Here is a 55,697-nt window from a genome sequence, read left to right as displayed (position 1 = left end):
TCGGCGGTGCCCAGGCGGTCGGCGCGCTGGCTTACGGGACGGAAACGATCCGGCCGGTGGACAAGATCGTCGGTCCCGGCAACGCCTATGTCGCTGCGGCCAAGCGCCATGTCTTCGGCACGGTCGGCATCGACATGATCGCCGGCCCGTCCGAAATCCTGGTGGTAGCCGACGGCGCCAACGATCCGGCCTGGATCGCCGCCGACCTGCTGTCGCAGGCGGAACACGACACCAGCGCCCAGTCGATCCTGATCACCGACGACGCCGCTTTCGCCGAAGCGGTCAAGACGGCGGTCGACGGTCACCTGAAGACCCTGCCGCGCGCAGAGATCGCCGGTGCGAGCTGGCGCGACCATGGCGCCGTCATCGTCGTGTCCGATCTGGACGAGGCGGTGCCGCTGGTCGACCGGCTGGCCCCCGAGCACCTGGAACTGGCGGTCGCCGATCCCGACGCGCTCGCCGCCCGCATCCGCAACGCCGGCGCCATCTTCCTCGGCCGGCACACGCCGGAAGCCATCGGCGACTATATCGCCGGGCCGAACCACGTGCTGCCCACGGCACGCAGCGCGCGCTTCTCGTCCGGTCTCAACCTGCTCGACTTCATGAAGCGCACGACCCTGGTCGGCTGCGATCCCGGCAGCTTGGCCGCCATCGGCCCGGCCGCCGTGGCCCTGGCGGAAGCCGAGGGATTGGGTGCCCATGCGCTGTCCGTGTCGATCCGCCTCAATGGAGCTCCCAGGTGACCAGCCAGCCGCCGTCGAATGAGAATCACCGCATCATCCATGTGGCTCTGGACGAACGCAGCGTCGTAAGGCGGTCGGCGGAAGTCGAGCACGAGCGGGCGGTGGCGATCTTCGACCTGCTGGAGGACAACCTGTTCCGTCCGGAGGAGCACCCGGACGCCGGACCCTTTCGTCTCCATCTCAGCATGGAAGACAACAGGATGCTGTTCGACATCAGGAATGCCGAGAACGGCGACCTGACGAAGGTATTGCTGCCGCTGACGCCGTTCCGTTCGATCGTTCGCGATTACTTCATGATCTGCGACAGCTATTACAAAGCCATCAAGAAGGCGACGCCATCCCAGATCGAGGCGATCGACATGGGGCGGCGCGGCCTGCACAACGAAGGGTCGGAACTGCTTCGCGAGCGTCTGGCTGGCAAGGTGGAGGTGGACCACAATACCGCCCGGCGCCTTTTCACCCTGATCTGCATACTGCATATTCGCGGGTGATCGGCGGACGGGGCGGGCGGAGATGGACGACACGATCCGCGCGCCGGGAGGCGCCATTGTCACCAGCGTGCTGTTCGCCTGCACGTACAACGCGATCCGGTCGCCCATGGCCGAAGCACTCATGAAGTATTTCCACGGTCACCGGATCTATGTGGATTCGGTGGGCGTGCGGGAAGGCGAGCCCGATCCGTTCATGGTCGCCGTCATGGACGAGATCGGCATCGACATGACCCGGCACCGCTGCAAGACCTTCGACTTCCTGGAAGACACGTCGTTCGATCTGGTGATCTCGCTGTCGCCGGAAGCTCAGCACCGTGCGGTCGAAATGACGCGGACCATGGCCTGCGATGTCGAGTTCTGGAACACGCTCGACCCATCGATGATCGACGGCAACCGGGATGCCCGGATGATGGTCTACCGGCAGGTCAGGGACATCCTGAGCGCCAGCATCAAGAAGCGCTTTCCCATCATCGGCGGACCTACGGTGTAGCGGGAGTTCGCAACCGCATCAGCTCCCGCTGTTGGTCTCCCGTCCCCGCTCGATCAACTCGGCATCCACCTCCGGTCCCGGCCCCGGTCCCAAGCGCCCCAGTCCCGGCAGCTTGATGGCGAAGTCGAGCGGGTCGATGCCGACGGTCAGCCCCAGCACGTTGACCTCGACCCCTTCCTCGACGGCAACCAGCACGCCGAACAGGCCGAACAGCGAGAACTGCCAGCCGGTGCCGCTTGGGGCGGCCGCAAACAGGCTGCGGGGCGCCAGATAGTCCTTCCCCAACGCGGTCGGCGGCAGGTCCAGCTTCAATTCCGGGACCGCACGCGCGACGAAGGCGGCGAAAGTGTTGCTGTTGGGACCGGGCCAAATCCGGTAGGTGTGGTCGTAGGGATAAGCCTTCGCGGCGGCGTCCAGCTTGGCGATGGCCTTCTCTGCGGCTTCTCCGCGCAGCTGCGCCAGGATCGTCGGCTTCTGACCGAACCAGTAGCTGTCGGGCGTCCGCTGCGCGATGGAGACTGCGGACAGGCCGCGCATCGCCCGCCAGCCTATCTTTTCGTAGACGACGTAGCTGGTGGCTCCAGCCGGCTTCACGGCGAACCAGGGATGGATTCCGAATGCACCGCGCCACGAGAAGGCGCGGGCGGCGTAGACCTGGACGACCGCTTCGGGAGTCGTGGCGGGGTCGGGGGCTTGGTTGGAGGATTGCCGGCTGGCGGTGGACCAATGTCCCCCCAGCGTTACGGTCCCCATGGCCACCACCAGCATCGGGCCGGTCAGCAGGAACAGGAGAACCGCCATCGATACGAGCATGGCTTTCATGAGAGATAAGATAATCCGCTACTCTATGATATTCCAAGACGGCTCCCTCCCAAAATTGCTGCGGCGCACCGCTATTGCCCAGGAAATCGAACGATGCTGCCCGATCCGTCGACCCTCGCCCTCTTCATGGCCGCCGTCCTGGCGCTCAATCTGACGCCCGGACCCGACATGCTGTTCTGTTTCGCGGCCGGAGTGAACCGGGGCAGGGTGGCGGGTGCGGTCGCCGCCCTCGGTATCGGAGCTGGAACGCTGGTCCATACGGCCGCGGCTGCACTCGGGCTGGCGGGGCTGCTGCTCGCGTCGCCATTGGCCTTCGACATCGTGCGCTATGCCGGTGCGGCCTATCTGGTCTGGCTCGCCTGGAAAACCCTGCGGGCGCCGCCTCTCGGCGTTGCGGGAGCGGTGCCTGAGCGGCGCAGCCTTTGGCGCGTGTTCGTCCACGGCGCCGTCACCAATGTTCTCAATCCGAAGGTGGCGCTGTTCTTCCTGGCCTTCCTGCCGCAGTTCGTCGATCCAGCCGCCGGACCCGTAGCACTCCAGGTTTTTGTGCTGGGAATGCTCATCAACCTGTCCGGGACGCTGGTCAACCTTGCGGTCGGGGCGGGGGCTGGCGGACTCGGCTCCGTTCTGGCGCGGAACCCGGCGATTTCAGGTATTCAGCGCTATGTCACCGCGACGATCTTCGTCGGGCTGGCGGCCCGGCTGGCCATTGGCTCCGAGCGGCCTTCTTGAGCGGGAGATCCGTTATCCTTCCCAGTGGTGGTATTACCACTTGAGAGAATGCCTCTTTTGGTAATGACCGGCTATTCTTGAAAACTAGATCAAATACGCTTGTGGACTCACAAGAAGTTCCAAGTGAAACAATGGGGAGGAAACGATCATGCCTGGATTAAGGATTCTGGCCGGCTGCCTTCTGCTTGGGACATGTCTTTCGTCCGGCGCCGCTTTGGCGCAGGAAAACCTCAACCGCCTGCAGGATTTCCGCACGACCGGAACGGACCTGACGCTCAAGACCGTTCCCCAAGACCCGGCGAAACTGGCTCAGCTCACAAAGAACCTCGAAAAGATCAAGCTGCCGCCCGGCTTCAAGATCGAGGTCTACGCGATCGTTCCCGATGCGCGGCACATGGCCGTCGGCCGCAACGTCGGCGCCGTCTTCGTCGGCACCCGCAAGACCGACGTCTGGGCCGTCACCGACCGCGACAAGGACCGTCGCGCCGAGGAAGTCAAGCGCTTCGCGCCCAGCGTGAACTTCAAGATCCCCAACGGCATGTGCATGAGCCCCGACGGCATCCTGTACGTCGCGGAGCATAACCGCCTGCTGGCTTTCCCGGCCGTCGAGTTCTTCTACGAAGGCCCCGATGTCGCCGTCGCCGTCGTCAAGGAGCAGTTCATCCCCAAGGAGGAAGAACACTTCAACCATGGCGCCCGCGTCTGCACCATCGGTCCCGACAACAAGCTCTATCTGTCGATGGGGCAGCCCTACAATGTCTGGCCGCACGACAAGGGCCCCAAGATGGATCCCTATGGCAGCATCCAGCGCATGAACCGGGACGGCACGGCGCAGGAAACCTATGCCCGGGGCATCCGCAATTCGGTCGGCATCGCCTTCAACCCCGGTGACAAGACGCTATGGTTCACCGACAACCAGGTGGACGGCATGGGCGACGACATTCCGCCCGGCGAACTCAACCGCGTCAGCCAGCCTGGCCAGAATTACGGCCATCCCTGGTACGGCGGCGGCAAGGTCCGGACGGAGGACTGGTCGAAGGACGAGCCGCCTGCGGACGTGGTGATGCCGGAAGTCGAGATGGACGCCCACGCGGCCGATCTCGGCCTGACCTTCTACAACGGCAACATGTTCCCGGCCCAGTACAAGGGCGGCATCTTCAGCGCCCAGCACGGTTCCTGGAACCGGACGACGCCGATAGGGGCACGCATCATGTTCACCCGCGTCGGTCCGGACGGGAAGGCGGCGGGAACGGAAGTCTTCGCGTCCGGCTGGCTGGACGATAAGACCGGCGAGTATCTCGGGCGTCCGGTCGACGTCCAGCAGTATCTCGACGGTTCGCTCCTGGTATCGGACGATACGGCGGGCGCCATCTACCGCATCTCGTATCAGGGCCAATAAGCACTTGCGATGCCTGAGCTCCGGTGCCTGTGCAAGCAGGCACCGGAGTTTCCGGCTACTTCATTCCGGAGTCGTTATGAGTTTTCGTTTCACCGCCATGGCCACCATCGTCATGGCCTTTTTGCCGGTGTCCGCATTCGCCCAGTCCGCGGACGTTCCCAAGCTCGGTACCTGTATCACCTGTCACGGACGCGACGGCGTCGGCACCTCCCCGGTCTTCCCCAATCTCGCCGGCCAGAAGTCGCTCTACATGGTCCAGCAGCTGGAACAGTTCCGCAGCGGCGCCCGCAAGAGCGAGGTCATGAACGTGGTTGCCAAACCCCTGACCGATGCCGAGATCGAGGCGCTCGCCAACTACTACGAAGGCCTGAAGCCCAGCGGCCCGTGAAGCCGGGTATCGGGTCCACAAGCGCATCTGACCGCATGGCGGCAGGCTGACCGCCGTCGTTGACTTCGGTCAGGGCATCCTCGTATATCCGCGTAGCAAGGCTGCACTCCAATACAGCCTCCAGCTTTCCGCATCCAGGGATGCGCTGGTGCGATTTGCCCGAATACCCGCACGGCGCATGTGATTTGACTTAATGGCATCAGTTTCTCCGCCGCCAGAGCGGCCCTCCCGGCTCTACAAGGTGCTCGGGCGGCATTTCGGGTCGTTCGGATCGCGGGGGCGGGGCGTCCAGTGGGCGGCGATGCTCCTCCTGTCCGGCATCTTCGTGGCGGTTCTGGAAGCCGTCGGGCTGCCCGCGGCGCTCCTGCTCGGTCCCATGATCGCGGCGATCGTCGTTGCAGCCGGACAGGGAACGCTGCGCGTGCCGCACCTGCCTTTCTTCATGGCGCAGGCGGTCATCGGCTGCATGATCGCACGTTCCATCACGCCGGAAATCATCGGTACGATGGCCCAGGACTGGCCTTTGTTCGCGGGCGTGATCGTCTCCGTCATCGCGTCGAGCGCCCTGATCGGGCTGCTGCTGACGCGCTGGCGCGTTCTGCCCGGAACGACGGCGGTCTGGGGTTCCTGTCCGGGAGCGGCATCCGCCATGACGCTCATGGCCGAAGCTTTCGGGGCCGATGTCCGCCTCGTCGCCTTCATGCAGTATCTGCGCGTCGTGCTCGTGACGGTGGTGGCAAGCATCGTAGCAAGGATCTGGGTGACGCCGGCGCCCGGTCACGCCGCCGCTACCGACTGGCTCGGCGCTGTCCAATGGCTGCCCTTCGCCGAAACGATGGCGCTTGCCGCAGCCGGCGCGTTCATCGCTCCGCTTCTGCGGGTTCCGGCGGGACCGATGCTGGTGCCGATGGTCGCCGGTGCCTTGCTTCACGGTTCCGGGACCATGACGATCGAGCTGCCGCCCCTGCTGCTGGCGGCGAGCTACGCGGTGGTCGGCTGGAGCATCGGCGTTCGCTTCACCCGTCCCATCCTCGTCCACGCCTTGCGGGCGCTGCCCCGAGTGACCGCCTCGATCCTCGCCCTGATCGCGATCTGCGGCGGTTTCGCCTGGGTGCTGACCTGGACGGCAGGCATCGATCCGCTGACGGCCTATCTCGCCACTAGCCCCGGAGGAGCCGACTCCGTCGCGATCATCGCGGCATCCTCCAACGTCGATGTTCCGTTCGTGATGGCGCTCCAGACCATGCGCTTTCTCGTCGTCCTGTTTGTCGGCCCCAGCCTGTCCCGCTTCATCGCTCGAAGGACCGGGGCCACGGACTTCGGCCCGTTGGATGACCGGCACTCGAACCGCCAACCCTGAGGCTTCCGAAAAAGCATATCACTTCGAACCATTTCGTCGCGCTCGCCGGATGGTGCTGGACCGATCCGGCTGCTAGGCTGCGGCAAAATGACAGCCCGAGGAAATCGCCATGACCGCCGAAGCCGTTCTCGCCCGTGCGCCCGCCGACGCCGCCCTGATCGCCGAACTGCGCTCTCTGCTTGGCGAGCGACTGAGTACCGCGGCGGCGGTGCGCGAGCATCATGGCAAGGATGAATCCTATCATCCGGTCGATCCGCCCGACGCCGTGGCGTTCGTCCAAAGCACCGAGGAAGTCGCGGCGGTGGTTGCCGCCTGTGCCCGCCACGATACGCCGGTAATTCCTTTCGGTACCGGAACGTCATTGGAAGGTGGTGTCGCGGCATTGCGCGGCGGTGTCTGCATCGACATGTCCGGCATGAACGCGATCCTGCGGGTAAGCCCGGAAGACCTCGACGTCACCGTCCAGGCGGGTGTCACCCGCAAGCGTCTGAACGAGCACCTGCGCGATACCGGCCTGTTCTTCCCGATCGATCCCGGCGCCGACGCCTCTATCGGCGGCATGACCTCGACCCGCGCCAGCGGCACCAACGCCGTACGCTACGGCACCATGCGGGAAAACGTGCTGGGGCTGACGGTGGTGCTGGCCGACGGCCGTATCATAAAGACGGGCGGCCGGGCGCGGAAGTCCGCCGCGGGTTACGACCTGACCCGGCTGTTCGTCGGGGCCGAGGGTACGCTGGGCGTCATCACCGAGATCACCCTGCGGCTCTATGGCATTCCCGAAGCCATATCGTCCGCCGTCTGTCCGTTCCCGACCATCAAGGATGCGGTCGATACCGTCATCACGGTGATCCAGTCCGGCATCCCGGTCGCCCGGATCGAATTGCTGGACGAGGTCCAGATGAGCGCCGTTGTAGCGTACAGCAAGCTCGACTATGCCGTGATGCCGACGCTGTTCTTCGAGTTCCACGGCACGCCCGCCGGCGTCAAGGAGCAGGCCGAAATGGCCTCGGCCATCGCCGCCGAGTACGGCGGCGTGAGTTTCCAATGGGCCGAGAAGCCGGAGGACCGCTCCCGCCTGTGGCAGGCCCGGCACGATGCATACTATGCGGCGCTTGCGCTGCGTCCCGGATCGCGTGGCTGGGCGACGGACGTCTGCGTTCCCATCTCCAGGCTTGCGGAATGCATCGTGGAGACCAAGGCCGATCTGGCGCAGTCAAGCCTGATGGCGCCGCTGGTAGGCCACGTCGGCGATGGCAACTTCCATCTCGTCTACCTGATCGATCCGGCCAAGCCGGACGAAATGGCCGAGGCTACCCGCTTGAACGAGCGGATGGTGATGCGGGCGCTGGCGATGGGCGGCACCTGCACGGGCGAACACGGCGTTGGCTACGGAAAGATGCATTTCCTGCCGACCGAGCATGGAGAGGGTGTCAGCGTCATGCGCACGATCAAGCAGTCGCTCGATCCCCGCAACATCATGAATCCGGGCAAGGTGATCGCCGTCTGACCGCCGTTCACCACCCTTCCGGTCAAGCAACGGATTTCATCCGCTTGACTTTAGGTCAAAAGCCATATTGAACAATTCAACGTCCGACACCAACGCGGAAAAAGCTCGCTTGTCCTCTGCCCAGACGCCCCGACGGACGCCCGTGCTCGCGTTGTTCATCACTGCAATCGGCGTGGTGTTCGGCGATATCGGAACAAGCCCGCTCTATACGATCAAGGAGACGTTCGGCGGCCATCATCCGCTGCCGATCGACCGGCTGCACGTCATGGGCGTGCTGTCCCTGATCTTCTGGGCGCTGACCCTGATCGTCGCGATCAAATACGTGATCGTCATCATGCGCGCCGACAACAACGGCGAAGGCGGCAGCCTGGCCCTGCTGGCTCTGCTCAGCCGGGCGGAAGAACCGAACTCGCGGCGGGCGCTGATCGTCGGCTCGCTGGGCCTTGCCGCGGCGGCGCTGTTCTATGGCGACAGCGTGATCACGCCGGCCATTTCGGTCCTGTCGGCGGTCGAGGGGCTTCAGGTGGCGGCGCCGGAGTTCGGATACGTGGTGATCCCGCTGACCATCGCGATCCTGGTGCTGCTGTTCACTCTTCAGCGGTCCGGTACGGCCCTGGTCGGCGCGCTGTTCGGACCGGTGATGATCCTGTGGTTCGTCGTGCTCGCGGTCCTCGGCGTCCAGCACATCGTCAAGGACCCGACGATCCTCTGGGCGCTCAGTCCTCATTACGCCGTGATGTTCTTCATGAAGGAGGGCGGCAACGGCATGCTGGCGCTGGGCGCCGTCGTCCTGGCCGTCACGGGGGCCGAGGCGCTCTATGCCGACATGGGTCATTTCGGTCGCGTACCGATCCGGGTCGCGTGGTACCTGCTGGTCTGGCCGGCCCTGCTGCTGAACTATTTCGGGCAGGGCGCCATGCTTCTGGCGGCACCCGACACGCTCGACAATCCGCTGATCCGCATGGCGCCGCAATGGCTGGCGCTGCCGCTGGTCTTCCTGGCCATGGCCGCCGCGATCATCGCGTCGCAAGCGGTCATTTCCGGCGCCTTCTCGATCACGCAACAGGCGATTCAGCTCGGCTACCTGCCGCGCATGCACATCCAGCACACGTCCGACCGGGAAATGGGGCAGATATACATCCCCTTCGTCAACTGGACGCTCATGGTGTCGGTGGTCGTGCTGGTCCTGCTGTTCGGCTCGAGCAGCAATCTGGCGGCGGCCTATGGGATCGCGGTCACCGGGACCATGCTGATCACCGCCATTCTCGCCGGCATGGTGATGGGCCGGCTGTGGGGCTGGCGGCGGGGCTGGGTCCGGCTGCTGACCGGGACTTTCCTGCTGGTGGACGGCGCCTTCTTCCTGGCGAACGCGGTCAAGATCCCTTACGGCGGCTGGCTGCCACTGGTGATGGGGGCAGCGATCTTCATCGTCCTGACGACCTGGAAACGCGGACGCACCCGCCTGCGCGACGCGATGGAGCACGATTCCATTCCGATCGAACTCGTGCTGGACAGCGCCGAGAACCTGCCGCGCGCCAGGGGCACGGCGGTCTACCTCTCGGGAAACTCGCTGGGCACGCCGGTAGCCTTGCTGCACAACTTGAAGCACAACCAGATCCTTCACGAGCGCGTCGTGCTGCTGACCGTCATCGTCGAGAACGTGCCCTTCGTCCGGAAGGACGCGCGGATCGAGTCGAAAATGATCCGCGACAACGTCCATCGCGTCGTCCTGCACTACGGCTTCATGCAGACGCCGGACATACCGACGGCTCTCGCCAATGCGAAGGAGTCCGACTTGGGCTTCTTCTACGAACCCATGCGGCTGTCCTATTTCGTGACCCGGATGATAGCGCGGCCCAGCGGCCGGTCGGGCATGCCGCACTGGCGGGAGACCATCTTCGCCTGGATGGTCACCAATGCCGCCACCTCCACCGATTTCTTCAACCTGCCCATGAACCGGGTGGTCGAACTCGGCGCGAATGTCGAAATCTGAATAAAGCCCGAAATAGCCGCCAAAGGTGCGGCATTTGGCGACGCGCGCGGGCGCAATCCGCCAGACCGCTTGTTCCGGCGCGGGGCTGTGGTAAAACCCCCGGCAATCGAAGACATCAGTCCGGGGGAACTTGTCCATGGCCGATACGCCAGCCTTTCGCACAGAGACCGACAGCTTCGGTCCGATCGAGGTACCTGCCGACCGGTACTGGGGCGCTCAGACCCAGCGTTCGCTCCAGAACTTCAAGATCGGCGGAGAGCGCATGCCGGCCCCGCTGGTCCGCGCCCTCGGTATCCAGAAGAAGGCCTCCGCCAAGGCCAATGTCGAGTTGGGCGCCATCGACGCCAAGATCGGTCAGGCGATCGTGGACGCCGCCGAGGAAGTGATCGACGGCACCCTGATCGACCATTTCCCGCTGGTGGTCTGGCAGACCGGTTCCGGCACCCAGACCAACATGAACGCGAACGAGGTCATCTCGAACCGCGCGATCGAGCTGCTGGGCGGGGAGAAGGGCTCCAAGAAGCCGGTCCACCCCAACGACCACGTCAACAACGGCCAGTCCTCCAACGACAGCTTCCCGACCGCGATGCACATCGCGGCGGTCGAGCAGGTCCACCACGAGCTGGTCCCGGCGCTGGAGCACCTGCACGCCGCCTTGGACGCCAAGGCCAAGGAATTCGCCGACGTCGTCAAGATCGGCCGCACCCATCTCCAGGATGCGACGCCGCTGACCATCGGCCAGGAGTTCTCCGGCTACGTCACCCAGGTCGCCTATGGCATCGAGCGCGTCAAGGCGACGCTGCCGCGCCTGCTCCAGCTCGCCCAGGGCGGCACGGCTGTCGGCACCGGCCTCAACGCCAAGGCCGGCTTCGCCGAGCTGTTCGCCAAGAACGTCGAGGAGATCACCGGTCTTCCCTTCGTCACCGCCCCGAACAAGTTCGAGGCGCTGGCCGCCCATGACGCGCTGGTCGAAGGCTCGGGCGCCCTGAACACCGTTGCCACCTCGCTGTTCAAGATCGCCAACGACATCCGTCTGCTGGGCTCCGGCCCGCGCTGCGGCATCGGCGAGCTGAGCCTGCCGGAGAACGAGCCCGGCTCCTCGATCATGCCGGGCAAGGTCAACCCGACCCAGTCGGAAGCCATGACGATGGTCTGCGCCCAGGTGTTCGGCAACCATACCGCCGTCACCTTCGCCGGCGCCAACGGCCATTTCGAGCTGAACGTTTTCAAGCCGGTCATCATCTACAACTTCCTGCAATCGGTCCGGCTGCTCGCCGACGCCGCCCGCAGCTTCACCGACAACTGCGTCGTCGGGATCGAGGTCAACACCGACCGCGTCAACAAGCTGCTGAACGAGTCGCTGATGCTGGTGACGGCGCTGAATCCGCATATCGGGTACGACAACGCCGCCAAGATCGCCAAGAAGGCCCACAAGGAAGGCACCACGCTCCTCGAAGCGGGCGTCGCCCTCGGCCTGCTGACGCCGGAGCAGTTCAGCCAGTGGGTCCGCCCGCTGGACATGATCGGCCCGCGCTGACGCTGAACCGCCCATTCCGGTCCCCATGCGCAGGGGGGCCGGAATGACGGAAGGCTTCATGGACAGCTCCATCCGGAAACGCTCCGTCACGATCGCCGGCCACTCGACCAGCGTCTCGCTCGAGGCGGCCTTCTGGGATGCCCTGAAACACATCGCCACCGCGCGGGACGTCTCGATCAACGCCCTGATCGAATCGATCGACGAGGGGCGCTCCGGCAACCTGTCGAGCGCGATCCGCGTCTTCGTTCTAGCCGAAGTCGCGAAACCCGGAGTCCCCGACGGTGCAGGGAGTTCCGAAGGGGAATGATGCCGCCCGACTTCTCGCCGGCCGATCTGGCCGCCATCACTCTGTTCCTGACGGCATGGTGCGGCTACACGCTGATCATGGACCACCTCGCCTGGGGATTATGGGGCGTCAACCAGCATCTCAAGCTGCTCCGCGACGAATGGATGAAGCGGATGCTGGACCGGGAAAACCGGATCATGGATACCGCCCTGGTCGGGCATACGATCCATTCCGTGACCTTCTTCGCGTCCACCTCCATGCTGGTGCTGGCGGGTCTTGTCGGTCTGCTCGGCTCGGTCGATGCCGCCCATGGCATGCTAAGCCAGTTCAGCTTCGCCAGCCCTGTTTCCCGCGAGTTCTTCGAGCTGAAGATCCTGCTGCTGTTCGGAATCTTCATCTTCGGCTTCATGAAGTTTACCTGGGCGATCCGCCAGTACAACTACTGCTGCGCCATGATGGGCAGCGCACCGATGCCGCCGCTCGACCCGGCCGACCGCGATGCCTACGCGGAGGAAGTCGGCGACATCCTCAGCCTGGCCGGAGCCAGCTTCAACGGCGGCTTGCGCGCCTACTACTTCGCGCTGGCGGCCCTGGCGTGGTTCATCGGTCCCTATGTGTTCAGTTTCGCGACGCTGTGGGTGGTCATGATCCTGATCCGCCGCCAGTTCGTCTCCCGCACCTTCCGCGCGATGCACCGTCACGCGGAGAAGCTGCAAGAGCGGCAGAAAAGCTAAGCCAACCGGATCGCTTTCATAAACACGTCGACATCCCGCCGCACCCTTCTTGTACGGCGAGCCGATTAAGTGGAGGAGCCGGTCCGAGGAATCCTCGCAGCTACTTCTTGAAAAAAGCCTCGGCCCCGCTGCGATGGGCCTGCTTGGCGGCGATCGCCGCTTCGGTGCGCTCGATCTCGGTGCGGAGCGTCGCGATGTAATCGCGCAGTTCGTCGATCGACAGCACAGTGAGGTCCTTCTTGGGCGCCGGCTTCTTGGTCGGCTCCAGTTCTTCGAGGTTCATGGTCGGTCCTCTCCCCCTTCGAAACCAATCTGCTTAAAACCGATTCACGGCCTCCGCGATGTGAAAACAAGCGCTTCGATCATGCTGACTGCTTGTAACCACTCTCGCCTGAGGGTACATGTGCCATCTATCCCGCAATTGTTTGAAGCGTACAAGAGGAAGCCCATGGCCTCCGGCCTGCCGCACAGCATGACCGCCATCGAGATCACCGCACCCGGCGGCCCCGATGTCCTTAAACCGACGACGCGACCGGTTCCCCAGCCCGGCCCTGGCGAGGTGCTGATCCGCGTCAAAGCCGCCGGCATCAACCGTCCCGATGTCCTTCAGCGTGCCGGAGCCTATCCGCCGCCTCCCGGAGCCTCCGACCTGCCGGGCCTGGAAGTGGCGGGCGAGATCGCGGCGCTCGGTCCCGACGTCACCGGGTTGAGCGTCGGCGATCAGGTCTGCGCCCTGACTCCCGGCGGCGGCTATGCCGAGTACGTCGTGACCCCCGCTCCCCAGGTTCTGCCCGTGCCCAAGGGCTTCAGCCTCGTGGAAGCGGCGGCCGTGCCGGAAACCTACTTCACCGTCTGGTCCAACGTGTTCGACCGCGGCCGTCTGGCGGAGGGCGAAACCCTGCTGGTCCACGGCGGCTCCAGCGGTATCGGCACCACGGCCATCCAGCTCGCCAAGGCGTTCGGCTCCCGCGTCTTCACGACGGCGGGCAGTGCCGACAAGTGCGAGGCCTGCGAGCGGCTGGGGGCAGATCGCGCCATCAACTACAAGACCGAGGACTACGGCGCCGTCATCAAGGAACTGACCGGCAAAAAGGGCGTCGACGTGGTTCTCGACATGGTCGGCGGCGACTATGTCCAGCGCGACATCGACATCATGGCGCCCGACGGCCGCCGCGTCAGCATCGCCTTCCTGGGCGGGCCGAAGGTCACGCTCAACCTCACCAAGGTCATGGTCAACCGGTTGACGCTGACCGGCTCCACGCTGCGTCCCCGTCCGGTCGCCTACAAGGGCCAGATCGCCCAGGCGCTCCGCGAGCGGGTCTGGCCATTGCTGGAAACCGGCAAGGTCAAGCCGCTGATCTTCAAGACATTCCCCCTCGCCGAAGCCGCTGCCGCCCATGCCCTGATGGAGACCAGCAGCCACATCGGCAAGATCGTTCTCACCCTGGATTCCTGAACGGCGGCCAATCGGCTATCCGCTCACTATCCGGATCGCTAGCAAACACACCTCCTCGCCGGCGCGGGCAAGTCCCATATATCTTTTTACAAAGGCCGAACCCGCGCCAAGGCGAGGCCGCCAGATTTTCCGGAGGACCGATGCCCCTGCCATTGATGCCGAAAGCGACCGCCGTCTGGCTGGTCGAAAACACCGCCCTCACCTTCGAACAGATCGCGGCCTTCTGCGGCCTGCACTCGCTGGAGATCAAGGCGATAGCCGACGGCGAAGTGGCGGTCGGCATGGTCGGCCTCGACCCGATCGCCAATGGCCAGCTTTCCAAGGAAGAGATCGAGCGCGCCGAGAAGGACGAGAACGTCCGGCTGCGCCTGCTGGTCCAGGACCTTCCCCAGCCGGTCGCCCGCTCCAAGGGGCCGCGCTACACGCCGGTCACCAAGCGCGGCGACAAGCCCGACGCCATCGCCTGGGTGGTCAAGCAGTTCCCCGACCTGTCGGATGCCCAGATCAGCAAGCTGATCGGCACCACCAAGCCGACCATCGCGGCGATCCGCGACCGGACCCATTGGAATACGCCGAACATCAAGCCGCGCAGCCCGGTCCTGCTCGGTCTCTGCACCCAGCGCGAGCTTGAAGAGGCTCTGGCCACCATCCGCCGTCCTCCCGGTGCGCCGCCCATCACCGCAGCGGATGCGCAGGAACACGATGACGAGGAAGATTCCGAAGTCCGGCCCGTGTTCGGCGACGACAACGACCATGGCAAGTATGGCCGCGGCCACGACACCGAACTGGACGAGACGGTAGACTGATCCATCATGGATGAAGCCCCCGCCGGGCGGCCGCCCCGCCTCATCGTCGGCATCAGCGGCGCGTCCGGCGTGGTCTACGGTATCCGTATGCTGGAGGCTTTGAAGCGGCTGGGTGTCGAATCCCATCTGGTGATGAGCCGGTCGGCCGAAGTGACCCTTGCCTGCGAAACCGACCTCAAGGTCGCTCAGGTCCGCGAACTGGCGACCGTCGCCTATCCGATCCAGGACATCGGCGCCGCCATTTCAAGCGGCAGTTTCCGCACGCTGGGCATGGTGGTGGCGCCGTGTTCCATCCGCACCATGAGCGAGATCGCCACGGGCGTCACATCGACCCTGCTGACCCGCGCCGCCGACGTCGTTCTGAAGGAGCGCCGCCGCCTCGTGCTGATGGTGCGGGAAACGCCGCTGCATTTGGGGCATCTGCGGACCATGACGGCGCTGGCCGAAATGGGCGCCGTCATCGCTCCGCCGGTACCGGCTCTCTATGCACGCCCGGAGTCGGTCGATGACCTGATCGACCATACCGTCGGCCGTGTCCTCGACATGTTCGATCTGGACGCCGGCCTCGTGCGCCGCTGGGGAGAACCCGTGGAAGAGGGTGGAACGGCACGCCGTCGCCCGGCTCCGCTTTAACAACGGCGGCTTCTTCCATCCTCGGTGTCATACCAGGGGACGAAGAAGTTGACCTGTGTGGACAGTGTTTGTTGGGCCGTGGCCCAACACTTGCCGACCGCCGGTCAAACTCTTCGGCTCCTGATGTCAGACCGCCCGGCCAGCGTGGTACAGGGCAGCCCTCGCCATCTCCTTCGGTGCCGGGCAGAACTCTCCATCGATTTGAAAGCTGTGTATCCACTCCGCCAGATGTTCGATGGCATCCCTCGGCGGTATGCGCATCAGGTGGCTGGCGGTCTCGACGGGATCGACGTGGCAATGCAGGAACAGGGTGCTGACTGTCACCGTGGCACCCGTCTCCTCGAAACCCAGTTCGAACTTCAGCAACCGGCGGGCGCGTTCCTCCACGGTAGGCGAGCATCCTTTCAGGGTGAACAGCAACTCCTTCATCGCGCCCAAGCCTCCAACCGGATTCCGTATTTCCATAATCAAGGATAGGTCCCGGTTGCCCGATACCCATACGGAAACTGCTGGCTTGTTCGAAAGTTCGATGATTAAGGCGAAAGGGCCGCGTTCGCGATCATCCGCAACGAGTCGGAGCTTTCGGTATCCCCGGCCAGCGGCGCCGCCAGTTCCAGATTTGCCAGTGCCGGATTTGCCGCTGCTGCGATGAACCCGGCGTCGCTTTGCCGGTCGGGCAGGAGACCGGCCAAGGTTTCAAGTTCGATTCGCTCCGCGTCGATTTCTATCGCCTGGAGCCGGGCGCGGAGCTTTCCGGTCGCCGTATCGGGTGCTGGGCGTGGACCATGCTTGAGCCGGCGCCGGATCGTCCGCAACGGCTCCACGATCTCGCCATGCCACGCGCCGACGGTTTCGGCAGCGACGGTCATCTCCTCCACTTCTAATGCGACGCCCCGTTCCGCGCCGGCCCAAGCGGCGAACAGCAGCAGGGTGACGTTGCAGCCGTACCGGTCCTGAAGCAGAAGACAGGCGTCGGAGACGCCCGGCTTCTGGTAGACCTCCAGGGCGAACCGCCAGAGAGCGTCGCCCTTATCCATACCCGACATGGAACGCTCCCTCGGCGGCTCGGTTCGATCGGATCGCGCGCTCAATCGCCCAGGCAGATGCCAAGGCCGCGCGCCGTCTTGACCAGGGCGCTGTCCAGCTCGACCGCCTGATAGCGGGCGATCGCGTCCTCGATCGAGACGTCGATCACCTGCCGGTTCGACCAGGCGACCATGCGGTCGAACTTTCCCTCCGCGATCAGGTCTACGGCATGGACGCCGAAGGCGGAGGCGATCAGCCGGTCGCGCGGGCTCGGCATGCTGCCGCGCTGGACGTGTCCCAGCACGGTGACCCGAGTCTCGGCGCCCGTAGCGGCGGCGATCTGCTCGCCGATATAGTTGCCGATGCCGCCGAACCGCTTCTGTCCGTCCAGATATTCTTTCTGGACTTCCTTGCCCTCCGACGTCTTGACCGCTTCGGACACGACCACCAGGGCGAAGTTGCGGCCCTGCCGGCGAACCTGATGGATCTTCTCGGCGATGCTGTCGATGCTGAAGGGGATCTCCGGGATCAGGATCACGTCGGCGCCTCCCGCAATCCCTGCCGCCAGCGCTATGTGCCCGGCATCCCGGCCCATGACTTCGAGCACCATGACGCGGGCATGACTGGCCGCCGTCGGTTGCAGACGGTCCAGCGCCTCGGTCGCGACGCCGACGGCGGTATCGAACCCGATCGACGCTTCCGTCAAGCCAAGGTCGTTGTCGATCGTCTTGGGCACGCCCACAAGGTTCATGCCGCATTGCTGCGCCAGTTTGCGCAGGATCGCGAAGCTGCCGTCGCCGCCGATGCCGATCAGGGCGTCCAGGCCCAGTTCCCGATAGCCGCCGGCTATTTCCGCGCTGCGGTCCTTGACCGTGCCGTCGGACATCGGGAAGGAGAAGGGATCGCCTTTGTTGGTGGTGCCCAGGATCGTACCGCCCTGGCGCATCATGGTGCTGCCGACCATGTCGAGGCTGAGCACCTCGTACTGGACCGGCCGCGACAGAAGGCCCATCGTACCTTCCTTGATGCCGATCACCTGCCAGCCGTATGTTAGCGTGGCGCGATGCACCACCGCCCGGATTACGGCATTGAGCCCGGCGCAATCGCCGCCGCTGGTCAGGATGCCGATGCGCTTTTCACCGCTCATGTCCGCTCGTCTTTCGCTATGTCCGCTGTCCGGTGCCTGATGGCAGTGTTACCAAACCACGTCTTTGCCGCAACCATGCATGCAAAGCTCAACCGCGAGACAGAATTCTGTTATAACCCGGCGCACGATGCCGGCCCCGGCTGAACCGAATTTGCGTAAAGTGCGTCCTACCGATGAATGAACAGGAAATTTTGCAGCAGAAGCTGGCGTCGTTGCGTATCGAGCACCGCGACCTCGACGATGTCATCGCCCGTATCGGCGAACAGGCTCCCTACGATCAGCTTCAGCTTCAGCGGCTGAAGAAACGGAAGCTTGCGTTGAAGGACCAGATCACCCGGCTGGAAAGCCGGCTGCTGCCTGACATCATCGCATGACGGGGATCGCATGACGGCGACCGCCTGATCGCGTGCTTGCCCACCGGTGCTCCGATCCTATAATCGTCGTTTTTCCCCATCCAGCATATCGGGCCGCGACACGTGACCAGCGCCAATACTTCCCCAAACGCCGACTCCGGACGGAAGCCGCTGGTCGGCATCATCATGGGCAGTCAATCCGACTGGCCGACCATGAAGCACGGTGCCGATGTGCTGGAAGCCCTTGGCGTCCCGTTCGAGGTCCGCATCGTCTCGGCCCACCGGACGCCACAGCGCCTGTATGACTTCGCGTCGGGCGCCAGGGAGCGCGGGCTGAAGGTCGTCATCGCGGGAGCCGGCGGTGCCGCCCACCTGCCGGGCATGGCGGCGGCGATGACGCCGCTGCCGGTGTTCGGAGTCCCGATCGAAAGCCACTCCCTCAAGGGGATGGACAGCTTGCTGTCGATCGTCCAGATGCCCGGAGGCATCCCGGTCGGTACGCTCGCCATCGGCAAGCCCGGCGCCATCAACGCGGCGCTCCTCGCCGCGGCCGTGCTCGCGCTCAACGATCCGGCGATCGCCCGGGCGCTCGACGATTGGCGGTCGCGCCAATCCGCGGCCGTCGCTGACGCTCCGGTGGAGATCGCGCCATGACCGGCGAGACCATCCGCACCGTAGCGCCCGGCGGCACCATCGGCATGCTCGGCGGCGGCCAACTCGGCCGTATGACGGCGCTTGCCGCCGCCCAGCTCGGCTACAAGACCCATGTCTTCTCGCCGGATGCCGACAGTCCCTGCGCCCAGGTATCGGCCGCCGAAACCGTTGCGCTCTACAGCGACCACGAAGCGCTGGCGAAGTTCGCCCGTTCGGTCGATGTCGTGACGCTGGAGTGGGAGAACATCCCGGTCCAGACGCTGGCCTTCCTCGCCAAGTTCGTGCCCGTGCACCCCGGTCCCGGCGTACTCGCCATCGCCCAGGACAGATTGCTGGAAAAGGATTTCGTCAACCGCCTCGGCATCGCCACGGCGCCCTGGGAACCCGCCCGCTGCCCTGGTCAGGCGGCGACGGCCTATCAGACCATCGGCACGCCCTGCGTCATGAAATCGGCCCGCATGGGCTATGACGGCAAGGGCCAGATCAAGCTGACCGGCGACACGGCGCCGGTGGACGCCTGGAAGTCGATCGGCGGCGTCGATGCCATCGTTGAAGGCTTCGTCGATTTCGCGCTGGAAGTCTCGGTCATCGTGGCGCGCGGTCAGGACGGCGAGATGGTGGCCTATCCCGCCGTCGAGAACCGCCATGCCAACCACATTCTGGACGAAACGATAGCTCCCGCCGCGATAGCGCCCGAAACGGCGGCGGAGGCGGAACGGGTGGCCCTGCGGATCGCGGATGCGCTGCGGTTCGTCGGCGTTCTGGCGGTGGAAATGTTCGTCACCCGGAACGGCGGCGTGCTGGTCAACGAACTGGCGCCCCGGCCGCATAATTCCGGCCACTGGACCATGGACGCCTGCGCCTCCAGCCAGTTCGAACAACTCGTCCGGGCCGTCTGCGGCCTGCCGCTCGGCTCGGTCGAACGAGTCGCCGACGCCGTGATGAAGAACCTGATCGGCGACGACGTGGAAAGCTGGCCGGACCTGCTGGCGGAACCCGGCGCCCGCCTGCACCTGTATGGAAAAGCGGAGGCGCGTCCCGGCCGCAAGATGGGCCATGTGACGCGCCTCAAACCCCTGGCGCGGGCGCCCTGACGGCGCCCGCTTCCGTCCAGCCTGGACTTCGCCTCACTCGTTGGAGACGATCTCCTTATAGGCGTACCAGCTGGCATACCCGATAAGCGGCAGGGCCAAGGCCAAGCCGATGAAGGCGGTCGCCAGACCGGCTGCCGTGAACAGGACGATCAGTCCGGCCCAGCCCAGCATGGTCTGCCAGTTTTCCATCACGCCCCGGACGCTGGTGGCGACGGCGGTGAAGAGATCGGTGTCGCGGTCGAGCAGCATCGGGATCGACAGCGCCGTGACGGCGAAGACCACGGTGGCGATCACGGCGCCGATGGCCGAGCCGACCACCAGGAAGATCAGTCCCTGTTCGGTGAAGAACACGGTGTTGACGAAGCCTTCCAGGGTCGGCGGCTGATAGCTGAAGAACAGGGCGAACACCAGCAGCGCCACCCGCACCCAGAACAGCAGCATCAGCATCAGCACCAGGCCGATGGCGGAGATCTGGCCGGCATTGCGGCTGAAGGCGCCGAAGGCGTCGCTCAAACGAGCTTCCCGGCCCAGGCTGTGGAGCCGGCTGACTTCGTAGAGGCCGACCGCGACGATCGGCCCCATCAGCATGAAACCGGCCACCAGCGGCAGCACGAGGTAGAAAAGGCCGATCGAGGAAAGGCCGAGCACCAGCATGTAGCTGACGGCGACCAGGGCTAGGCCGTAGCTGAGGCTGACGACCGGAGCGCGGCTGAAATCGTTCCAGCCTTCGGACAGCCATACCCATGGGCGGTCCAATCCGACGCGGCGGATGTGCGGGATGGCGAAGACTTTGGTTACCGAGGTATGGTCTGGATCGGTGTCTCGATGGTTCGCGTAAGTCATCGGTGTCTCCCCCGGATGCCGGCATGCGGCGATTATATGCGACAATGTAGCGCATTCGAGCAAATGGGGAACACGAATCTTTGTGGTCACTTGAGATTTATCGTTCAAGCCTGTCGTTAACTAGACAGGATCGTCTATTTTCTTGCCATCGATTTCCTTGGCGATCCTGGCCGCCTCGTCCTTCTCGCGGGCTCGCTGGTCCTTGGTGCGGCCGTATCGTGTCCTGTTCGCGGCGGCCTGCGCCTCGCGCGCCGCTTTTTCCTTCGCCTTGCGGAAGCGGTTCAGGTTAACGACGTCTCCCATGGCATGGTCCCGCTCTGTTGGTTGCGTTCGCCTTAAAATCGCCTTGGCTTAAGCCGAAATTGCGATACGCGGCAATGGTGGTTTGCTTAAAGACGCTTGCTTCTTTAGCTTAGCGCAGGCAGCCGGTCCCGCATACTCGCCCGATTGGGCGGATAGGGGGTAAAGCTGGTACGACAGGCGCATGGGTGCGGATCTTGCGGCCTTCGGTGCTGACGGTACCCAGTACTGCCGGCGCCAAGTATTGACGGTGCGGAAACTATTATATCGAACGGTATCGGCGGAACTCGCGTGAAGAAGCTTCTCATCGGAATCCTGGCCGTTCTGCTGCTGGTCGTCGGCGCAATCTTCGTCATTCCCAGCCTGATCGACTGGAACACGTACAAGGCTGAGATCGCGGACCGGATCGGGGCCGCGACCGGCCGCGCCGTGACGCTCGACGGCAACATAGACTTGGCGCTGCTGCCCCGTCCGACCCTGTCGGTAGCGGGCGCGCGGCTTGCCAACCTGCCAGGAGCGTCCGAACCGGACATGGTGCGCCTCCGCAAGCTCGACGTACGGGTGGCCTTGATGCCGCTGCTGCGGGGACGTATCCAGGTCCAGAGCGTGGCGCTGATCGAGCCGGTGATAGCGCTCGAGGTCCTGAGCGACGGTCGCCGCAACTGGGACTTCGCACCCACGGCCAATGCGGCCTTGCCGGCTAACCGGCTGGCCGAAGCCGTTCAGCTCGACCAGTTGACGATCCAGAACGGCACCGTCATCTACGGGGACTCCACCACCGGCATCCGGGAGCGTGTCGAGTCGGTCGATGCGCAGGTCGTCGCCGGCAGTCTTGTGGGTCCGTTCCAGATCCAGGGAGCCGTGCTCGCGCGCGGCGTCCCGCTGGCGGTCGAACTCACCGCCGGACGAATGGGCGAGGGCGGGGCGCTGCCGGTCCGGGTATCGCTGCGCCAGCCCGAGGCCGCCAATTCCGGGACGCTTCGATTCGCCGGCATCGTGATCACGGGTACCGAGTTCAAGCTTCAGGGCGACCTGCGCGCCGAAGGCCCCGACCTGCGTCCCGCCGTGACCGCCATTCTCAAGGCCGCCAACGATCCGTCCTCATCGGAGCTGCCTGCCGTCCTTCGGCAATCCTACAATTTCCGCACCGCGGTCAACGCGTCGATGCGGGCGGTCGAACTCAACGGGATCGAAATCCAGGTCGGCGACACGCGCGGTACCGGCAACTTCAAGTACAATCCGACATCGGCCGGCAAGACGGGCGCGGAGCACGCCCGGCCGCAAGGCGACTCCCAGGGCGAGCTGACGCTGTCGTTCAACCGCTTCGACCTGGATGGCTGGCTGGCGCTGGCCGGTGGACAGGCGCCGGCCTTCCGGCTTCCCTCGGTGCTCCAGGCCAAGCTGACGCTCGGGATCGACGCCCTCAGCTATCGCGGCAACATCGTCCGGCAGGCCCGGCTGGAAGCGGCGCTGGACAAGGGCGTCATGACGCTCCGGCGGCTGTCGGCGCTGCTGCCGGGCGGAGGCGACGTGGCGCTGACCGGCACCGTGGCATCTGAACGCGGTCTGCCGGTGCTCGACGTCGGAATGGACGCCAATGCCGACAACCTGCGCGCCTTGCTGGAGTGGCTGGGCTACGCCGTGGACCGGGTGCCGGCCGATCGGCTGCGCAAGTTCTCCATGACGGCCCAAGTGACCGGGCGGCCGGACAACATCCAGTTCGGCGGTATCGACCTGAGAGTCGATACGTCCCGGGTGACTGGCGGCGTCGCCTATGTCGATCGGGGACGCCCCGGATTCGGCGCAAGGCTGGAGATCGACCGTCTCAACCTGGATGCCTATGCGCCGGATCTGACCGGCTTTTCCGACAACGGGGAACCGCATGTCCGGCCGGACGGCGTGCCCAAGCCGGATCTGGCCGGCTGGCTTGGCGGCTTCGACGCCAACCTCAACGCCGATATCGCGACCCTGACGGTCGCCGGCGTGCCGGTGCAGCAGGCCAAGCTGGACGGTACGCTGACCAACGGCAGGCTGGCGCTCCGTCAATTCCGCACCACGGATCTCGCCGGCATCGCGGGAAGTATCCAGGGCAGCCTGGGCAAGCTCCAGCCGCTCGACGACGTGGAATTGACCGTCGATCTTAAGGCCGCGTCGCTGGTCCAGTTCCAGCGGACCTTTCCATCGCTGGCCGGCCACAGGTTCGGCATTCCCGCCGATCGGCTGGGGGAAGCGACGCTCCAGGGGCGCATCGCCGGCGATCCCGAACGTCTGGCGGTGGACCTCACCGCCGGTGTCGCCGGAGGCACCGTGCAGGCCGGCGGAACGCTGAGCGATCTCGGCGCGATCCCCGGATACGACTTGAAGGTCAGGACTATTCATCCCGACGCCGCCAAATTCGCCCAGGTCTTCGCACCCGACTGGCGTCCCGCCGGCAAGCTCGGCGGTGTCGATCTCTATGGCGAGATATCCGGCTCGCCATCGGCCCTGTCGATAGCGGCACTTCAAGGAATGGCGGGACCGGTCAGCATCCAGGGCGACGCGACGGTCGACCTGGAAAAGGAGCGTCCCGTCTTCGACTCCCGCATCCAAACGGGGGAGATCGTCATCGATCACTTCCTTCAGACGTCTTCACGGGCAACGATGGTGCCGTCGCTGATCCAACCAGCCCTCGCGGCGGAAGGATTGCTGTGGTCGGACTCGCCGTTCCGGCTGGATTGGATGCGCGGCATCGACGGGCGTCTGGCCCTGACCTCCCGCGCCATCGCCTATGGCGATCACAGGCTGACCGATACCGCCGCCCGTGCCCGGCTGGAAAACGGCGAACTCACGGTCGAACAGCTCGATGGCGGCATGGTCGGCGGTCAGGTTGGATTTTCCGGCAAGCTGTCGGTTCCAGCCGACAGGGTGCCTGCGCTTGCGGCCAAGCTGTCGATGATCGGCTCCGATCTGGAACTTCTCCGGGCGAAGCCCGCATCTGTCGATCTTCCCGAAGGTATCCTTGATCTCGACCTCGATCTCACGGCCCAAGGCGCATCGCAGGCCGAAATGATCGGCAGCCTGGGCGGCGCCGGAACCGTCAAGGTGCGCGACGGCGCGGTCGCCGGGTTCGATCTGGACCGTATCGCTTCGCGGCTGGACAGTGCCGATACCCAGAAGGAACTCAACGACCTGCTGACCAAGTCGATTGCGGGTGGACAGACCCGCATCGACCGGCTGACCGGATCTCTCCGGATCGAGAAGGGGATCTTCCGCACCGACGACCTGACGGCATCGGCGCCCAGTGCCGATATCACCGCCGCCGGCTCCGCCGATCTGGTCAATTGGGTCCTCGATCTGGCGCTCGGCATCCGGTTGAGCGCGGTTGCCGACCTGCCAGCCTTCGACCTGAACCTCACCGGCCCGCTCGACCGGCCGCAACGGGCGTTGGATGCCGCCGCCTTCACCGGCAAGCTGGAACAGCGGTCGTCGTTCGATCCGGGCCGACGCCGAGCGGCGGAGGCCGCCCCGCTGCCGCCGGACAGCGTCATCGTGCCCGTCCAGCCAGCTCCGGCGCGTTGATCCCGGCCTGCAATCCAGTGCTGCGGAGACTGGCCGACCCGGTATGCGGTTTCGGCTTGGCCCGCTCTGGCGCAGGGTTTATCACTCCTGTCCAATAACTTAGCGATCGACGTCCATACGTCCCCGAAGGGAGAGACACATGCTTAAGGGCAAAACAGCACTGGTGACCGGCTCGACCAGCGGCATTGGCCTCGGCATCGCCGAAGCGCTGGCGGCCAAGGGAGCCGACGTGATGCTGAATGGCTTCGGCGAGGCCGACGCCATCGCCGGCCTTCAGAAGCGGATCGCCGACCAATTCGGTGTCAAGGTCGGTTACGACGGCGCCGATCTCAGCAAGCCGGACCAGATCAAGACGCTGGTCGAGCACGCGACCGCCGAACTCGGCAAGATCGACATCCTGGTCAACAATGCCGGCATCCAGTTTACCGCCCCGATCGAGGAGTTCCCGCCGGAGCGCTGGGAAGCCGTCATCGCGATCAACCTGTCGGCCGTCTACTACGGCATGCACTACGCCCTGCCGCAGATGAAGCAACGCGGCTGGGGCCGCATCATCAACATCGCGTCGGCCCACGGTCTGGTCGCCAGCGTCAACAAGTCGGCCTACGTCGCGGCCAAGCACGGCGTGATCGGCCTCAGCAAGGTCGCGGCGCTGGAGAACGCGGAGACGGGCATCACCTCCAACTGCATCTGCCCCGGCTGGGTGCTGACCCCGCTGGTCCAGAAGCAGATCGACGCCCTGGCCGAACGCAAGGGCTTGAGCGGGGAAGACGCCGCCCGCGAGCTGCTGGGCGAGAAGCAGCCGTCCAAGCGGTTCGTGACGCCGGAGCAGCTGGGCGAATTGGCCGTGTTCCTGAGTTCCGATGCCGCCAGCAACATGACCGGCTCCGCGCTCACGATGGATGGCGGATGGACGGCACAGTAAGCGTGTTTTTCTCAAGGCCGTTCCCGTGAAGGCGCTCGTGGCGCCTTCTCCGGGAGCGTAGCGGCACCATCGTTGGCACCGACGGACATCGACAACTGTCCTCTATGCGGACGGCCTCTGGTGCCGGGTCCCAGCGTGAACCTGCACCACCTCGTTCCGCGCACCTACAAGGGGACCGAGACGGTCGCCCTGCACCGGATCTGTCATTCCAAGATCCACGCGGTGCTGAGCGAGAAGGAACTGCGCGATCACTTCCACACGATAGACCGGCTGCGGTCGCATCCGGAAATCGCGCGCTTCATAAAATGGGTGGCCCGAAAGCCACCCACCTTCACCGACAGGCATCGCGGCGGTCGGCGATCGCGATGACCGGCCGATCAGTCGTCCGGGTTGGTCCGGGGACGCAGGCATTCCGGCTGCTGGGCGCCCGGCGGGCAAATCACCTGATCGCTTCCAAGCCCTTGGCTGCCCGCGGTCCCGGCCGTTCCGGCCGAACCGCCGGGCGAGGACCGCTCCATCGCCCTGTTATCGGTGCATCCCGCTACGGCAAGCAGGAGGATCGCTCCGGTTGCAAGGCGTGTGCTGATCGACATGATGATGGTCTCCCTGTTCCGTGGACGGCCCGATACGGGCCTTGATTGCCCCAGGACCAACACCACGATCTCCGGTGAGTTCCGGCAATGCCTACCACCCGGCACAAAGTGCCCGGCAGCTTGCGGGAGTTTCCGTCCCGGAACTCCTCAAAACAGGGTGGATCGCTCGGGGATTGCTGAGACAATCTTGTGGCACGTCGCTTGCTAATCCCAGGGGTAGCTCAGGAACCATCCTGCCGCCGCTGCAATCGACGAGGCAAAAAATGTCTGTTGCCCAAAGCTTCACGGCCGACTTGACGAAATTCTACAGCGAACCCGGAGGCATCTCCCCGGCGATCATCTCGGGCCTCGGCGATGCCTGCTCCTTCACCTTCGGCGGTTTCTATCCGGGGGATCAACGCCTGTGGTCGCTGTATGAAATCTGGCTTCGGCATCAGAACTCGTCCCACCATGCGCCGCGCTGGACGATCGACATGGTGCCGGACCTGGCGTTCTGGCTTCCCAACATGTTCGAGGTCAGGTTCACCGATATGGGGGCTCACTTCTCCCGCTTCGGCTCCGGCCTCATCCGCGCCATCGGCGTGGACATGACGGGACGGCGCGCCGCATCGGCGCTCCTGGGACCGGGAAGCGAGCGGATCGATTCCGATTGTCTCCAGGTTCAGGAGACCGGCAAGGTCATCTGGTCGGACGACGAGCTCCGCCGCCGCGGCGCTTCGCCTGTCGTGTGCGAGCGTCTGACGCTGCCCTTCAGCGATGCCGACGGCCAGATCGACCGGCTGGTCGGCTGCATCTACCTTCAGGGAAGCGGCATGACGCCCGGCTGGCTCGGGACCGTCATCCGGTTCGTCAATATCCGCAACACGGTCCTGGATTGACGGGGTCGTCACCGAGCGCGCGCAGGCCCGACCGACCGGATGGCGCTCACTTCGCGCCTTCCGCCTTGCGGAGCACGCCGTTGATGGTCTTCAGGATCTTGCCGTCCGCGATGCGGGAAAAGGTGAGGTCCAGCCCATGGGGCGCCAGCCGGCGCTCATAGGTCTGGATCTCATATCCGCCGTCTTCCGTGATGATCAGAGCCTGGACCGTAAGCGTGTCGTTGCTCAGATGCGCCCAAAGATAAGGCTCGCCCGCCATCGGATCGAGCGGCGTGAAATGGCCGAACATGTTGCGCCGCTGGGCCGCACGGTAAATGCCCTCGCGTGGTGTCGGCTCGAAGGCGACCGAGTAGGACTGGTGCTTCGACTTGCCGTCCGCCCGTTTTGTGATCGTGGTCCAGTCCAGCGAGAAGCCCTCGTTCTGATAGGGCTTGATCGTTACGGCGAGATCGCGTTCGCTCAGGCCTTGGTCGGCCAGGGAAATGCTTTGCCCCGTGTAGCTTCCGAAGAATTTCTGGAGTATCCCGGAATTGCCCAGACTTGAACTTGCTGATCCAAGCGTCAAGACGAGCGCGAGAACAAGGCCAAGCTGTATTGCCCGCCAGTCAAACGGACGTCGGTAAACTCGCGGCATGCCCCGTACTCCTGAACCAGTCACCTAAAAAGCTCTGTGGCATGGAGCCCACATCACAGGTCTTCATTAAACATGGTTCCGAAGCTTGCGTCACGAAAGGCCTGAGCCGGTATCCGCAAGCTGAAGCACCGTTGCTATGCGTCGGGCGACGGCGTCAGATCTCGAACTGCGCGGGAAGCAAGCCGGTTGCCTGCCGGTGCTTCAGCGCATCCGCCAGGGAACAGTTGTCCAGGATATCCGCCGTCGCATCGCGGACCTGAAGCATCAACCAGCGGACGGAGCAGCTGTTCACGTCGGTACAATCGGCACAGGCGCGAAACCCGCTCTTGCTGGCGCAGGGCAGGGGAGCCAGCGGACCGTCGACGATGCGGATGATCTCGCCGAAGGAAATATCCTCGGCGCGCTTCGCCAGCCGGTAGCCGCCATACTTGCCGCGCTTGCTGTCCAGTAGACCGCGCTTCCGCAGATCGACCAGGATCGCCTCGAGGAACTTGCGCGGCACGTTCTCACGTTCCGCGATGTCCGCGATCATCACCATGTCGGCGTCCGGCTGTTCGGCGAGCATCAGCAAGGCACGGAGGGCGTACTTGGCTTTCTGGGAAAGCATAGGGGATGCAGGCGCCTGACGCCGGAGGAAGCTTGAGGAGCGGGAGCTGACCTAAACCAGCAGGTCGAGATACATGCCGCGCCTGTAATAGGGCGGCAGCGTCAGGACACCGTCCACCACCAGGGAGGCGAGCTGCTTGAGCGTCGGCACCCGGCCGGAATGCGAACGGCGCGGCCGCGCTTCCTCTACCGAGCGTCCGGCGTGCGCTCGCGCACTGCCGCCGCCGTCGGTGCGGACGGGGAGATGGGTATTCGGACCTGTCGGGCGAGTGTCAACCATGACAAAGACTTACTCTGCAACGTCCGGCAAGGCAAGAGCGGCCCGGTCGTCGTCGCGCCGGTCGAACTGGAGGGACGCAAGGCGCGCGTACAAACCGCCCTGGCGGATCAAGTCCGTATGCGTCCCGGTTGCAACCAGCTTTCCCTGCTCCATTACCGCGATGCGGTCCGCATTGAGCACTGTCGCAAGGCGATGAGCGATGATCAGCGTCGTCCGGTTCCTCATCAGCCTTTCCAGCGCTTCCTGAACGACTCGCTCGCTCTCCGCGTCGAGCGCGCTGGTCGCCTCGTCCAGCAGAAGGACGGGCGGATTGCGGAGGATGGCTCGGGCGATCGCGACGCGCTGGCGCTGACCGCCGGACAGACGTACGCCCTTCTCGCCGAGATAGGTGTTCAGGCCGTCCGGCAGCTGCTCCAGGAACTCTAGCGCATGGGCGGCGTCGGCGGCGGCGCGGACTTCCTCGTCGCTCGCGTCCAGCCGCCCGTAGCGGATGTTATCCAGGGCGCTGGTCGAGAAGATCACCGGGTCCTGCGGCACCAGACCGATCCGGGCACGGACTTCCGCTGGATCGGCCGTCCGGATATCGATGCCGTCGAGCAGGACGCGGCCGTGACGCGGATCGTAGAAACGCAGCAGGAGCTGGAAGACCGTCGTCTTGCCGGCGCCGCTGGGTCCCACCAGCGCCACTGTTTCGCCGGGCGCCACCGACAGGCTGAACTCGTCCAGCGCCGCGTCGTCGGGGCGTGACGGATAGTGGAAGCGGACCGCGTCGAAGGCGACCGCTCCCCTGACCGGAACGGGCAGGGGAGCCGGGTTGGCCGGCGCGGTGATTTCCGGTTCTGTCGCCATCAGGTCGAACAGCCGTTCGGTGGCGCCCGCCGCCCGCTGAAGGTCGCCGACGACCTCGCTGATGGCGCCGACCGACCCCGCCACTACTACAGCGTAGAACACGAAGGCGCTGAGATCGCCGGCGCTCAGGCGGCCGGCCAGCACGTCGTGGCCGCCGACCCACAGGATGGTGCCGATCGCGGTGAAGACGAGGACGATGACGATCACGGTCAGCGCCGCACGGGTCCGCACCCGCTGGACCGCGACGTCGAACGCGCCTTCGACCCGGTCCGCGAAGTTGCGCCGCTCCGCGTTCTCGTGCCCATAGGCCTGCACGGTCCGGATGGCGCCCAGCGCCTCGTCCACGAAGGAGCCGACATCGGCGATGCGGTCCTGGCTTTCGCGCGAGAGCTTCCGGACCTTGCGCCCGAAGATGACGATCGGGAACACCACCAGCGGGACCACCAGGAACACCAGTCCCGTCAGCTTGGCGCTGGTGAACAGCAGCATGACCGAACCCCCGATCAGCAGCAGCATGTTGCGCAGCGCGATCGATACCGTGGAACCGACCACGACCTGGAGCACGGTGGTATCGGTGGTCAGGCGCGACAGCACCTCGCCGGTCCGGGTGGATTCGAAGAAGGACGGACTCAGCTTCACGACATGGTCGAACACGGCGCGCCGCAGGTCGGCCACGACCCGTTCGCCGATCCACGACACCAGATAGAAGCGGCCATACGTGGAGGCCGCCAGGATGCAGATGACCGCCAGCATCACCAGCAGGCCCTTGTCGAGCAGGGCCGGGTTGCCGGCGGCGAACCCCTGGTCGACAAGAGCCCGCAGGCCGGCGCCGAGACCGAGAACGGTGCCCGCCGCCACCGTCAGGGACAGGAACGCGCCTGCGATGGCGGTCCGGTATGGCGTCAGGAACGGTACCAGGCGGCGCAAGGGGCTGAGATCCCGGCGCGGAGCCGCCGTCACGGGATCGGCGCCGATCGCAGGCTTCTGGGTCGCCTCGACTTGGGGAGATGCACGAAACACCCGGAGGGTACCTGTGTTTAAGGAGACGGGAATAGCCTTCACTGGTATAGCAAGGCGTCTGTCGGGCAACAAGGTGCGCCGCCCGCGTCATATCCGCAGCTCCACAACGGTACGAGAATCATCTCCCCGCATCGAGATCCGCCTTGCGCCGACACGTCCGGTCCGCTATAAGGCGCGCTCGTTTTCGGGGACTGCAGCTATGAAAAAAGAGATCCATCCGGACTATCACGAGATCAATATCGTCATGACCGACGGTAGCTCGTTCCAGACCCGGAGCACCTATGGTAAGGCCGGCGATACGCTGCGCCTGGACATCGATCCGAAGTCGCATCCGGCTTGGACGGGCGTCCAGAAGCTGCTGGACACCGGCGGTCAGATCGCCAAGTTCAACAAGCGCTTCGGCAGTTTCGGCCTCAAGAAGTAAGCCTCTCCAGGGCGTCAGGCCCTGGACACCGCTTGCGGTATTGTGGTCCCAGTACTTCAGGGTCTGACGTGATAAGGCGTTCCATCTACGGAACGCCTTTTTCGCGTTTTTAAATCATGAATGAATTGGTCGGAGCACGGCGCCGTCGCTTACGCGACGGCGCGCCGGACCTGTTCGTCCAGACGGGCGACCCGCATGTAGAGCTTATGGCTGCGCTCCAGCAGGCTGCGAAGGCCGGCGGGCAGTTCCTCGTTGTCGGGACCTGACGGGTCGGTGCAAACATCGCCGCCGGACAGCGCGTACTCGTCGGTCGCGACCTGTTCCTGCGTGAGTTCGCCGGCATGGACGGCTTTCTGCGCCAGCAGCCATGCCATCACCTGGGTCAGCCTGCTCGTGACCCGCAGGGACTCATAGCTGACCTGAAGTCGGATCTGAGGGTCAAGGCCGCGCTGGTCGGACTGCTCGTTGTAGGCGATGTAGTTCCGCGCCTCGATGAGCAGGGCCATCGTTTCGTCGTAAGTGCGATTGAAGAATGCAGTAGGGCCGCTCACTCGCTCTCCCGTTTCGGGATTCATAAGTGCCATGATCGATCGTCCCAGTCCGAGGTTAATAACTGATGAGGCGCGCCGGCCAACCCAAACGCGCCCAATGAATGCGGCGAAATTTTCTCGACGATCACCCTCTTGAACCCGATTTCGGCGTGATTATCTCAGTTTCCGTGGGAAGGACGCCGAAACAGGGTCCGCCCCACGAAGAAACCGGAGTTCGACCATGATGGTGAATTCCGACGCTTGTATCGCTCTTTGGAGGGTATGAAATGCGCACCTATGATCTTTCGCCGTTGTTCCGTTCTTCCGTCGGCTTCGACCGCATGACCCGTATCCTGGAGTCCGCGCTCAAGGTCGACGATGCCGCCCTGTCCTATCCCCCGTACAACATCGAGAAGCTGTCCGACGACGCCTACCGTATCTCCATGGCGGTCGCCGGCTTCGGTCCGGAGGATCTGGACATCACTTCGCAGGAAAATCTGCTGGTGATTACCGGTAAAACTAAGAAGGATCCGGAGAACGGCCAATACCTCTATCGCGGCATTGCCGGGCGGGCATTCGAGCGCCGCTTTCAGCTAGCCGACCACATCAAAGTGACTGGCGCGAATTTGGCGAACGGTCTCCTGAATGTGGAACTCGTCCGGGAGATCCCCGAGGCAGCGCGGCCCCGCACGATCAAGATCGCAGCGGCGGCGCCTTCTCAGGCGATCGAACATAGCCGGACGGAGGAGCAGCCCCAGGCCGCGTAAGGACCGGGTAAGTCCGGCCTTTTGGATCGGCGCCCCACCGAAAGGCGGGGCGCCTTTTTATTTGGCCGGCGCCTGTCTGGTCGGCACCTGCCGTCAAGCGGTCAGCAGACGCTCCATGCAGGCGCGCAAGGGATCTGGGATCGGTACCGGCTTCATCGTCGCCCGCTCGACGAAGACGTGGACGAAATGACCGGTCGCGGCGACTTCCACATCGCCGGCGGCAAACAATCCGACCTCGTAACGAACGCTCGAGTTCCCCAGCTTCCCAACCCGCAGCCCGGCATCGACGATATGCGGAAAAGCCAGCGACTTCCTGAACTTGCACATCGTTTCGACAGCGACGCCAATGATCGCCGCCTTGTGGATGTCGAAGCCGCCCTCCGCGATCAGGTACTCGTTTATCACCGTGTCGAAATATGAATAATAGACCACGTTGTTGACGTGGCCGTAGATGTCGTTGTCCATCCAGCGCGTCGGGATGGCTAGAAAATGCCGGTACTTGTCCCGGCTGTCGATATCCGTAGTCACATCAGCTGCTCCCCTGCCGTGTCTTCGCCTCCCGTCATACACCGTGTCTGCCGATCCAGGAAGCTCAGCAATGTCGCAAGAACGGCGCCGGGCGCCTCTTCCGGCAGGAAGTGCCCGCTTGCGATTTCCCGGCCCGTCACGTCATCCGCCCAGCGGCGCCAGATCTCCAGCGTATCGTAGGGACGCCCGTCGGTGCCATGGCTGGCCCATAGCGCCAGGACCGGACAGGAGATACGGCGGCCTACCTCCCGGTCCGCCGCGTCGTGTTTCCGGTCGATGCCGGCACCAGCTCGATAGTCCTCGCATACGGCATGGATGACGCCGGGCTTCCTGAAGCAGCGCCGGTATTCTTCGAAGGCGGCCGGGTCGATCGCGTCGGGGTCGGCGCACCACCCCCGGACCGTCCTTAGCAGATACTCGTCGGGACCGGCGCCGATCACCGCTTCCGGCAGCCCGTCGGGCTGCGCAAGGAAAAGCCAATGGTACACCGCCAGTGCCATGTCGGCGTCCATCATTTCCCACATATCCAGCGTCGGCACCATGTCCAGCACCGCCAGCCGCGTTATCCTGTCCGGATGGTCCAGCGCCAGACGATAGGCCACCCGGCCGCCCCGGTCATGCCCCGCCACGGCGAAACGGTCGAAGCCCCGTGCCGCCATCAGGTCCGCCATCGTTCGCGCCATGGCTCGCTTGGAGTAGTCGCCGTCATGCGGGGCGGAACTGTCGCCGTAGCCGGGCAGATCGGGAATGACGACGGTGAAGCGCGCAGCAAGCTCCGGGGCGACACGGTGCCACGCCGCGTGGGTTTCGGGATAGCCGTGCAGGAGGAGCAGGGGCGGGCCGCTGCCGCCGGTTGCGACCATCAGGTCACCGCCGGGCAGGGCAACCATTTCGGATGCGAATTTTTCGAACATTGAAACTCCGGGTTCCCGATCGCCGTTGTTGTGCAAGCACGTCGTCATCGGAGAAAAGCCTACGGCCTGCGGGAAAATTGCCAAAATTCAAAAGGTTAATCAGCCGCATGCCCGTCCGTCATACTCCGCCGCCACCAAACCTCGACGTCGACCTGCTCAGGGCCTTCGCGACGCTGGTCGATACCGGCAGCTTCACCCGTACCGGTGAATTGCTGGGCCGGACCCAGTCCGCCGTCAGCGTCCAGATCAAGCGTCTGGAAGATCTGGTCGGCGCCCGCCTGTGCGACCGCAGCGGCCGCAGCGTCGTCCCGACTCCCGCTGGTGAACAATTGCTGGGCTATGCAAGGCGTATCCTGTCGATCAACGACGAGGCGGTCGGAAGGCTGGTGATGCCGCCCGTGCGCGGTACCGTCAGGCTCGGCACGGCGGAGGAGTTCGCGTCCCAGTTCCTCGCCGATATCCTGGCCGAGTTCACCCGCTCCTTCCCGACGGTCACGCCCGAAATCACGGTCGACTCATCCGCCGTCCTTCAATCCGGCGTCGAGGCGGGGCTGTTCGACCTTGTGCTGGTGAAGCACGTCCCCGGCGAAGACCCCGGCACCACCATCTGGCGCGAACCGCTCCACTGGGTCGCGAAGGCCGACTGGGTGGACGTAATGGAAGGACCGGTCCCCCTTGCGGTCTCGCCGGCACCCTGCCTCTACCGGCGCTTCATGCTCGCGGCACTCGGGCAGATGGGACGTTCCTGGGAGATCCGCTGCACCAGCGCCGCCGTCTCCGCCCTCCAGGCGGCCGTGGTCGCCGGACTGGGAGTCACGGCGCTGGCGCGCAGCACGATCCTGCCGGGCATGAGGGTGCTGACGCCGGACGAAGGCTTCCCGACGCTACCAGACAGCTCCATCGCCTTGGTTTCCCGGTTCGGCGCGGCAACCCCGGCGGCCGAACGGCTGATGCGTTTCATCCTGGACCGGATGGCGATCCCGCACATGTCAGGCATACGCCGCGTTAAATGACAACGATGTTGACCTAATTAGCATGAACCGCTTAAATCCGCGCCCCGACGTGTAAGCTTATTTTAAAAACAGCGTTTGCAAATGTCTGAAACAAACAGCACGCCCGTCCTCTTCACGCGCGCCGGTATCGCTGCCGGGGCCTTGCGGACCCTCCCCGTCGCCACCGGCGGGCTGGCGTTCGGCGTCTTCTACGGCTTCCTCGCGGGACAGAACGGCCTGACGCTGCTGGAAACCGCTTTGATGAGCGCCTGGGTCTTCGCCGGCGCGTCGCAGTTCCTGTCGGTCGAACTATGGGGCGATCCGCTCCCCGTCGGCGCCCTGATCGCGACCGTGCTCGTCATCAACGCGCGCCACATCCTGATGGGGGCGACGCTCGGACCGTGGCTGAAGCACATCCCGCCCTGGAAGGCCTATGGCAGCCTGTACTTCATGACGGACGAATCCTGGGGCCTCAGCGTTGCCGATATCCGCAACGGTGGGCGTGACGCCGCCTTCCTGCTCGGCAGCGGCCTGACGCTCTTCCTGTTCTGGAACACAGGCACGATCCTGGGCCGCATCTTCGGCGAGATGCTGCCGGACCTGAACCGTTACGGCATCGATTTCCTGGGAACCGCCTTCTTCGTGGCCCTGCTCGCCGGGTTCTGGCGCGGGCGCGGGGACCTGATCCCCTGGATCGTCGCCGCCGCCGTGGCCTTGGTCATGGAACGTTACGTGCCCGGAACATGGTACATCCTGGGCGGCGCACTGGCCGGCTCTCTGGTGGGAGCATTGCGCCATGTTCGGTGAATACCAAGGTGTCGCCGTCATCGCCCTGATGGGGCTCGCGACCTACGCCACCCGGGCCGGCGGCTTCTGGCTGATCCAGCGCATGCGCCCGTCACGCTTCCTGGAGGTTTGGCTGGGCCAGATCCCCGGTGCCGTCTTCGCCGCCCTATGCGCACCGCTGGTGCTTAACTCCGGCCCGGCCGGCTGGATCGCTGGCTTGCTGACCTTGGCAGTCGCCCGGCTGAGCGGCAACTTCCTGGCGGCTATGGCAACAGGGGTCGCCGCCATCGCCCTGCTGCGCCTAATGTAGCTTGCGTCTCATGCAGGAGTTGTGGACCGTGTTTATTGGGCCGTGGCCCAACATCTCCGGAGCGCCGGTCGAACTCTTCGGCTCCTGGTATCAAATTCCCGACATCAGCGCGTCCGTCACCGCATCCGGTTCCTCGACCATCATCATATGGCCGGAGCCGTTCAGAACCACGGTCCGCGCACCGGGTATCTTCCCCGCCAGCGCCCGGCCGGCCTTGGCCGGCGTCATCCGGTCGGACGCTCCCAGTATCAGGGTCGCCGGACACCGGATGTCCGGCACTCCCTTCCAGGCATCGCAGGCCGCCAGATCGTTGGCGAGCACTCCCGGACGCGCCTGCTGCATCAGCCTCAGCCCTGTGCCGATCTGCCACAGGCCGGGGGCGGCCGAAGCGCCGCGATGGGTGCCGAAGCCCCAGCCGATCACCATCGCGATGGCCTTGTAGTCGTTGGCCGCCGCCGAGGCCAGCAGGTCCGGGTGGACCGGCATCCGCTCTGCGACGCCGAGCAGCGCCAGCGCCCGCACCCGCTCCGGATGCCGCGTCGCGGTCTCCAGCGCCGTAATCGCCCCCATCGAATGGCCGGCCAGCGCCGCCTGTTCGAACCCCGCCGCATCGATCAGCTTCGGCACCCAGTCGGCCAACTCAGCGATGGACGCCAGGGGCTCTCCGGCGGAGCGTCCATGGCCCGGCAGATCGACCGCAAGCACCGAGCGCCCGTGATGGGCGAGATAGCGCGTCTGAAGGCTCCAGACGGAATGATCCATGCCGGCGCCATGGATCAGCACGGTCAGCGGCAGACTGCGGTCAAGAGCCTTCCCGCCGGTGGAGGCGAACACGGTGTTGCCTGAAACGGTCAGTTCCATGGCCGATCAACCCTTCTGCGAGGCGCGCAGCGCCTGCTTAAGGTCGGCGATCAGGTCGCCCGCGTCTTCCAGTCCGACCGACAGGCGGATCAATTCCTCGCCGATCCCGGCATCGGCCAGCGCCTGGGCATCCATCTGCTGGTGCGTCGTGCTGGCGGGATGGATCACCAGCGACTTGGCGTCGCCGACATTGGCGAGATGGGAGAACAGCCGAAGCGCCTCGATGAACCGCCGGCCCGCAGGGCGCCCGCCCTTGATGCCGAACGTGACGATCGATCCGGCGCCGTTGGGCAGCAGCCGCTTCGCCAATTCATGATCGGGATGGCTGGGCAGGTCGGGATGGCGGACCCACGCGACGGCATCGGAACCCTCCAGGAACTGCGACACCCTGCGGGCATTGTCGACATGGGCACGCATCCGCAGCGGCAGCGTCTCGACCCCTTGAAGGATCTGGAAGGCGTTGGTCGGGCTCATGCAGGCGCCGAAGTCGCGCAGACCCTCGGCCCGCGCCCGCATGATGAAGGCCGCCGGACCGAATTCCTCGGCGAAGTCGATGCCATGGTAGCCGGCATAGGGCTCGGTCAGCGTCGGGAACTTGCCCGAACCCTCCCAGTCGAACCCGCCGCCATCTACCAGCGCACCGCCGATGGCGACACCGTGTCCGCCCAGCCATTTGGTCGCCGAATGCATGACGATGTCGGCGCCATGCTCGAACGGCCGGCACAGGTACGGCGTCGTGAACGTGCTGTCGATCATCAGCGGCACTCCGGCCGCATGCGCGATCCCGGCGACCGCCGGCAGGTCCAGCACCTCGAGACCGGGGTTGCCGATCACCTCGGCGAAGACCAGCCGGGTTTCCGGCCTGATCGCGGCGCGGAATGCCGCAGGATCGCGCGGATCGACGAAGCTGGTCGTGATGCCAAAGCGGGGCAGGGTATGGGTGAACAGGTTGTGGCTGCCGCCATAGATGGCTTTGGACGCGACGATGTGCCCGCCACCGCCCATCAGCGTGACGATGGCAAGGTGCAGTGCCGCCTGTCCGCTGGCGGTACAGACGGCGCCGACGCCGCCCTCCAGCGCCGCGATCCGCTCTTCCAGCACCGCCACCGTCGGGTTGGAGATCCGGCTGTAGATGTGACCGGGGCGCTCCAGGTTGAACAGAGCCGCCGCATGGTCGGTATCGCGGAAAACGTAGGAGGTCGTCTGGTAAAGCGGGACGGCGCGGGCGCCTGTCGTGGGATCGGGCTGCTGTCCGGCGTGCAGGCTCAGCGTATCGAACTTCAAAAACGGGCTGTCGGACATTGCGCCGTTCTTCCTCCCCGAAGAGTCTGGCCCGAAGAACCTGGGGGGCAAAAAAAGATGAGGGCCGCTTGGTGCGGCCCTCTTTCTTTATTGCCTCGCCTGCTCAACTCGAGCGATGAACCGGAGCCTATTGTGTCAAATCACCGCAGTCAAGCAGGTTGGTTGCATCGGCCGCAGGTTACATGTCCTTCCGCTTAACGTCCCCGACCGGCTGGGCAGCGGGGGGCTGCTTGGCGGCCTCGGGCGGCGGCGGAGCGGCAGGGGGAGGAGCCGGCGGAACGTTGCGGATCTTCAGTTCGCGATAGACGGTCTGCGTGATGTTCATCAACTGATCGCGGTCCAACCGGCCGATCAGCGCATAGGCGATCGATCCCTCGACCCAGTAGAACATCGACACGTCGCCCTTCTGGACGAAGCTGAAAGCCGCTTCCTGCCCGGCCTTCGGCGTACCGACGAACAGCGTCAGGCGACGCTTGCCATCGTTCTCGTACATGTACTGGGCACCGACGCCCGTCGCGGTCGGCAGCGACCTTCCGCCGATCAGCCGGAAACCGGCACTGGACAGATCGGGGCCAAAGATCCGGCGTCCCAGCCGTTCCGACAGCCAGCTATCAAGTGCTCCTCTGTCCTCGCCACCCATTTCGACCGCGAAACGATTGTCCGACGCGTAGAAAGTATGGGCCTGAACGGCTTCCTGGGCGAAGCTCTGGAGCGGCGGCTGCTGCTTTTCGACCACTGTCGGTTCCGGATCGCGCAGCACCCACCCGCCGGTTCCACCGGCTAGCAGTAGCACGACCGCTGCCGCCATCCGGGCGAAGGGGGAGCGCAGCCAGCCGCGCCGGTAGTTGTCGTTGCCTGCGATCTGCCCCGACAGCCGGTTTTGCAGATCGTCCATGGCCGGCGTCGCGGGTTCTCGCAGCACGTCGTCGAAAAGCTCATGCAATTGGTCTATCTGGCTTCTGTAGGCATTTACCCGCTCGGCCGAAGCCGGGTCTTCCGCCAGACAAGCCTCTACCTCGATGCGCCGCTGGGAGTCCAGATGGCCATCAACGTAAGCATGCAGATCGCGGTCATCGACGGGTCGCGCCACCATATCATCGTCCTACTTGACCCGGCGGAGAGGTACTCCGCCCTCATTCGACAATTTGATCCGGACCGCTTCGCGCGCCCGGCTCAGCCGGGACATCACGGTACCGATCGGGATCTGTAAAACTGTTGCGACCTCGTCGTACTTCAACCCTTCCAGGGCCACCAGCAGCAGAACCTGACGCTGTTCGTCGGGCAGTTCGGCCAGAGCCCGCGACATGTCGCGCAGTTCGAGGCTGGTTTCCTGACGGGCTGGAGTGATCAGCCGCATCTCGTGCTCTTCGACCGGCACCTCATCCGGCCTGGAGATCTTCTGGCGAACCTGGTTCACGTGCACATTGTGCATGATCGTGAATAGCCAGGCCCGGAGGTTCGTCCCAGGTTTGAACCGATCGGCACGCGACAGCGCGCGCGCCAGCGATTCCTGGACCAGATCGTCCGCATCGTTCTTGTCACGGAGCAACGCCCGCGCATAGCGCCGAAGCGACGCGATCTGTACTTCCAGCTCAGTCCCGAATCTGCTCACTGCGTCATCCGGTTGGTGGATAATTCAGGCGGAACCTTCGAAAGGTCGGGAAAGTTCCGTTCCGTTGCCGGGTCCCGAGCCATGAGCCGAAACTCATACCTACGAACACGGCTACCGGTTGCCTTATTCCAGGGGACGACTCCTGTTTGTCAAAAAAATGACGGTGCGCGAAAGCAAAAATGTTGGGCCACGGCCCAACCTACGAAGCAAGAGCCTGTAGGTTGGGCCGTGGCCCAACATCGACGCGCTGACTAACGCTCCGGACCAGCTAAAACTCTCCGGCCCTTTTTCGACGACCCCGACCTCACGCCATGCTGGGCTTCGCGTAGCCGATGCCTTGCAGCGCTTCGGAGATCTCCGACAGGATGGCAGGATCGTCAATCGTCGCCGGCAGCTTGTAGGTTTCGCTGTCGGCTATCTTCTGCATGGTGCCGCGCAGGATCTTGCCGGAGCGAGTCTTGGGCAGGCGGTCGACCACGATGGCGAGCTTGAAGGCCGCGACCGGACCGATCTCGTCACGGACGAGTTGGACCACTTCCTTCGTGATCACAGCATGGTCGCGATCGACGCCGTTCTTCAGGACCAGGAAGCCCAGCGGCACCTGACCCTTGAGCTGGTCGGCGACACCGATCACGGCGCATTCCGCGACGTCCTTGTGCGACGACAGGACCTCTTCCATCGCGCCGGTCGAGAGGCGGTGCCCGGCGACGTTGATGATGTCGTCCGTACGGGCCATGATGTAGACGTATCCGTCGTCATCGATGAAGCCGGCGTCGCCCGTCTGGTAATAGCCGGGATAGTCCGTCATGTAGGACTTCACGAACCGCGCGTCGGCGTTCCACAGCGTCGTCAGCGTGCCGGGAGGCAGCGGCAGCTTGACCGAGATGGCGCCGATATCGCCGCGCTTGACCTCGTTGTTGGAAATGTCGAGCGCCCGTACGTCCCAGCCCGGCAGCGCCTTGGTCGCCGAACCGTACTTGATCTTGAACCGCTCGATGCCCAGCGGGTTGCCGGAAATGCACCAGCCGGTCTCGGTCTGCCACCAATGGTCCACCACGGGGACCTTCAGGTGGTCTTCCGCCCAGTGCAGCGTGTCCGGGTCCGACCGCTCGCCGGCCAGGAAAAGGGTGCGCAGGCTCGACAGGTCATAGCTGGGGATCAGCTTGCCGTCCGGGTCCTCGCGCTTGATCGCGCGCAACGCCGTCGGGGCGGTGAACAGCGCCGCGACCTTGTGCTGCTGGATCACGCGCCAGAAGGTGCCGGCATCGGGGGTGCCGACCGGCTTGCCCTCGAACACGATGGTCGTGGCGCCGTGCAGCAGCGGGGCGTAGCAGATATAGGAATGTCCGACGACCCAGCCCACGTCGGAAGCGGCCCAGAAGACCTCACCCGGCTTGATGTCATACATGTTGCTCATGGTCCACTTCAGCGCCACCGCATGGCCGCCGTTGTCGCGGACCACGCCCTTGGGCTGACCGGTCGTACCGGAGGTATAGAGAATATAGAGCGGATCGGTCGCTTCCACCGGCACGACCTCGGCCGGCGCTGCGGCGGCAGTGACCGTTTCCCAATCGACGTCGCGCGGCTCGACCAGGGATGCCGTCACCTGCGGACGCTGGAAGACGACGACATGATCGGGCTTGTGGTCCGAATGGTCGATGGCGGCGTCGAGCAGCGGCTTGTACGGCAGCACCTTGCTGCCCTCGATTCCGCAGGACGCGGTGATGATGGCTTTGGGCTTGCTGTCGTTGATGCGGGTCGCCAGCTCATGCGGGGCGAAGCCGCCGAACACGACGGAATGGACGGCGCCCAGGCGGGCGCATGCCAGCATGGCGACGACGGCCTGCGGGATCATCGGCATGTACAGGATCACCCGGTCGCCCTTGGCGACGCCAAGGGCACGCAGCGCCCCGGCGACCCGCGCGGTCAGGTCGAGCAGTTCGGAATAGGTGATGGTCTGGACGGTCTGGGTGACGGGGCTGTCGTAGATGATGGCGGCCTGGTCGCCGCGCCCGGCCTCGACATGGCGGTCTACGGCATTATAGGCCGTATTCAGCACGCCGCCCTTGAACCAGCGGTAGAAAGGCGGGTTGGAGCTGTCGAGAACGCTATCCCAGGGCTTGATCCAGTCGATCTCGCTGGCGGCATCGCCCCAGAAGCCTTCGGGGTCCGAGATGGAGCGGGTGTGAAGCTCTTCATAACGACCGGTCATGGAACGCCTTCTTCTTACTGGAGCGGTGATTCGATCCTTTGGCGTGTCGGGGGAACTCCTCCCATACGCGGGCGGATATTGCTTCAGCGAGGCGACTTTATGCAAATGTGTTTCACTATTTAAACAGCCTGCGACATTTTGAACCTTTAGTCCGTCCGCTGCTTGAAGAAGCCGGCCCACTCTCCCGCCCGTGTCCTCCAGGTGGCCGTTTCATTGACGAACCGGACCTGTCGCCACAGCCGCTCGATGCCGGGGGGCGACAGCACAGACGCCATGACAAGGTCCAGCGCCGTCAGGTAACGGGCGCCGAAGCTGCTCCAGTCCTCACCTGGATCGACAAGCAGGGCGTGACCTGCCGTCGTCTCGGCCAGGGCTCCCAGGTCGCTGGCGACCACGGCGCAGCCGGCGGCCATCGCTTCCAGCGCCGCGATGCAGCCGGTCTCCGGGAAAGTGCAGGGATAGGCCAGGATCGATGCGGCGCGGAGAGCCTCCGCAAGGTCTGGCTGCGGCAGCGTGCCGACATGCTCGATGCCGGGCGTGCTCCGGCACTGGTCGTAGAGCGCCTGGAACTGGCTGTCCGAAGGACCGGTCAGATAGGTCCCCATATCCGAGAAGACTTGCAGCCGGCAGGGCCGGGGGATCAGCGGGAACATGCCGGTTAGCAGGTCCAGTCCCCTGAACGGAGTGGAGGTATAGGCCAGCAGGAGCGGATCGCTCATCTTGGCCCGCGCCAGGGCATCCGCATCGGCAAACAGGTTTTCGAAGGCAGGCGCGATGGCGTTCCGCATCACGGCCGTCCGCTCGCCCGCCAAGCCGAACCGTTCCCCATAGCGCCCGCGCTGCCACTCGCTGACCAGCACCACGCCGTCCCAACCGTCGCGTACCGCTGGATCGCCCAGGCATTGGACGGCGGGCTGATCCTCGGCATGTCCGGTCCACAGAAAAGCCGGAACGCCCGCCGGCATCAGATCGCGCACCGCGCCGGGGATGGCGGTCAGGGACACGACCGCGTCCCATCGCGTCCCGCGAAGGCGCTCGACCCCCTCCCGCCCGTCGAGCGACAGGCATTCGACGCCGCGCCGCCGGCCCGACCGCGTCGTATGGGTGGCCAGCGCCACCTCATGCCCTGCCGCCGCCAGGGCCGCCGTCAGGTGGCAGGCGGCCGATTGCATCCCGCCGAGCGGGCGCTCGTACGGCGTATCGGCGTCGTAGTCCCAGGGCATCAGGTCGATGAAGCACAGCCGCATGACGGGGCTCAGACCTCCTGTTCCAGGACGAAGCGCCGGCCGTGCAGCGTGACGGTGATCCGCGTTTCCGGATCTTCGCCGAACGACCGGAGCCGCCGGTCGAACTCGGCGGCGTCGATATCCGGCGGCAGGTCGGTCATCCGGTCGTAGTCGCGCCGGCAGGTCTTGCGGCCGGACCAGCGCTCCGCGATCGGCTTCATGGGCTGGAGCGACAGCGCCATGATCGGCGCCTGCCGGGCGAAAAGCCGCAAGGTCGCCTGGAACGCCAGGTCGGCCAGCATCATCTGCCCGGTTCCCGGCGGCACGTCGAACCACTCGACTCCGACGATCGGCCCCTCGTCCACACGAGGCACCATGACGTGCGACGTGGCGCCGAAACGGGTGACGCCATCATAGGCGGCGAAGCTTTCCGGGTGCCGGCCCGGATATGTCGGCGGTCCCGGATGGAAGTTGAAGGCAGGCCGTTCCAGCCGGTCGAGCAGGCCAACCGGCACGATGACCGCCGTGCAGAAGGCGATCAGCACGCGGCCGGGCAGGCATTCCCGCTCCAGGTCCTCCAGGTCGGTCGCGTGGATGATGGGCAGGGTGGTGCTGTAGCCGCGCAGATAATCGATCAGGTAGGGGGCTTCCCGGTGGCCGGTCAGCAGGATCAGGGCGCTGGACATTCGTCTGTTGCACTCGGAATGGGTTGGCGGCTGCGGAACGCTTGGGAACGGGGCGAAGTGCCGCGGAAGATATACGCCGGAGCATTCCATACCGGGCCGGGTAGGGAGTATGCTGCGGCACCAAGAATGCCCGTCAAGGGCGCCCACCGCAATGCAGGACCCATCCGGATGACCCAGCCCCGCAATCCCTTCGAGGTCGAACTGGACAAGAACGACGCGAACTACGTCCCGCTGTCTCCCTTGTCGTTCCTGCGCCGCACCGCGTCGGTCTACCCGAACCGTCCGGCCGTCGTCCACGGCGACATCCGGCGGACCTGGGCGGAGACCAACGAACGTTGCGTGCGGCTCGCCTCCGCCCTGTCCAAGCGCGGCGTCGGGATTGGCAACACCGTGGCCGTGATGGCGCCGAACGTGCCGGAACTGTTCGAGGCGCATTTCGGCGTGCCCATGACCGGCGGCGTGCTGAACGCGCTGAACATCCGGCTGGATGCCGAAGCCATCGCCTTCCAGCTCCAGCACGGCGAGGCCAAGGTGCTGATCACCGACCGGGAATTCTCTGATGTGATCAACAAGGCCGTCCACATGATCGACCCGAAGCACCGGCCCCTCGTCATCGACATCGACGATCCGCTGGCCAAGGGCGGCGACCTGATCGGCCAGTTCACGTATGAGCAGTTCCTGGAAACCGGCGACCCCGACTTCCAGTGGGAGCTGCCGAAGGACGAATGGCAGGCCATCGCCCTCAATTACACGTCCGGCACCACCGGCAACCCCAAGGGCGTCGTCTACCATCATCGTGGCGCTTACCTGAACGCCATAGGCAACATCATGACCTGGGCGCTGCCGCACCATCCGGTGTATCTGTGGACGCTGCCCATGTTCCACTGCAATGGCTGGTGCTTCCCCTGGACCATCACCGCCCAGGCCGGAACCCATGTCTGCCTGCGCGGCGTCACGGCCAAGGGAATGTACGACGCCATCGCGGACTCCGGCGTGACCCATATGTGCGGCGCTCCCATCGTCATGGGCCTGCTGGTCAATGCGCCCGACAATCAACGCCGCGAGATCCCGGAAGGCATCAAGATGATGACCGCCGGCGCAGCACCACCCGCCGCCGTGATCGAGAAGATCGAGCGCATGGGTTTCGCCATCACCCATGTCTACGGCCTGACGGAAGTCTACGGCCCCGACGTGGTCTGCGCGTGGCATGAGGAGTGGGACAGCCTGCCGATCGAGGAACGCGCCATCTTCAAGGCCCGCCAGGGCGTGACGTATCCCGTGCAGGAAGGCCTGATGGTGGCCGATGCCGTCACGCTGGAGCCGGTGCCCGCCGACGGCAAGACGATCGGCGAGGTCTTCATGCGCGGCAACGTGGTGATGAAGGGCTACCTGAAGAACCCGGTCGCGACGCAGGAAGCCTTCGAGGGCGGCTGGTTCCACACTGGCGATCTCGGCGTGATGCACGAGAACGGCTATATCGAGCTGAAGGACCGCTCCAAGGACATCATCATCTCCGGCGGCGAGAACATCTCGACGATCGAGGTCGAAGCCGTCCTCTACCGCCACCCCGCCGTGCTCGACGCCGCCGTAGTCGCCCGCCCGGACGAGCGCTGGGGCGAAACGCCCTGCGCCTTCGTCACGATCAAGGACGGCGTCACCGTGACCGAAGCCGAGATCATCGCCTTCTGCCGCGAACACCTCGCCCACTTCAAGACGCCCCGGACAGTGGTCTTCACCAACCTGCCCAAGACCTCCACCGGCAAGATCCAGAAGTTCGTGCTGCGGGACATGGCGAAACAGTTGAACGAACAACCCGCCGGCAAGGCTTAGCCGGTCGGAAAATTTATGTAGAGATGAAATGCAAACCGGCCCCCACCGTCAGGTAGAGGCCGGCAGGCATCTGCGTTCAAGCTTGGATTACAGCGCGCCCAGGAAGTTGGTCAGGTCTTCCTTTTCCTTGGGCGTCAGGCCGATCTTGAACCGGTTGTTGTAGACGTTGACGACATCCTTCAGCGTCGCCGCCGAGCCGTCCCGGAAGTAGGGCTCGTGGGAGGACAGCGCCCGCAGGCTAGGAACCGTGCTGGCGCCGACGTCCCGGCACTTGCCGGTGATCAGGGCCTTCCCAAGGTCGTTGGTCCGGACGCTCGTCGCCGAGGCATCCCACAGGAACGAACCCGCAGCACAGCCCGACACTTCGAAGATCGGCAGGTCGGTCTTCGGTGCCGGTCCGCCGGCGCTCGCCGCATGTCCGCCGATGCCGATGTCGCGTTGCGAGTTCGCCAGCACGTCGGAGCCGGCATGGGAGAAGTTGTGGCAGGTGGCGCATGTGCCGCCCGGAAAATCACCGCCGACGAGATCGTTGAAGCCGGATACGCCGGAAATGGTGAACGTGCCTCTTGGATTGCCTTGGGCGTCCGTCGCCGTCCCATTGAACAGCGCCTGTCCTCGGGCGATCGACTGCCGCGTCTCCCTCGTCGATCCGCTGCCCGGATTCGTGAGCCATGCGTCGAACTCGTCGAAGACGGTGCTGCCCGGCGCCGGGAAGGATGCCGGATCGTCCTTATGGTCCGCGACGTTCTCCGGCCCGCCTTCGGCGCCGGCGGCGGTCAGCAGGCCCGCCGTCTTGTACCTATACTGGGCGTTGAACATGCCGACTTCGAAGGCGACCATTTCGTTGATCTGGGCCGTGGTCGGCGGAACCTTGGCCTGCGCATGCCCCATCGTCGCGCTGAGAGCCTGGGACTGCAACGACGGCTCACGCCCGTCCCACATGATGTTGCCGCTCAGCGCGGGCGGCGGCGCTCCCGGAAAGCCGGTGACCGTGGTCTTGAAATGCAGGTTCCCCGATATCACCGGACGCCGGTACATTGAAACCATCCGGGTCTTGACGCCGTCGATCACCACCTGATTCGTGCGTTCGTCATAGTTGCAGGTCGTCGGATCGCTGATGATCGAAAGCGTGAACTCCGGAGCAGGGCTCACGGGCACGGGGATGGGAATGCGGATAAGACCCTTGTTCAGCAGCAGGGATCGCGCGGCCTTGAAGTCCTTCTTGGACTTGCCCTTGAAGCCGCCGACGATGGAGCCTGCGGTATCCTCGGCGGGAACCAGCGTCGGACAGTTGGCGCCGTCCACCGGGGCGAACAGCGGGTCCTTTCCCTTGGTCTTGTTCAGGCGCTTGTTGATATTGCGGAGGCTGATGCTCATCCCGCTGGCCGGCTGGTGGCAGGTGACGCAGGCGCGTCCATTGCTGCCCAGCGACTGGAAGAAGGCGTTCTGGGACGTCACCGTCTGGCCGCCGGGCTGATAGGAGCCCGTCTGGCCGTTCGGATCGTTGTCGATCTCGAGCTTCGGGATGACCGCCGGAATGCCGCCCTGGTTGAAGATCTTGGCCGGGAGAGGCTGGCTCATCATGTGCGGGTAAGTCTTCTCGAAGTAATCCGCCGCATTCGCCGGAAGCTTCTTCAAAATTGTTGCCGTCGTATCGGTATTGGCGAGAGGCGGCGGCGTCGCCGGTACCGTGGTGGGATCGGTGAAATCATCCTCTGCCGCATAGGCTTGACTTTGAGGGTAAGTAAGCGCGACCGCGCTTGCCCCCAAAATCAGCCCGGACAGAAACAGGCTTCTGGTCGCACGATGACTCAATACCCTGCGCATGGCCCACCTCGCTGATTTTGTTGTTGAGTACAAGTCACTTTTTTGAAGACCATATGAATGGCTTCACTAGAGTCGTTCTGTGATTTTGCCCCGGATATGCAGTAAGTTAATAATGAAATACTTTATCAGATGATATTTATTATTTATGACGGTTAAAAAAATCTCTGTTGTTGATTTCAATAGAGTAGGAAAACCACAAGGTTTTGACACGCGTCCGTAGCATCCGCAGAAGAGGATTCTGAAGATATTTGAGAGCAGCGGTATCTATTGCGTCCGCTCTGACAACGATGCTGGATATTGGATGCAGATTGTGTAATCGGCTTCACATACGTCTCAGAAGAAATGCGCAGTCGTCGTGCTTTTTGGCTCAATCAATGATAGTTAATCCAACATGATTTTTTCTCCCTTTTGCTTCTTAATAGAATAATATTAACTTAGAGAATCCATCAAAATTGAGAAAACAACCAGAATGCAAAAAGTGTAATGTACATCTTGTATAAAGCGCACGATAGTTTTCTCTGTTGGAATTCCAGCTACCCGGATTTAGTAATCATACCCATGGCGTCGGGGTAATCTGTCAAGCAGACGGTTTACTGTTGCATATAGCTCCGAATGGCTCTGCTCTTCCCTCATTTTAGTATGCCTGGAATTTTCATTGCCTGCCGCAGGTAACGAACGATCAATACCAGTGAGCCGGGAGAGGGACCACCGGAACGATGTGGCCGAAACGATGTGGTTTGAAACGAAAGCCGTTCATGCCGGTTGACTCTTTCTCGAACGGAAGTGTCAAAGGGGTTTGCCGTGGGTCGGGTGTTGAAGTGGCTCGGGATCGTTTTGGGTGTGCTCGTGCTGCTCGTCGTGGGTGCTTTCGCGATGCTGGAGACGAGTTGGGCGCGTGACTTCGTGGCCAAGCGGGCAAGCGCCGCGCTCGGCCGGGAGGTTCGCATCGACGAGAATTTCGACATCGACTGGTCCCTGACGCCGAAGATCCGGGCCGGCGGCATCCACCTTGCCAACACCGACTGGGCCGGCGGCGGCGACATGGCCGATATCGGCGCCGTCGAGGTCACGCTCGACCTCCGGCGTCTGGTCTCGGGAACCGTCGCCATTCCCCAGCTGACACTGATCGATCCCAAGCTGAACCTCGCCCGCGATGCCCAGGGCGCCGCGAACTGGGACTTCCCCAACTTGCAGGGCGATCCCCCGCAGGAAGGCGACGGCAGCCCCAACCTTCCGGAAATCGGCCATATCGAAGTCCGGGGCGGAGAAGTCGCCTATCGCGACGACGGCCTGAACATCCAGGTCGCCAGCACTGTGAATACCGAGCGCAACGAGCAGGGCGAGGACCGGGTGCGGATGGTGGCCGACGGCAACTACGCCAACGAACCGTTCCATCTGGACGCTACGACCGGCACCTTCCTGGCCGTGCGCGACCGGCAGACGCCTTTCCCCGTGCGGGCGGAGGCAACGGTCGGGACCACGAAGACGATAATCGACGGCACGCTGACCGACCCGCAGGAACTGGCCGGCATGGATATCGGCGTCGATATCAAGGGCCAGGACCTCTCCGACCTGTTCCCCATCGTAGGCTTCCCGGCGCCCTCGACGCCGCCGTTCGACGTGTCGGGCCGGCTGGAACGTAATGGCAAGGTCTGGTCCTTCACCGATGCGGCGGGCAAGGTCGGCGACAGCGACATCGGCGGCGAAATCCGGATGGACCTGGGCCACGAGCGTCCCAAGGTAACCGGCAACCTGACATCGAAGAACCTTGACTACAAGGATCTCGCCGGCTTCGTCGGTGCCCCACCGCCGGTCGATGACGGCGAAACCCGGTCGCCGAAGCAGGAGCAGCTGGCCCAAAAGCTGGAAGCGGAAGGCCGGATCATTCCCGATACGCCGATCAACGTCGAGATGCTGAAGAAGGTCGACGTCGAAATGCGCTATCACGCCGACAGGCTGCTGGTGCCGCATGTGCCGGCCGGCGCCATGGATGCGCGGATCATCGTCAACGACGGCCGGGCGAAGATCGAGCCGGTGCGCATGAACGTAGCCGGCGGCAAGGCCGGCGGCATCATCCAGGTCGATGCCCAAGAGAAGCCGCCGGCGATCGAGATGGACCTGGAGATGCGGGCGCTCGACCTCGCGCGCTTCTTCAAGGGAACCCAGTTTGCCGAGGACATGGGAGGCACCTTCGGCGGCAAGCTGAAGCTCAAGGGCAACGGCGATACGGTGCGCAGCATGCTGGCCTCCAGCAATGGCCAGCTTTCCGTCGTGATGGAAGGCGGCAAGGTCAGCAACCTGATCGTCGAGGTGCTCGGGATCGACGTCGCCCAGGCGCTGGGCTTCGTGCTGACCGAGGACGAACCGGTCGCCGTGCGCTGCGTCGTCGCAGACCTCGGCATCAAGGACGGGCTGATGAAGTCCAATGCCCTGGTGTTCGACAACACCGACAGCAACGTCACGGGTGAAGCGACCGTCAACCTCAAGAACGAAGCCTTCAAAGTCTCGATGCTTGCGCATCCGAAGGACTTCAGCCCCTTGTCGGTCCGGACCCCCGTCGGCGCCCAGGGCACATTCGCCAACCCGCATATCGCGGTCGATCCGACCCAGGCCATCGCACGCGGCGCCGCCGCCGTCGCCCTTGGCGTGTTCCTGACCCCTCTGGCGGCGATCATCCCGCTCCTGGACCCCGGCGAAGGCAAGGACAGCCCGTGCAACGCGCTGCTGAACAACGCGGCCAAGCGCCAGTAAGTCATCTAGGGCGGATGAACGACACGCCTCAGCGCTGGTCCAGCTTCATCTCGATGCGGCGGTTGCGGGCGAAGGCGTCCTCGCCCCGGCTGGGGTCGAGCGGCTGGTACTCGCCGAAGCCGGCGGCGACCAGACGGTCAGCCGGCACGCCGCGCTCGACCAGGAACTTGACGACGGAGATGGCGCGGGCGGTCGAAAGCTCCCAGTTGGACGGGAACTGCGGCGTGGAGATCGGGCGCGGGTCGGTATGCCCGTCCACCCGCATGATCCAGTTGACCCCCGGCGGAATGCGCAGTGCTATCTCCAGCAAGGTATTGGCAAGCTGGGCAAGCTGGACCTTGCCACCTTCCTCCAGCGTCGCCGACGCGCTGGGGAACAGCACTTCGGACTGGAACACGAAGCGGTCGCCGACGATGCGGATATCCTGCCGCGTCCCCAGCACTTCCCTCAGCCGGCCGAAGAACTCCGACCGGTACCGCGCCAATTCCTCGACCTTGCTGGCCAGCGCCAGGTTCAGCCGGCGTCCTAGGTCGGAGATCTGCGCCTGCTGCTCCTGGTTCTTCGATTCGGCAAGGTCGAGCGAGGCGGTCAGCCGGTTCAACTGGTCGCGCAGAGCCGCGATCTGCTGGTTGAGGACGGCGACCTGGGCGCGGCCTTCCTCGGTCAGCGTCTTCTCCCCGGTCAGCGCCGCCTCCGTCTGGTCCAGCGCCAGCTTCAGCTCCTCCAGGCGGATGTCGCGCTGCTCGATCTCCCGCTGCGACAGGGTGGTGCGCTCCTGCTCGCTGCTGAGCTGGCTTTCGAGCTGCTGCGAGCGGTCGCGGATCGATGAGAGCTCCGCCATCAGTGCTTCGCGCTGCTCCTGCGTCAGTCGCAGCTCTTCAGTAGCCTTGGCGCGGTCGGCCTCCGTCCGCTGAAGCTGCTCTGCGGTCCGGTCACGCTCCGCCTCCGTCTGCTGAAGTTGTTCCGCCGTCCGGTCGCGCTCCGCTTCCGTTCGCCGCGACAAGGCGGTCAAGGCGGCAACCTGGGTTTCGAGTTGCTCCCGGACATCCCTCAAGGCCTGGATATCGGCCTGGAGGCTGGCGATCTCGCGCAGCGAGGTCTCAATTTTCTGGCGGTCCGCCTCGATCACCTTATAGGCGTCTTCCAGATCGCGGCTGACCTGGGTGACTTCGCCGCTGGCCTGCTCGCCGCGCCGCGACAGGGTGGAGACCTGGGCGTTGAGCTGGTCCTGCCGGGCCTGCGCTTCGGCAAGGCTGGCGGTAAGCTGCTCCCGGTTGGCGGTGGAGCTTTGCAGTTCGGCGGAAAGCTGGGCGATGTTGACGCGCAGGTCGGCATTCGCCTCCCGCTCCATCGCCAGCAGGTCGCTCAGTTCCGTCAGCTGGCGGTTCAGCCGCGTCAGGGCCTGATCGCGGCTGGACAGCGTATTCGACATGTAGAATTGCGCGATGATGAAGACCATCAGCACGAAGATCACGACCATGACCAGCGAGGACAGGGCATCCACCCAGCCCGGCCAGATATTGATCGCATGTTCCCTGCTGCGCCGCCCGCGGCTGCTGCCTGCCATGACCGGCTATCCGATCCCGATCCGGCGCGTCACCGCTCGCTGTCCTCGGCGAGGGCGGCGATGGTGCGGGCCAGCAGCTTGATCTCGCTGCGGATTTCCTGCACGGACTGGACCCGGCCGGTGGCGACTTCCTCCAGCAGGCGGGCGGTATAGACGTCCATGTTGCGGATGTGCTGGCGAGTCGCGTCGTCGATGCCCAGTTGCTGGCCGGAAATCGCGTCGGACAGCCGCCCCAGGATCGGCTTCAGCTCCATCTGGCTCTCGGCCAGCCGCAGCATCAGGTTCTGTTCCGTCCGCATCTGGTCGGTCAGGGTGCTGAGTTTCTCCGTCAGCGCCAGCAGGTTCTGATTGGCGGAGCGGCGGCCGTCCTCCGACTGCGCCACGGTGCGCTGAAGGTTGTCCAGATTCTCGGCGGTCTGTTCCAGCAGGGCCTGGAGATAGGCGGGGACTGACTGCTCGCTCTCGCCGAAGCCGGCCCCGCTCGATAGCCGTGTGGCACCCGACAGCCAGTCTTCCAGGTCGGTGTAGAAGCGGTTCTGCGCCTGGCTGGCCTGGAGTTCCAGGAAGCCCAGCACGAGCGAGCCGGCCAGCCCGAACAGCGACGAGCTGAACGCCGTGCCCATGCCGGTCAGCGGCGCCTGCAAGCCTTGTTGGAGGTTGCCGAACATCATGCCGACGTCGCCGCCCTCGACCGACAGGCTGCCGATCACGTCGCCGACCGCGCTGACGGTCCCCAGCAGGCCCCAGAAGGTGCCGAGCAATCCTAAGAAGATCAGCAGCCCGATCAGATAGCGCGAGATCTCCCGCGTTTCATCCAGCCTTGCGTCGATCCCGTCCAGCAGGGAGCGCATCGACAGCGCCGACAGGCTCAGCTTGCCCTTGCGCTCGCCCAGCATGCGGGCCATCGGCGCCAGCAGGACCGGCTCCTGCACCGCGTCGCTGGCCGGGCGGTTGGTCTGGAAGCTCTCCAGCCATGCCACTTCCGGCTTCAGGATCAGCACCTGCCGGAAGATATAGCCGATGCCCAGCAGCAGGACCGCGATGATCAGGCTGTTGAGGCCGGGGTTTGCCATGAAGGCCCGTTCCAGCGCCGGGAACAGCAGCAGCACGACGCCGGCGACGAGGGCGACGAACAGGATCATGCGGGTAAGGTAGCGCTGCGGCCGGGACATGGGCACCATGCTCTCGCGGATCTGGGGCGTTGATGAAGGGTGAGCCGAGTGTGCCACTATTTTACCAGCAACAGATCAACGCGGTCTGAAGGGCCGTCCGATGCGGTCGGTCCCAGGGCTCTGACATCGATTCGGGTGCGTCGTATCCCCTGGTCGATCAGATACGAGCGGACGGCAAGCGCCCTTTCCAGCGAAAGACGCCGCGACTCGCGGTTGGTTTCCGGTGTTCCACTGGCATAGCCCAATATTTCAAGGCGGGTGATCTCGTCCTCCCGCAGGCGGGCGGCGATGCAGTTCAGCAGGCTGGTGTCGGCGGGCGACAGTGTCTGCGCCATGTCGTCGGGATAAACGACGCGGAACTCGGTTCCGGAGGGCAGGGCGTCGGAAGCGGACGGCGGCGCTGCCGGGCCGCCTTGGCGCGGCGGCACCGCCGCTTGGGGGCGTTCGCCCGGCAGCGACGGCACGGCGGCGATCACCGGCGGCATGCCCGGGGGAGCCGGCGGCACGACCGGCGTGCCGAGCTGGACGCCTTCGGGCGGCGGCACGTTCGGGCGGTCGGCGGGTGGTTCCGGCGCCGGGCCGGTGGAGAGATCGGGAGTGACGCCGGGGTCGAGCCCGGTCGGCGGCGGGATCGGCCTGCCGCCTGGACCAATGGGGCGCGCGGTGAGGCCCGGATCGGACGGCACGTTCAGCGGACGGTTCGGATCGGCGTTCTGGCCTGCTGGACCCGCCGGTGCCCGGGCTTGGGATGCCGGAGGAACCGGCGGCTTCCGCGTGGGAAGCGCTGGCGAAACTCCACGCGCCGGCAGGTCGGCTCGGGATGCCGGCTGTTCCTGACCCGATGGCTCGGCAGCGGCGGGAGCCTCCTGCGCGAAGGCGGGTTTGGCGAGAGGCACCTGTCCGGTTACGGCTGCGGTCCCTAACGCGCAACCGAACGCTAACCGCAGCACGGAGGACGAAACGCGGCGATTCATGTGCCCCCGAACTTTAAACCTCTGACATATCTCGATAACCCGGCGGCAGCCGGGCCTCGGAGCGCACGATATCCCAACGGGGCAGGGCCGACAACCCGCCATCGGGTACACGTGCCGGTCAGCCTTCGGCCTTAGGCTTGCTTTTTGCGGATGCGTCGCGCAGCACCTTGCCGAGCAGAAGATGCAGGTGCGAATTGGCCGCCAGGACGCTTTCGCCGGCATAGGGATTGCGCCCGCCGCCGATCTCGCTGGCGAAACCGCCGGCTTCCGTCACCATCAGCAGACCCGCCGCGACGTCCCACGGCTGGACGTGGCTTTCCCAGTAGCCGTCGAAACGGCCGGCCGCGACATAGGCCAGATCGAGCGCCGCCGAGCCGAAGCGCCGGACCCCGGCGGTCTCCGCCATCACGGCCTGAAGCTGGGGCAGGTAGTCGGCATGGTTGCCGCGTCCCTTGAAGGGCAGGCCGGTGGCGATCACCGACTCGTCCAGCTTGCGCCGGCCCGACACGCGAAGACGCTGGTGGTTGTTCCAGGCGCCCGCACCCTTCTCGGCCCAGAACATCTCGTCCCGTACCGGCTCATAGACGATGCCGGCGACGATCTCGCCTTCCTTTTCCAGAGCGATCGAGATCGACCAGAACGGCAGGCCGTGCAGGAAGTTGGTGGTGCCGTCGAGCGGATCGACGATCCAGCGGGTGCCGGCGTCCTTGCCGGTGAACCCGCCGCCTTCCTCGAGCAGGAAGCCGAAGTCGGGCCGCGCCTTCTGCAACTCGGCCCGGAGGATCTGTTCCGCCTTGGTATCGGCGGTCGAGACGAAATCAGCCGGCCCCTTGCGGGAAACCTGGAGATGTTCGACCTCGCCGAAGTCGCGAATCAGCCCACGCGCCGCTTTTTCGGCGGCGCGAGCCATCACGTTGATGATTGCCGAACGGCTTGCCATAACGGGTTTTTAGTCCTTCGCACGTTCCAGGTAAGTGCCGTCGCTGGTGTTCACGACGATCCGGGTGCCGGACTCGATGTGAGGCGGGACCAGGACGCGCTCGCCGTTGTCCAGCACGGCCGGCTTGTAGGACGACGATGCCGTCTGGCCCTTCACGACCGGGTCGGCTTCGACCACCTGCAACGTGACGGTGGCCGGCAGCTCGACCGCGAGCGGCGAGCCTTCGTGCGTCTGCACGTTGACCATCATGCCGTCCCGCAGGTAGACGGCGGGATCGCCGATGATGTCGCGGTTGATGACGAGCTGCTCGAAAGTCTCGTTGTCCATGAAGGTGTAGGCATCACCCTCGGAAAACAGGAACTGCATCTCGTGCTCGTCCAGACGGGCGCGCTCGACCGTTTCCTGGGTGCGGAACCGCTCGACCATCTTGTTGCCGGAGCGGACGTCCTTCATCTCGAGCTGAATGAACGCGCCGCCCTTGCCGGGCTGCACGATAGCGGTCTTCAGGACCACCATCAGCTTGCCATTGTGCTCCAGGACGTGACCCGGACGCATCTGGTTGGCGTTGACCTTCATGGTATTTGACCGTCGTTGACGCTGCTTTGGAAAGCGCGGAACCTATCAGGTCGGAGAGGCGGTAGCAATGTGCCCTCGGCTTCGTCCCATGAGATTCAGCGATATGGGGGGAGATTCGGCGATATGGCCGCGTAAATCCCGTGGTCGGAGTGAACCGTGACCTGCTATGACGGTTTCCCCTTTCGATCCTCCGGGGGCCGGGGCGGAACAGCCGTCCGGATTCCGGGATCGGTGGGTCCAACATCTGATTTGAGGAACAGCCAAGATGTCCAACCTCCACAAGCGTGCCATGGAAGCGGTTCTTCAGGCGGCCCAGCACGACATAGTGGGGACGCTCAAGGAGCGGGAAATCGGCGACCGCCACAGCGAGGAGGCCGACGAGGCCGTGCTCGACGTCGCCATCCTGCATGCCTACCGCATCTTCGTAAGGATCTGCGGGGAGCAGGGACTGGACGTCGACGGCCAGCTGTTCGCCGAGCTGGCGGGCGAACTGGCCGATGAAATGGCCCAGGACGGCGACGCCGACTACGATTGATATCAAAGCCGAAGAGTATGACCGGCGGTCGGCAAGTGTTGGGCCACGGCCCAACCTACGAAGCAGGAGCCCGTAGGTTGGGCAGTGGCCCAACAAACACCGTCCTCACGGGTCGATCTCTTAAGCCCGACACCTGACGTCCCCGACTGGCTTGAGCCTGTGGAACCCGGCCTCAAGCCACCCCGGCAAGCTCCTGCCCGGTCAGATCCCGGATAAGGTCGCGCACCGGCTGGAGCCG

General features: G+C 64.7%; 59 protein-coding genes (2 of these 59 cut by a window edge). 30 read left to right on the top strand and 29 right to left on the bottom strand.

Translation table 11 applies throughout. From position 1 onward, the window contains the following. The 3 genes in view from hisD to N826_RS08620 are tightly spaced (at most 22 nt apart) and all read left to right on the top strand, a layout consistent with a single transcriptional unit that may run on beyond the window. A protein-coding gene (gene hisD / locus N826_RS08630) for a histidinol dehydrogenase (protein WP_044427708.1) crosses the window boundary here: on the top strand, positions 1 to 743 show its 3' portion. It extends 559 nt beyond the left edge of the window; only the last 743 of its 1,302 coding nucleotides appear in the window; the start codon falls outside the window, past its left edge; the stop codon is at positions 741 to 743. Next, positions 740 to 1,234, top strand: coding sequence for a UPF0262 family protein (locus tag N826_RS08625; protein ID WP_044427705.1), 495 nt, complete (start codon positions 740 to 742; stop codon positions 1,232 to 1,234). The genes hisD and N826_RS08625 overlap by 4 nt, the downstream gene beginning before the upstream one ends. 22 nt (positions 1,235 to 1,256) lie before the next feature. Beyond that, a complete protein-coding gene (locus tag N826_RS08620; RefSeq protein WP_044427702.1) occupies positions 1,257 to 1,724 on the top strand; it encodes an arsenate-mycothiol transferase ArsC in 468 nt (155 codons plus the stop codon). Between the two features lie 18 nt (positions 1,725 to 1,742). On the opposite strand, the gene N826_RS08615 is transcribed toward N826_RS08620, so the two are convergent. Then, the gene (locus tag N826_RS08615; RefSeq protein WP_044427699.1) at positions 1,743 to 2,546 is read right to left on the bottom strand and encodes a DUF3750 domain-containing protein; all 804 of its coding nucleotides are present in this window, start codon (positions 2,544 to 2,546) and stop codon (positions 1,743 to 1,745) included. Between the two features lie 93 nt (positions 2,547 to 2,639). On the opposite strand from N826_RS08615, the gene N826_RS08610 reads away from it, so the two are divergent. The 9 genes from N826_RS08610 (at position 2,640) to N826_RS08570 (ending at position 12,485) form a co-directional block, all read left to right on the top strand. Further along, positions 2,640 to 3,278 (top strand): LysE family translocator, encoded by a 639-nt coding sequence (locus N826_RS08610; RefSeq protein WP_044427696.1) that lies wholly within the window; start codon positions 2,640 to 2,642, stop codon positions 3,276 to 3,278. 148 nt (positions 3,279 to 3,426) lie between these two features. Next, positions 3,427 to 4,677, top strand: a complete 1,251-nt coding sequence (locus tag N826_RS08605; protein WP_044427693.1) for a PQQ-dependent sugar dehydrogenase — start codon at positions 3,427 to 3,429, stop codon at positions 4,675 to 4,677. 76 nt (positions 4,678 to 4,753) lie between these two features. Beyond that, on the top strand, positions 4,754 to 5,065 hold the full coding sequence (locus N826_RS08600) for a c-type cytochrome (protein ID WP_052830934.1): 312 nt from the start codon (positions 4,754 to 4,756) through the stop codon (positions 5,063 to 5,065). Between the two features lie 193 nt (positions 5,066 to 5,258). Further along, positions 5,259 to 6,425 (top strand): AbrB family transcriptional regulator, encoded by a 1,167-nt coding sequence (locus tag N826_RS08595; protein ID WP_084720596.1) that lies wholly within the window; start codon positions 5,259 to 5,261, stop codon positions 6,423 to 6,425. Positions 6,426 to 6,534: 109 nt separating this feature from the next. After that, complete coding sequence (locus N826_RS08590; RefSeq protein ID WP_044427690.1) at positions 6,535 to 7,935, top strand: FAD-linked oxidase C-terminal domain-containing protein; 1,401 nt, start codon at positions 6,535 to 6,537, stop codon at positions 7,933 to 7,935. Between the two features lie 109 nt (positions 7,936 to 8,044). Beyond that, entirely contained in the window at positions 8,045 to 9,928 is a 1,884-nt protein-coding gene (locus N826_RS08585; protein WP_084720595.1) for a potassium transporter Kup, read from the top strand. Between the two features lie 136 nt (positions 9,929 to 10,064). Next, on the top strand, positions 10,065 to 11,465 hold the full coding sequence (gene fumC, locus N826_RS08580; protein WP_044427687.1) for a class II fumarate hydratase: 1,401 nt from the start codon (positions 10,065 to 10,067) through the stop codon (positions 11,463 to 11,465). A gap of 58 nt (positions 11,466 to 11,523) precedes the next feature. Then, entirely contained in the window at positions 11,524 to 11,772 is a 249-nt protein-coding gene (locus N826_RS08575) for a ribbon-helix-helix domain-containing protein (protein WP_147040613.1), read from the top strand. Next, positions 11,769 to 12,485: a DUF599 domain-containing protein gene (locus N826_RS08570; RefSeq protein ID WP_244619571.1), complete on the top strand. Its 717-nt coding sequence runs from the start codon at positions 11,769 to 11,771 to the stop codon at positions 12,483 to 12,485. Before N826_RS08575 ends, N826_RS08570 begins: the two co-directional genes overlap by 4 nt. A 100-nt stretch (positions 12,486 to 12,585) precedes the next feature. Here N826_RS08570 and N826_RS08565 read toward each other — a convergent pair whose 3' ends face one another. Beyond that, positions 12,586 to 12,768: a DUF1192 domain-containing protein gene (locus N826_RS08565; RefSeq protein WP_044427681.1), complete on the bottom strand. Its 183-nt coding sequence runs from the start codon at positions 12,766 to 12,768 to the stop codon at positions 12,586 to 12,588. A 165-nt stretch (positions 12,769 to 12,933) separates the two neighbouring features. Here N826_RS08565 and N826_RS08560 point away from each other — a divergent pair, with 165 nt between their 5' ends. From N826_RS08560 to N826_RS08550, 3 genes are all read left to right on the top strand, one after another. After that, positions 12,934 to 13,941, top strand: a complete 1,008-nt coding sequence (locus tag N826_RS08560; protein WP_147040615.1) for an NAD(P)H-quinone oxidoreductase — start codon at positions 12,934 to 12,936, stop codon at positions 13,939 to 13,941. Between the two features lie 140 nt (positions 13,942 to 14,081). Then, entirely contained in the window at positions 14,082 to 14,747 is a 666-nt protein-coding gene (locus N826_RS08555) for a DUF1013 domain-containing protein (protein ID WP_044427680.1), read from the top strand. A 6-nt stretch (positions 14,748 to 14,753) separates the two neighbouring features. Then, positions 14,754 to 15,380 carry a UbiX family flavin prenyltransferase gene (locus N826_RS08550; protein WP_044427678.1) on the top strand — a complete coding sequence of 209 codons (627 nt, stop codon included), beginning with the start codon at positions 14,754 to 14,756 and terminating at the stop codon, positions 15,378 to 15,380. 126 nt (positions 15,381 to 15,506) lie between these two features. Here the strand turns inward: N826_RS08550 and N826_RS08545 are convergent, their stop codons facing one another. From N826_RS08545 to N826_RS08535, 3 genes are all read right to left on the bottom strand, one after another. Then, entirely contained in the window at positions 15,507 to 15,809 is a 303-nt protein-coding gene (locus N826_RS08545) for a hypothetical protein (RefSeq protein WP_044427676.1), read from the bottom strand. Positions 15,810 to 15,913: 104 nt separating this feature from the next. Beyond that, positions 15,914 to 16,426 (bottom strand): TIGR02444 family protein, encoded by a 513-nt coding sequence (locus N826_RS08540; protein ID WP_044427675.1) that lies wholly within the window; start codon positions 16,424 to 16,426, stop codon positions 15,914 to 15,916. Positions 16,427 to 16,467: 41 nt separating this feature from the next. Next, a complete protein-coding gene (locus N826_RS08535) occupies positions 16,468 to 17,553 on the bottom strand; it encodes an ATP-dependent 6-phosphofructokinase (protein WP_044427674.1) in 1,086 nt (361 codons plus the stop codon). A gap of 173 nt (positions 17,554 to 17,726) precedes the next feature. On the opposite strand from N826_RS08535, the gene N826_RS08530 reads away from it, so the two are divergent. The 3 genes from N826_RS08530 to N826_RS08520 all read left to right on the top strand — a co-directional run bounded on the left by N826_RS08530 (position 17,727) and on the right by N826_RS08520 (position 19,654). Further along, on the top strand, positions 17,727 to 17,927 hold the full coding sequence (locus tag N826_RS08530) for a YdcH family protein (RefSeq protein ID WP_044427672.1): 201 nt from the start codon (positions 17,727 to 17,729) through the stop codon (positions 17,925 to 17,927). Positions 17,928 to 18,092: 165 nt separating this feature from the next. Continuing rightward, positions 18,093 to 18,560, top strand: a complete 468-nt coding sequence (gene purE, locus N826_RS08525) for a 5-(carboxyamino)imidazole ribonucleotide mutase (RefSeq protein ID WP_044427936.1) — start codon at positions 18,093 to 18,095, stop codon at positions 18,558 to 18,560. After that, positions 18,557 to 19,654 (top strand): 5-(carboxyamino)imidazole ribonucleotide synthase, encoded by a 1,098-nt coding sequence (locus N826_RS08520; RefSeq protein WP_044427671.1) that lies wholly within the window; start codon positions 18,557 to 18,559, stop codon positions 19,652 to 19,654. The genes purE and N826_RS08520 overlap by 4 nt, the downstream gene beginning before the upstream one ends. 33 nt (positions 19,655 to 19,687) lie before the next feature. Here N826_RS08520 and N826_RS08515 read toward each other — a convergent pair whose 3' ends face one another. After that, entirely contained in the window at positions 19,688 to 20,497 is an 810-nt protein-coding gene (locus N826_RS08515; protein ID WP_084720594.1) for a DUF2189 domain-containing protein, read from the bottom strand. 120 nt (positions 20,498 to 20,617) lie between these two features. After that, on the bottom strand, positions 20,618 to 20,800 hold the full coding sequence (locus N826_RS08510; RefSeq protein ID WP_044427670.1) for a DUF4169 family protein: 183 nt from the start codon (positions 20,798 to 20,800) through the stop codon (positions 20,618 to 20,620). 288 nt (positions 20,801 to 21,088) lie between these two features. On the opposite strand from N826_RS08510, the gene N826_RS08505 reads away from it, so the two are divergent. The 3 genes from N826_RS08505 to N826_RS08495 all read left to right on the top strand — a co-directional run bounded on the left by N826_RS08505 (position 21,089) and on the right by N826_RS08495 (position 25,646). Beyond that, entirely contained in the window at positions 21,089 to 24,355 is a 3,267-nt protein-coding gene (locus tag N826_RS08505; RefSeq protein WP_052830932.1) for an AsmA family protein, read from the top strand. 139 nt (positions 24,356 to 24,494) lie between these two features. Beyond that, complete coding sequence (locus N826_RS08500; protein WP_044427668.1) at positions 24,495 to 25,277, top strand: 3-hydroxybutyrate dehydrogenase; 783 nt, start codon at positions 24,495 to 24,497, stop codon at positions 25,275 to 25,277. A gap of 120 nt (positions 25,278 to 25,397) precedes the next feature. Then, positions 25,398 to 25,646, top strand: a complete 249-nt coding sequence (locus tag N826_RS08495) for an HNH endonuclease (RefSeq protein WP_244619572.1) — start codon at positions 25,398 to 25,400, stop codon at positions 25,644 to 25,646. Positions 25,647 to 25,654: 8 nt separating this feature from the next. On the opposite strand, the gene N826_RS08490 is transcribed toward N826_RS08495, so the two are convergent. Beyond that, positions 25,655 to 25,870 (bottom strand): hypothetical protein, encoded by a 216-nt coding sequence (locus tag N826_RS08490; RefSeq protein WP_044427664.1) that lies wholly within the window; start codon positions 25,868 to 25,870, stop codon positions 25,655 to 25,657. A 263-nt stretch (positions 25,871 to 26,133) separates the two neighbouring features. On the opposite strand from N826_RS08490, the gene N826_RS08485 reads away from it, so the two are divergent. Next, positions 26,134 to 26,748: a PAS domain-containing protein gene (locus tag N826_RS08485; RefSeq protein WP_044427662.1), complete on the top strand. Its 615-nt coding sequence runs from the start codon at positions 26,134 to 26,136 to the stop codon at positions 26,746 to 26,748. A gap of 46 nt (positions 26,749 to 26,794) precedes the next feature. Here the strand turns inward: N826_RS08485 and N826_RS08480 are convergent, their stop codons facing one another. The 4 genes from N826_RS08480 to N826_RS08465 form a co-directional block, all read right to left on the bottom strand. Further along, positions 26,795 to 27,313 carry a hypothetical protein gene (locus N826_RS08480; protein ID WP_052830931.1) on the bottom strand — a complete coding sequence of 173 codons (519 nt, stop codon included), beginning with the start codon at positions 27,311 to 27,313 and terminating at the stop codon, positions 26,795 to 26,797. Between the two features lie 223 nt (positions 27,314 to 27,536). Next, positions 27,537 to 27,989, bottom strand: a complete 453-nt coding sequence (locus N826_RS08475; protein WP_044427659.1) for an RrF2 family transcriptional regulator — start codon at positions 27,987 to 27,989, stop codon at positions 27,537 to 27,539. 51 nt (positions 27,990 to 28,040) lie between these two features. After that, complete coding sequence (locus tag N826_RS41250) at positions 28,041 to 28,268, bottom strand: hypothetical protein (protein WP_044427656.1); 228 nt, start codon at positions 28,266 to 28,268, stop codon at positions 28,041 to 28,043. Between the two features lie 9 nt (positions 28,269 to 28,277). Then, positions 28,278 to 30,077, bottom strand: coding sequence for an ABC transporter transmembrane domain-containing protein (locus N826_RS08465; protein ID WP_244619575.1), 1,800 nt, complete (start codon positions 30,075 to 30,077; stop codon positions 28,278 to 28,280). 259 nt (positions 30,078 to 30,336) lie between these two features. Between N826_RS08465 and rpmE the strand changes: the two genes are divergently transcribed. After that, positions 30,337 to 30,561, top strand: a complete 225-nt coding sequence (rpmE, locus tag N826_RS08460) for a 50S ribosomal protein L31 (protein WP_044427653.1) — start codon at positions 30,337 to 30,339, stop codon at positions 30,559 to 30,561. Between the two features lie 149 nt (positions 30,562 to 30,710). On the opposite strand, the gene N826_RS08455 is transcribed toward rpmE, so the two are convergent. After that, positions 30,711 to 31,112 (bottom strand): DUF1465 family protein, encoded by a 402-nt coding sequence (locus N826_RS08455; RefSeq protein WP_052830930.1) that lies wholly within the window; start codon positions 31,110 to 31,112, stop codon positions 30,711 to 30,713. A gap of 266 nt (positions 31,113 to 31,378) precedes the next feature. Between N826_RS08455 and N826_RS08450 the strand changes: the two genes are divergently transcribed. Further along, positions 31,379 to 31,858 (top strand): Hsp20 family protein, encoded by a 480-nt coding sequence (locus N826_RS08450; RefSeq protein WP_044427648.1) that lies wholly within the window; start codon positions 31,379 to 31,381, stop codon positions 31,856 to 31,858. A gap of 93 nt (positions 31,859 to 31,951) precedes the next feature. Here the strand turns inward: N826_RS08450 and N826_RS08445 are convergent, their stop codons facing one another. Both N826_RS08445 and N826_RS08440 read right to left on the bottom strand, forming a co-directional pair. Then, positions 31,952 to 32,386: an acyl-CoA thioesterase gene (locus N826_RS08445; protein ID WP_044427646.1), complete on the bottom strand. Its 435-nt coding sequence runs from the start codon at positions 32,384 to 32,386 to the stop codon at positions 31,952 to 31,954. Then, positions 32,383 to 33,300, bottom strand: a complete 918-nt coding sequence (locus tag N826_RS08440; RefSeq protein WP_044427645.1) for an alpha/beta fold hydrolase — start codon at positions 33,298 to 33,300, stop codon at positions 32,383 to 32,385. The genes N826_RS08445 and N826_RS08440 overlap by 4 nt, the downstream gene beginning before the upstream one ends. A gap of 107 nt (positions 33,301 to 33,407) precedes the next feature. On the opposite strand from N826_RS08440, the gene N826_RS42890 reads away from it, so the two are divergent. From N826_RS42890 to N826_RS08425, 3 genes are all read left to right on the top strand, one after another. Further along, on the top strand, positions 33,408 to 34,313 hold the full coding sequence (locus N826_RS42890; protein WP_044427643.1) for a LysR substrate-binding domain-containing protein: 906 nt from the start codon (positions 33,408 to 33,410) through the stop codon (positions 34,311 to 34,313). 81 nt (positions 34,314 to 34,394) lie between these two features. After that, the gene (locus N826_RS08430; protein ID WP_044427640.1) at positions 34,395 to 35,099 is read left to right on the top strand and encodes an AzlC family ABC transporter permease; all 705 of its coding nucleotides are present in this window, start codon (positions 34,395 to 34,397) and stop codon (positions 35,097 to 35,099) included. Then, on the top strand, positions 35,089 to 35,388 hold the full coding sequence (locus N826_RS08425; RefSeq protein ID WP_044427637.1) for an AzlD family protein: 300 nt from the start codon (positions 35,089 to 35,091) through the stop codon (positions 35,386 to 35,388). Before N826_RS08430 ends, N826_RS08425 begins: the two co-directional genes overlap by 11 nt. Before the next feature lie 90 nt (positions 35,389 to 35,478). Here the strand turns inward: N826_RS08425 and N826_RS08420 are convergent, their stop codons facing one another. The 7 genes from N826_RS08420 to N826_RS08390 form a co-directional block, all read right to left on the bottom strand. Beyond that, positions 35,479 to 36,249 carry an alpha/beta fold hydrolase gene (locus N826_RS08420; RefSeq protein ID WP_044427634.1) on the bottom strand — a complete coding sequence of 257 codons (771 nt, stop codon included), beginning with the start codon at positions 36,247 to 36,249 and terminating at the stop codon, positions 35,479 to 35,481. Between the two features lie 6 nt (positions 36,250 to 36,255). Further along, positions 36,256 to 37,551 (bottom strand): O-acetylhomoserine aminocarboxypropyltransferase, encoded by a 1,296-nt coding sequence (locus N826_RS08415; protein ID WP_044427631.1) that lies wholly within the window; start codon positions 37,549 to 37,551, stop codon positions 36,256 to 36,258. Positions 37,552 to 37,729: 178 nt separating this feature from the next. Further along, positions 37,730 to 38,644 (bottom strand): anti-sigma factor family protein, encoded by a 915-nt coding sequence (locus N826_RS08410; RefSeq protein WP_044427629.1) that lies wholly within the window; start codon positions 38,642 to 38,644, stop codon positions 37,730 to 37,732. 9 nt (positions 38,645 to 38,653) lie between these two features. Then, complete coding sequence (locus N826_RS08405) at positions 38,654 to 39,163, bottom strand: sigma-70 family RNA polymerase sigma factor (protein WP_044427626.1); 510 nt, start codon at positions 39,161 to 39,163, stop codon at positions 38,654 to 38,656. Positions 39,164 to 39,467: 304 nt separating this feature from the next. Further along, complete coding sequence (locus tag N826_RS08400) at positions 39,468 to 41,375, bottom strand: propionyl-CoA synthetase (RefSeq protein WP_044427625.1); 1,908 nt, start codon at positions 41,373 to 41,375, stop codon at positions 39,468 to 39,470. Between the two features lie 146 nt (positions 41,376 to 41,521). Next, positions 41,522 to 42,622: a glycosyltransferase family 4 protein gene (locus N826_RS08395; RefSeq protein ID WP_044427623.1), complete on the bottom strand. Its 1,101-nt coding sequence runs from the start codon at positions 42,620 to 42,622 to the stop codon at positions 41,522 to 41,524. A gap of 8 nt (positions 42,623 to 42,630) precedes the next feature. Then, a complete protein-coding gene (locus N826_RS08390; protein WP_044427621.1) occupies positions 42,631 to 43,287 on the bottom strand; it encodes a formyltransferase family protein in 657 nt (218 codons plus the stop codon). A 168-nt stretch (positions 43,288 to 43,455) separates the two neighbouring features. Between N826_RS08390 and N826_RS08385 the strand changes: the two genes are divergently transcribed. Further along, positions 43,456 to 45,117, top strand: coding sequence for an acyl-CoA synthetase (locus tag N826_RS08385; RefSeq protein WP_044427931.1), 1,662 nt, complete (start codon positions 43,456 to 43,458; stop codon positions 45,115 to 45,117). 87 nt (positions 45,118 to 45,204) lie between these two features. Here the strand turns inward: N826_RS08385 and N826_RS08380 are convergent, their stop codons facing one another. Next, positions 45,205 to 46,755: a hypothetical protein gene (locus N826_RS08380; protein ID WP_044427620.1), complete on the bottom strand. Its 1,551-nt coding sequence runs from the start codon at positions 46,753 to 46,755 to the stop codon at positions 45,205 to 45,207. 990 nt (positions 46,756 to 47,745) lie between these two features. Between N826_RS08380 and N826_RS08375 the strand changes: the two genes are divergently transcribed. Beyond that, complete coding sequence (locus N826_RS08375) at positions 47,746 to 49,695, top strand: AsmA family protein (protein ID WP_169789305.1); 1,950 nt, start codon at positions 47,746 to 47,748, stop codon at positions 49,693 to 49,695. Positions 49,696 to 49,723: 28 nt separating this feature from the next. Here the strand turns inward: N826_RS08375 and N826_RS08370 are convergent, their stop codons facing one another. The 5 genes from N826_RS08370 to efp form a co-directional block, all read right to left on the bottom strand. Beyond that, positions 49,724 to 51,262, bottom strand: a complete 1,539-nt coding sequence (locus N826_RS08370; protein WP_044427617.1) for a peptidoglycan -binding protein — start codon at positions 51,260 to 51,262, stop codon at positions 49,724 to 49,726. 29 nt (positions 51,263 to 51,291) lie between these two features. After that, the gene (locus N826_RS08365) at positions 51,292 to 52,434 is read right to left on the bottom strand and encodes a hypothetical protein (protein WP_044427615.1); all 1,143 of its coding nucleotides are present in this window, start codon (positions 52,432 to 52,434) and stop codon (positions 51,292 to 51,294) included. A gap of 56 nt (positions 52,435 to 52,490) precedes the next feature. After that, positions 52,491 to 53,330 (bottom strand): OmpA family protein, encoded by an 840-nt coding sequence (locus N826_RS08360; protein WP_052830929.1) that lies wholly within the window; start codon positions 53,328 to 53,330, stop codon positions 52,491 to 52,493. Between the two features lie 196 nt (positions 53,331 to 53,526). Further along, complete coding sequence (locus tag N826_RS08355; protein ID WP_044427613.1) at positions 53,527 to 54,348, bottom strand: inositol monophosphatase family protein; 822 nt, start codon at positions 54,346 to 54,348, stop codon at positions 53,527 to 53,529. 9 nt (positions 54,349 to 54,357) lie between these two features. Then, entirely contained in the window at positions 54,358 to 54,924 is a 567-nt protein-coding gene (efp, locus tag N826_RS08350) for an elongation factor P (protein WP_044427611.1), read from the bottom strand. A gap of 265 nt (positions 54,925 to 55,189) precedes the next feature. Between efp and N826_RS08345 the strand changes: the two genes are divergently transcribed. Further along, positions 55,190 to 55,459 carry a hypothetical protein gene (locus N826_RS08345; protein ID WP_044427609.1) on the top strand — a complete coding sequence of 90 codons (270 nt, stop codon included), beginning with the start codon at positions 55,190 to 55,192 and terminating at the stop codon, positions 55,457 to 55,459. Between the two features lie 172 nt (positions 55,460 to 55,631). Here N826_RS08345 and N826_RS08340 read toward each other — a convergent pair whose 3' ends face one another. Next, a protein-coding gene (locus N826_RS08340) for a hypothetical protein (protein WP_147040621.1) crosses the window boundary here: on the bottom strand, positions 55,632 to 55,697 show its 3' portion. The gene runs 1,230 nt beyond the window's last position; only the last 66 of its 1,296 coding nucleotides appear in the window; its start codon lies beyond the right edge, outside the window — the gene reads right to left on this strand; it ends in the stop codon at positions 55,632 to 55,634.

It is taken from the genome of Skermanella aerolata KACC 11604, assembly GCF_000936425.1.
GTDB lineage: Bacteria > Pseudomonadota > Alphaproteobacteria > Azospirillales > Azospirillaceae > Skermanella > Skermanella aerolata.
This window is presented reverse-complemented; position numbering and strand designations above follow the sequence as displayed.

Coding starts and splice junctions, on each gene's coding strand:
- N826_RS41250 (WP_044427656.1), bottom strand. CDS start 28,268: ATGGTTGACACTCGCCCGACAGGTCCGAATACCCATCTCCCCGTCCGC.
- N826_RS08485 (WP_044427662.1), top strand. CDS start 26,134: ATGTCTGTTGCCCAAAGCTTCACGGCCGACTTGACGAAATTCTACAGC.
- N826_RS08550 (WP_044427678.1), top strand. CDS start 14,754: ATGGATGAAGCCCCCGCCGGGCGGCCGCCCCGCCTCATCGTCGGCATC.
- N826_RS08510 (WP_044427670.1), bottom strand. CDS start 20,800: ATGGGAGACGTCGTTAACCTGAACCGCTTCCGCAAGGCGAAGGAAAAA.
- rpmE (WP_044427653.1), top strand. CDS start 30,337: ATGAAAAAAGAGATCCATCCGGACTATCACGAGATCAATATCGTCATG.
- N826_RS08545 (WP_044427676.1), bottom strand. CDS start 15,809: ATGAAGGAGTTGCTGTTCACCCTGAAAGGATGCTCGCCTACCGTGGAG.
- N826_RS08425 (WP_044427637.1), top strand. CDS start 35,089: ATGTTCGGTGAATACCAAGGTGTCGCCGTCATCGCCCTGATGGGGCTC.
- N826_RS08535 (WP_044427674.1), bottom strand. CDS start 17,553: ATGAGCGGTGAAAAGCGCATCGGCATCCTGACCAGCGGCGGCGATTGC.
- N826_RS08400 (WP_044427625.1), bottom strand. CDS start 41,375: ATGACCGGTCGTTATGAAGAGCTTCACACCCGCTCCATCTCGGACCCC.
- N826_RS08420 (WP_044427634.1), bottom strand. CDS start 36,249: ATGGAACTGACCGTTTCAGGCAACACCGTGTTCGCCTCCACCGGCGGG.
- N826_RS08410 (WP_044427629.1), bottom strand. CDS start 38,644: ATGGTGGCGCGACCCGTCGATGACCGCGATCTGCATGCTTACGTTGAT.
- N826_RS08565 (WP_044427681.1), bottom strand. CDS start 12,768: ATGAACCTCGAAGAACTGGAGCCGACCAAGAAGCCGGCGCCCAAGAAG.
- N826_RS08620 (WP_044427702.1), top strand. CDS start 1,257: ATGGACGACACGATCCGCGCGCCGGGAGGCGCCATTGTCACCAGCGTG.
- N826_RS08605 (WP_044427693.1), top strand. CDS start 3,427: ATGCCTGGATTAAGGATTCTGGCCGGCTGCCTTCTGCTTGGGACATGT.
- N826_RS08520 (WP_044427671.1), top strand. CDS start 18,557: ATGACCGGCGAGACCATCCGCACCGTAGCGCCCGGCGGCACCATCGGC.
- N826_RS42890 (WP_044427643.1), top strand. CDS start 33,408: ATGCCCGTCCGTCATACTCCGCCGCCACCAAACCTCGACGTCGACCTG.
- N826_RS08365 (WP_044427615.1), bottom strand. CDS start 52,434: ATGTCCCGGCCGCAGCGCTACCTTACCCGCATGATCCTGTTCGTCGCC.
- N826_RS08395 (WP_044427623.1), bottom strand. CDS start 42,622: ATGCGGCTGTGCTTCATCGACCTGATGCCCTGGGACTACGACGCCGAT.
- N826_RS08345 (WP_044427609.1), top strand. CDS start 55,190: ATGTCCAACCTCCACAAGCGTGCCATGGAAGCGGTTCTTCAGGCGGCC.
- N826_RS08590 (WP_044427690.1), top strand. CDS start 6,535: ATGACCGCCGAAGCCGTTCTCGCCCGTGCGCCCGCCGACGCCGCCCTG.
- N826_RS08490 (WP_044427664.1), bottom strand. CDS start 25,870: ATGTCGATCAGCACACGCCTTGCAACCGGAGCGATCCTCCTGCTTGCC.
- efp (WP_044427611.1), bottom strand. CDS start 54,924: ATGAAGGTCAACGCCAACCAGATGCGTCCGGGTCACGTCCTGGAGCAC.
- N826_RS08615 (WP_044427699.1), bottom strand. CDS start 2,546: ATGAAAGCCATGCTCGTATCGATGGCGGTTCTCCTGTTCCTGCTGACC.
- N826_RS08415 (WP_044427631.1), bottom strand. CDS start 37,551: ATGTCCGACAGCCCGTTTTTGAAGTTCGATACGCTGAGCCTGCACGCC.
- N826_RS08570 (WP_244619571.1), top strand. CDS start 11,769: ATGATGCCGCCCGACTTCTCGCCGGCCGATCTGGCCGCCATCACTCTG.
- N826_RS08530 (WP_044427672.1), top strand. CDS start 17,727: ATGAATGAACAGGAAATTTTGCAGCAGAAGCTGGCGTCGTTGCGTATC.
- N826_RS08575 (WP_147040613.1), top strand. CDS start 11,524: ATGGACAGCTCCATCCGGAAACGCTCCGTCACGATCGCCGGCCACTCG.
- N826_RS08600 (WP_052830934.1), top strand. CDS start 4,754: ATGAGTTTTCGTTTCACCGCCATGGCCACCATCGTCATGGCCTTTTTG.
- N826_RS08595 (WP_084720596.1), top strand. CDS start 5,259: ATGGCATCAGTTTCTCCGCCGCCAGAGCGGCCCTCCCGGCTCTACAAG.
- N826_RS08440 (WP_044427645.1), bottom strand. CDS start 33,300: ATGTTCGAAAAATTCGCATCCGAAATGGTTGCCCTGCCCGGCGGTGAC.
- N826_RS08540 (WP_044427675.1), bottom strand. CDS start 16,426: ATGTCGGGTATGGATAAGGGCGACGCTCTCTGGCGGTTCGCCCTGGAG.
- N826_RS08385 (WP_044427931.1), top strand. CDS start 43,456: ATGACCCAGCCCCGCAATCCCTTCGAGGTCGAACTGGACAAGAACGAC.
- N826_RS08430 (WP_044427640.1), top strand. CDS start 34,395: ATGTCTGAAACAAACAGCACGCCCGTCCTCTTCACGCGCGCCGGTATC.
- N826_RS08560 (WP_147040615.1), top strand. CDS start 12,934: ATGGCCTCCGGCCTGCCGCACAGCATGACCGCCATCGAGATCACCGCA.
- fumC (WP_044427687.1), top strand. CDS start 10,065: ATGGCCGATACGCCAGCCTTTCGCACAGAGACCGACAGCTTCGGTCCG.
- N826_RS08355 (WP_044427613.1), bottom strand. CDS start 54,348: ATGGCAAGCCGTTCGGCAATCATCAACGTGATGGCTCGCGCCGCCGAA.
- N826_RS08390 (WP_044427621.1), bottom strand. CDS start 43,287: ATGTCCAGCGCCCTGATCCTGCTGACCGGCCACCGGGAAGCCCCCTAC.
- N826_RS08515 (WP_084720594.1), bottom strand. CDS start 20,497: ATGACTTACGCGAACCATCGAGACACCGATCCAGACCATACCTCGGTA.
- N826_RS08555 (WP_044427680.1), top strand. CDS start 14,082: ATGCCCCTGCCATTGATGCCGAAAGCGACCGCCGTCTGGCTGGTCGAA.
- N826_RS08370 (WP_044427617.1), bottom strand. CDS start 51,262: ATGGCAGGCAGCAGCCGCGGGCGGCGCAGCAGGGAACATGCGATCAAT.
- N826_RS08500 (WP_044427668.1), top strand. CDS start 24,495: ATGCTTAAGGGCAAAACAGCACTGGTGACCGGCTCGACCAGCGGCATT.
- N826_RS08475 (WP_044427659.1), bottom strand. CDS start 27,989: ATGCTTTCCCAGAAAGCCAAGTACGCCCTCCGTGCCTTGCTGATGCTC.
- purE (WP_044427936.1), top strand. CDS start 18,093: ATGGGCAGTCAATCCGACTGGCCGACCATGAAGCACGGTGCCGATGTG.
- N826_RS08450 (WP_044427648.1), top strand. CDS start 31,379: ATGCGCACCTATGATCTTTCGCCGTTGTTCCGTTCTTCCGTCGGCTTC.
- N826_RS08610 (WP_044427696.1), top strand. CDS start 2,640: ATGCTGCCCGATCCGTCGACCCTCGCCCTCTTCATGGCCGCCGTCCTG.